Consider the following 43,129-nt stretch of genomic DNA (forward strand, 5'->3'; position numbering starts at 1 on the left):
ATCCTATAAAAACTGAAAACGGAGAATTTTATACTTTTGAATGTAGCGGATTTTAGGGGAGCTTACAAGTACTTATTGGGGTTTACGCTGCGCTCAACTATGGCTTATTGTGGCTTTACGGCGGCACCTATTAATGATACATCTACTAATTCTAGTGATAGCACCATGTTTTTAACAGCTTCTTTATAAGCTTTAAAATGTGGTGTGGTAATGTGGTGTTGATAGGCTGTGGTATCGGCATATATTTCTAGTATGGTAATGCTGCTTGGGTCTTTTTTATCGGCTACTGCATAGTAGGTAAGCACTCCTGCTTCTTTGGTAATAGCCGTTTGCATTTGCAGTTTCAAGGCAGCATTATAGGCGGCTAATTGTGCCGTATCTACTTTTATTTTAGCAAGCCTTACCATTTGTTGTGATTGTTGTGCCATAGCGGTTTGCTGCCACAAGCAGATGGTTATAAGTAGTATGGTAAAACGAAGAGGTTTCATTGGGCTTTTTGTTTGGGTTGATAAATATATTACCGCTTTGGTACGGCTTTAACTTGTAATACCAGTAATTGCTTTGTACTTTCTCAACACTGGCAATAGCCCCATTAAGAAAAGAGGAATACCAATAATTAAAAAAATAATAGGCAGGGTATAAAACAAAAAGACCGGAAAAGAATAAGGTTCTAAATTTTTAATGATGGTTTCACCTTTATACAACCTGATATTTAGGGTATCGCCTACTTTAAATGTAGGCTTATCAGGGTCTATCAATGTTTTGAATTTGTCTGTTTTTACTTGCCCATCATTATACGTGTAAGTAATTATTTGAGGATGATACGCTTCATTAATCGTCACATTGTATTGCGTTTGCAATTCAGTTACTGTTGCTTTTAAATCTTTACCCTTAGCAGCAATAGCAGTATGGTCGTACTTTTCGCAAGTATCTTTTATTGATTCTAAAAAATACCTAACAGGTATTAATGTAACAACAGGAATTATTATAAATACAAAACCAATTAATGGAAATGGAAACTTTGTTTTAAAAACTTCCAACAACAATTTCAATAAACCTAGTCTATTTTCTGTCATTTTATAAATTGGTTAACGGTTGATAATAGCAAGCTTTATTTTACCATGGTACGTGTCTTCAAGTACCATTAAGCTTGGTTTATTTGTGTTTCGTGAGGAAGCGAACAACGGCTAAGTCCTTTTTACTTTAGAATTTAAGAACAGTGAAATCTAATTGATAGCCCGCTGCATTTAAATCTTTTTTTGTTCTTTCTAGAAAGATACTGCCTTTTTCATTAGGCTCAAATTTCGCTTTGATATCAATAACGATATTTCTATTTTTAGCATCGGGATATTCTTCGTACAAGCTTCCATTCTCAATCCCTTCTAAATAAGCATTAATCTTATTTTGCAATATTAAGAGATGTTCATTTTGCTCATCCCATTCTAAATGGTCAGCAATAACAAGCATGGCTTCACCAGTTGTCACATTTATTGCAACAAAGTCTATAACTGATAAATCGTCTACAGGCATTTTTTTAAAAATTTTAATTAAAAATGAAGTATTCTCTTTGGATTTTTCAAAGGTCATTTCCTTTGCCTTGGTATATATCTTCATGTACCATTAAGCTTGGTTTAATTTTGTTTCTTGAGCAAACGAGCCACGGCTAAGGTATTGGTCAGATACTAACGTAAGTGATTAAAATTCTTTGTACCTATTATCAATTGCATAGAAGCTTTGACAAAAAGAATTATAGTTATCATTCATTAACAAAGCCTCTTTTAATTTATTATAATATCTTTTTCTTTTAAAGTAAACTTTTATAAAAGAGTAAGTGGAGATAATGACTTTCAAAAAACTGAGTAACCCAGCAAGAACTAAAACGAAACCAATCCATTGCATTACAGAATTCGAAGAAGGTTTCAAATTATCAAAGTACAAATAAACTAAGCCAAATATTATTAATGAATACTCCCACCAAAATTCTTTTAAGTAGCTAAACCTTGCATCAAAAATTTGCGGGTTTTGTTTGGCAATTTGATTCCAGTAATGATATTTATCTTCTAAGATTGCATCAGGTGGATTGAAACTATATTTCGTCCATTCAATTGTTAGTCGTGGCATAATTTAAGAATTTATAAACTTTTCATACATTTTTTTGACTTGATGGATAGGCGACTGTGTAATTTAAAATTAGAAAGTGGGCTTGGGTAAACCCATGATTTTAGAAATTAAAATCAATGTTGATTGCATTGTGTTTCGAAAAGATTCTAATTCAGTCCATAAGTCTGCAACCTTATAAATAGTTGATTTAACTTTAAAATTCTTTTTTAAATCATGAAAAGTTAACTCAGTTCTGTCTTTTGTACTAAACATATCATCAATTTTTTGATGCGCAAATTTGTTTCGAATTTTTCTAACTAAATCTATTATGTCTAGGGACTTCTCATATTTAATATATTCCTTAGGATAATACTTCAACAAGCCATTTCGACATACTTCGATTCTCTCAAACATGGACATTTCGCATAATTCTTTCCCTTTCCCATCATTTTTAAAATAGAATGTCTTGATTTCTTCTGGATTTTGCTTGAAACATTCTTTAATTAAAATTATTAAAATCCAATCGAAGTCGGTAGCTATTGACAAATAATTACCTCGAAGTTTTATTTCTTCTAGCGCTAGCCAAGCTTTATAAGGAAGATTTTCTGAATTCAAGTTAAGAAATTTTGTTTGAATCAAATCTAACTCTCGCATTTTAATTATACAAATTATCGCAATACATCCTTTTCCACATTTGCGTAAAAAAGCCACCACTAGCTTTCCCCACTAGCGGCGGCTTTCACTTTTTATCACTTCCTCCTAGCCCACTAATTCAAAATCTTTTTCTAGCAACTCACCATGTTCAATGCTAATGTTTTGGGTAAACCTTTGGTAGTTTTTGGCAGTAATGGCTACCAAATAGGGGCCTGCGGTTACGCCACCTATGTGGTATAGGCCGTCGGCTTTGGTACGGTGGGTGCGGCGGCGGCCTGCGCCTAGTGGTAGCAGTTCTACCAAGGCGCTTGCTATTGGTTTGCCCTTGCTTTGTACCTTACCTTTTAGGCCATTTAGCTGTAGCGTTTTGCGTACTTTTTGCTTGAGGCTTGTCATGGTATAGTCAGGCAGTTTTATAGGGTCGGTAGATTTAAATACACGCTTGGCTTTGTCGCAGATATCTTGTAGGCTAGCCCAGAAATCGTTAATGGCAATGTGGTTATTGTCTATCAAGCTTTGCTTCTCTCTTTCTAGCAATGCTCTTGCGGCTTTGGTGTTGACAATGGCATCTTGTATATTTTGCAGAGCGGTAATATCGGCAGTTGTTAACCCTTCAGCAGTAAGAGCAGCTTTGTTATCGTTCATTACTTGCAACAAGGTTTTCAATTTATCGGCTATGCCTTCTATGTCGCCATTGTTTTTAGCTTTTCTTATGGCCGAAACACCAAAATAACTAGGCGCTACACTTAGCCCTTTGGCAATACGTATATAACCTTCTACAATGTCTAGCAAGCCAAGCAAGGGATTAAGGGCAGTATATATATCATGGGTTTGTTTGGCTATTTTACCAGTTATTAACTGTGGGTTGATGAGTTGGTTGATGACCGCATAGTCTGTTTTTAACTTAGTCAGTAGCACCGCATCATACTTGGTGTATTTAGCGGTGATGGTGGCAAGGTCTCGCTCAAAAGCGTCGATAACATACTTGCCAATAGGGGTCACTTCTTCAATTTTCACTGTAATAATCAGTGGTGTTGTTGCCATAATAGTAAATTTTTTACTAAGATAACCACTCATTTACATTAAAATTAACCATATTGTATCTTTTTATCCACACATTATTAACTACCTATCTATGGGCTATTTTTTAGCCATTTATCTAGGCATACTTGTTTGCATATTTGCATTAGCGTGACAAGTTGGCGGCATTACAAGTCCCCATGTCACCATTTTTGGAAGCCTACCCGAGCCTTTAGGAGCGGTATCTGCATGTTTAGAAAGTGTACATGATTGTTGTGGCGCTTTATCCTTGCCTTTTGGGAGTAAACCTTAGGTTATTGGGAGCTATTTGGAATGTTCAGAAGGCTTACCCCAGTTTTTTGGATGCTTACCCGAGTATTTCAAGGTTAATACTTAATATGTTCGTAGGCGATTGTTAGATGTATAAGCTATTTTACCTTAATCATAAACACCGCAGGTACAGGTCTTTGCCCTTCTTTGTCGCTTACTTGTATAGTTGGCTTGCCATTTACCAATAGGCAGCTACTACCGCCCCCGTCAAGGTTTAGTGCTTCGGTACAGCCAAGGTCTTTTAGCAGTTGGGCTTCTTGGGTAAGGTTTACCCCTTCCGCTATATTGGGGAATCTGCCCTGCACACACATTACTATCAGCTCACCATCCTTAGTATAGCCCATACAAGTACGTGGATGCTTATCAGTAAGTCCAGCTTTACCCGCAAATTTTAGTTCTTCGTTATTACTAATGGCTATACGCCCCCGTTGCAGCAATACGGGGCCACCACCTACGGCTGTTTGCATATGCCATTTGGCTAACCCTACGGTTTGATACACAAAAGTGGCAGATGAATCTTTAATTGGGTTCAGTGGTATTTGCGAAGCATAAGGTAAAGGCTTTGTGCTATCAGTATAGAGCCATGCCACATCGGCTTTGCGCTTTTTGGTAATGCCAATAGCACTTGCAAAGGCGTGGCGGTAGGTAAATGTATCCTTACCATGGCCAGCAATAGCGGCATTATTATATGCCAAAAGCTTACCATCGTTCATCACAAGGTTTAAATTGCTATTATTTACAAATTCGAAGAAGGTACAGTTTACCACAAGCAAAGGCTTGCCTTCATTGAGGTAATATTGGCTAGGTGTAAAGCGCTTGCCATAGCCTATTTGTGCAGCAAAATCAAGAGATTTATCTTTCAGTTCAGCCGATACATAGTAGGCAATATTGGGCTTGCCATCAATGCTATCGTTGGTATAATACACATGCACCGATGGCGGCAAAGGCGCAAAAGCGCTGTCTACATTGTGCCAATGTACTTGTGCTTGGCTTGTAGTGGCAATAATTATCAAAGCAAAAGCAATGAATTTGTACATGGTGTTGTCTTATAAGGTAGCAAGCTAGTTACTATTGGTATTAGTTGTGTATTGGGCTCGCAGAAATACGTGAGTGGCTCGCAGAAATAACAGAAGTCGCAGAAAGGTTTTGGCTTAAAATAATGATTAAAGCAACGATACAGCATTTTTTATTCTGCGCTTTCAGCGAATGCTGCGAGCAACGCAACAAGAAAATGCATCAATCATTCAGTATCACACCATCAGCTTACAACAGATACCTTATATTTGTAAGCCCAACAACCACAAGATATGAGCGAAGAAAGAAGTTTGAATTTTATAGAAGAAATTGTTGAAGCGGATTTAGCAAGCGGCAAACACAAAAGCATTCTTACCCGATTTCCACCCGAACCCAATGGTTATTTACACATGGGGCATGCCAAAAGCATTTGTTTAAACTTTGGCTTAGCCAAAAAATACGGCGGTCAAACCAACCTACGTTTTGATGACACCAACCCTGTAACCGAAGACACCGAATATGTAGACAGTATAAAGGAAGACGTACAATGGCTTGGGTTTAATTGGGCCAACGAACTATACGCATCAGACTATTTTGAGCAATTATATGGCTTTGCAGTAGACCTTATTAAGAAGGGCTTGGCTTACGTAGATGATAGCACCAGCGAAGAGATTGCAGCCCAAAAAGGCACACCTACCCAACCTGGCGTAGCCAGTGTGTACCGCAGCAGAAGCATAGAAGAGAACCTAGAATTGTTTGCTGATATGCGTGCAGGCAAGTACAAAGACGGCGAGAAAGTGTTGCGAGCCAAGATAGATATGGCTAGTACCAATATGCTACTGCGTGACCCTATTATTTACCGCATTAAACATGCCCACCACCACCGCACAGGTGATGCTTGGTGCATATACCCAATGTACGACTTTGCCCATGGCCAAAGTGATAGCATAGAAAATATTACCCACTCCATTTGTACCCTAGAGTTTATACCACATAGACCGATGTACGATTGGTGTATAGAAAACTTAGGTATTTTTCCGTCTAAGCAATACGAATTTGCACGCTTGAACATGACTTACACCGTCATGAGTAAGCGTAAGTTGTTGCAACTAGTAAATGAAGGGCATGTAACGGCTTGGGACGACCCACGTATGCCTACCATTAGCGCTATGAGACGTAGAGGTTTTACGCCAGAAAGCATAAGAGAGTTTTGCGACAAAATAGGTGTAGCCAAAAGAGAGAATTTAATTGACTTTGGCTTGCTAGAATTTTGTGTACGTGAGCATTTAAACAAAATAGCACAGCGTAGAATGGTAGTGTTTGATCCATTAAAGGTTACCATTTCTAACTACCTTAATGAATCGGAAACATTAAGTAGCGAAAACAATCCAGAAGATGAGAATGGTGGTAATAGAGCCGTACCATTTACCAGAGAAATTTATATTGAGCGTGAAGACTTTATGGAAGTAGCGCCAAAAAAATATTTCCGCCTAGCACCGGGGCAAATGGTACGTTTAAAAAGTGCTTACATTATTAAATGTGACGATTTTGTAAAAGATGCAGAAGGCAATATAACCGAAGTTAGATGCAGCTATATACCAGAAAGCAAAAGCGGTAACGATACAAGCGGCATCAACGTAAAAGGTACGCTGCATTGGGTAAGTGCAGCACATGCTATACCTGTAGAAATACGCTTATACGACCGTTTGTTTACCGAAGAAAACGTTGGCAATGCCGAAGGTGATTTTAAAGATTATATCAATCCAAATTCGCTGCAAGTAATCGCTAAAGCTTACGCAGAACCAGCACTAGCCGAAGCCACCTTAGCAGACCGTTTTCAGTTTTTACGCAAAGGCTATTTCTGTTTAGATAAAGATAGCACTGCCAACAAACTTGTATTTAATAGAACGGTTACGCTAAAAGACACATGGGCAAAAGTGAACCGCTGATTTGTTTGCTAAGAATGATTGACTAGGATATTGGTTTAATCATAGCAACTTTATGGTTTTGATTTTTATTGATATATTTGGTGTAACAAATTTTTGAAGATGGCCTTAGTTATTTCTGAAATAAAATTATACGAACTATTAAAAGCTAAAATTGGCGAGAAAGAAGCCGAGGCTTTTATTGAGATTCTTGAACAAAAAGTTGAAAACAAATTACAAGAAAAAACAAATGTATTTGCTATAAAAGAAGATTTAGCAAAGATTGAAGGTAAATTATTATCAACAATTGGTGAAGCAAAGGTTGATATTATAAAATGGTTAATAGCAACAGCCATTACGATTGTCGCTGTAATTATTTCATTTGCAAGATTAAGCCATTAATAATCAAATCATATTTTTGTAACCCGTCTGAAAATTGAAAACAGACGGGTTTTTATTTTATAACCATGCTACTAGAGAAATTTAAAAAATACATTGATGATAACTTTCATCTATTGCCTACGCAGCATCATGTGTTGCTTGCCGTAAGTGGTGGTATAGATAGTGTGGTAATGGTAGATTTGTTTGAAAAAGCGGGTTTTAACTTCACTATTGCGCATTGCAATTTTCAACTACGTGGCGCGGAAAGCGATAGAGACGAAATATTTGTAAGACAACTTGGTGTTACCTACAATAAAGAAGTATTAGTAAAGCAATTTGATACAGCCACTTATGCAGCCAATAACAAACTATCCATTCAAGTAGCCGCAAGAGAACTACGATATGGGTGGTTTAAAGAGCTAGTTACAAGTTACAGGTTACAAGTTACTAGTAACCAGCAACCTGTGACCAGTAACTTCGTTGCCACCGCCCACCATGCAGATGATAATATAGAAACCTTGTTAATGCACTTTTTTAGAGGTTGTGGCATTAGTGGTTTGCATGGTATTTTACCAAAGCAAGGGCATATCATCAGGCCCTTACTATTTGCCAAAAGAGCAGAGCTAGTAGCCCATGCAAGCGAACAAGGTTTAACTTGGGTAGAAGATAGTAGTAATGCCACCGATAAATATTCACGTAATTATATTAGGCACCAAATAATGCCTTTAATGCAAACCATTTACCCAAAAGTAGCAGACAATTTACTAGGTAATATTGAGCGCTTTAAAGAAGTAGAAATGGTGTACATTCAATCTATCAATAACACAAAAAGCAAGTTGCTCGAAATAAAAGGCAATGAAATACATATACCTATTTTAAAGCTGAAAAAGCAACAACCACTGCGCAGTATTGTATATGAAATAGTAAAAGACTTTGGCTTTGAAGCCACACAAGTAGAGGAAGTAATAAAACTATTAGATGCTAGTAACGGTAGCTATATGGCTTCGGCAACACATCGCCTAATTATTAATAGAAACTGGCTGATTATTGCCCCAAAGCAAGCCGAAGAAGCCACGAACGTATTGATTGAAGTGGGTACTAAAGAAGTGGTATTTAGTGCAGGTAAGTTAGTATTCAATCAGTCCACAGTCGACGGTCAACAGTCCGCAGATAAAGCTATTGCCACCATAGATGCAGATGCAATTACCTATCCACTATTGCTGCGCCCCTACAAAACAGGTGATTACTTCTACCCTTTGGGCATGACAAAAAAGAAAAAGCTCAGTAAATTTTTTATTGACCTCAAATTATCTAAAACTGATAAGGAGCATATTTGGGTAATTGAGAGCGATAAACGCATCGTTTGGGTAATTGGCCATAGAATTGATAATCGTTTTAAGCTAAAACCGAGTACAAAACATCTGCTGACGATCAGTTTGGTATAATTAGCTAACCGCATAGTTATTCTTGTTACAAAATATTATAAATTAATACAGCAAATAAGGCTTTTAATTACGAATTAAGCAACACAAATTCTTAATTCTTTGCTCGTTCCCTATCTTCGCCACCTTATGAACAAAGAGGTAGTTTTAAGCGGTATTCGCCCTACAGGTTTCTTACACTTGGGCAATTATTTTGGTGCGATGCGTAATTATGTACGCATGCAAGATGAATATAATTGTTATTTTTTTGTGGCCAATTGGCATAGCCTTACCACACATCCTGATACCAAAGAATTACAGTCTGCCGTACATCGTGTAATTGCAGAAAATGTTGCTTGCGGTTTAGATCCCAACAAGGTATCATTATATGTTCAAAGCGATGTGCCAGAAATTGCAGAATTGTATTTGTATCTAAATATGCTAGCCTACAAAGGCGAGCTAGAAAAGACTGTTACGTTTAAAGAAAAAGTACGCTTAAATCCTGAAAATGTAAACGCTGGTTTGTTAACCTATCCTGTATTACAAGCAGCCGATATATTAATTCATAGAGCGGTAAAAGTGCCTGTAGGCAAAGACCAAGAACAGCACTTAGAAATGGCTAGAAATTTTGCGCAGCGCTTTAATCATCGCTATGGCGATGTGTTGCCAGAACCTTATGCCTTTAACTATGGTGGCGAACTGATAAAGATATTAAGCTTGGATGGCAATGGTAAAATGAGCAAAAGCGAAAACCAGATGAATACCCTTTATTTAGCGGATACAGACGACATGCTGCGCAAAAAAATAATGAAGGCAAAAACGGCTGAAGCACCCGCAGAACCTAATAGCGTAAAACCTGATTTTATTGAAAATTTGTTTACATTAATGAGTTTGGTAAGTACCCCTGATACATTAGAGAAATTCAATACCGATTTTAATAATTGTGTGATTCGTTACGGAGATATGAAAAAGCAATTAGCTGAAGATATGATTGCGTTTGTAGCACCTATTAGAGAAAAAGCAGCTGATATTCAAAATGATAAAGCATTGCTAAGTAGTATTATAAAACAAGGCGCAGAAAAGGCAAGAGAAAGTGCTGCTGCTACTTTAAAAGAAGTGAGGCAAGCCATAGGTATGAACTATTAACGGCATCTGTATATAATTTTTTTTACAATCGTTTTTATTTGGAAAATATCATTGTTATTTGATACTTTCAATTTCTTTTAAAGCATTTTTAACCTTAAAATAATTTCCCCTTTGGGGGACGGAGGGGTATGGCAAAGTCTAAAAAACCAAAACACGTAGCAATTGCAGGTAATATAGGTGCGGGTAAAACTACCTTAACCGAAATGCTTAGCAAGCATTATAGATGGATACCTCAATTTGAAGATGTAGACCATAACCCTTATTTAATGGACTTTTATGACGATATGCCACGTTGGAGCTTTAATCTACAAATCTTCTTTTTAAATAGCCGTTTAAACCAATTGTTAGAAATTCAGCGTGGTACAGAAACGGTAATTCAGGATAGAACGATTTATGAAGATGCGAACATTTTTGCACCAAATCTTCATGATATGGGCTTAATGAGTAAGCGTGATTTTGAAAATTACTACCAATTTTTTCAAACCTTAAAATCGATGGTAGAGCCGCCAGATTTATTAATTTATTTGAAAGCTTCGGTACCTACCTTAGTAGCACAAATCCAAAAGCGCGGTCGTGAATATGAGGAAAATATCCGTTTAGACTATTTGAAAAAACTTAATGAATATTATAACAAATTTATTACAGATTATCACGAAGGGCCGATTTTAATCATTGATTGTGATAAAAATAAATTTGCCGAAAACGAAGAACATTTCGGTGAAATCATCAGCAAAGTAGACAGCCAATTGTTTGGCTTATTCTAAATAACAATTACATTTTTTTAATACTGCCCTACCCTAAAAAGTAGGGCTTATTTTTCTAACTTAGGACTTTGATTTACTACGAAATATGATTACGCCACAAACCATAGAGCAAATTAAAAATCGCCTTGACATTATTGATGTGGTGGGCGAATTTGTAAAGCTTAAAAAGCGTGGTAGCAATTATTTAGGCAATTGTCCTTTTCACAACGAGAAAACACCTTCTTTCACCGTTTCGCCCGCTAAAGAATTGTATAAATGCTTTGGCTGTGGCAAAAGTGGCAACACCATTACTTTTGTAATGGAACACGAAAAACTAACATATGTAGAGGCGTTGCGATGGCTAGCAGCACGCTACAATATTGAAATTGAAGAAACACAGGTTAGTGAAGCGCAGAAACTACAATTTGCCGTTGCAGATAGTTTGTACGTGATTAACAGCTTTGCTTCTAAGTTTTTTGATGAGCAATTGTTTAACACTGAAGATGGTCAGGCGATAGCCATGAGCTACTTAAAAGAGCGTGGCTTTAGAGAAGAAATTATTAAGAAGTTTCAAATTGGTTACAACCCTCAAAGTAGAGATACACTTGCAAAGGCCCTAATTGCCAATCAATTTAATAAAGAATTACTACCAAAAACGGGTTTAGTGACGGTACGTAACGAAACCGAATTGGTAGATAATTATCGAGGCAGAATTATTTTCCCCATTCATGGCAATACAGGCAAAATAATTGGCTTTGGTGCGAGGGTAATTGGCAAAGCCGAAAAAGCACCTAAATATATTAACACGCCTGAGAATGATATTTATGTCAAAAGCAAAATTCTCTACGGCTCTTATTTTGCAAGGGTTGCCATAGATAAAGCCGATGAATGTTTGTTGGTAGAAGGTTATACCGATGTGGTGAGCTTGCACCAAGCTGGGATTGAAAACGTAGTAGCTAGTGGTGGTACATCGCTTACCATTGACCAATTGCGATTGGTCAAAAAATACACTAACAACCTTACCATTATCTACGACGGCGATAGTGCTGGTGTAAAAGCGGCTTTACGTGGTTTAGATATGGCGCTCGAAGAAGGCTTGAATGTAAAGCTAGTATTGATTCCTGATAATGAAGACCCTGATAGTTATGTCAACAAAGTCGGTGCTAGTGGCTTTAAAGACTTTATTGCTACCAATAAAAAAGACTTCATACTCTTTCAGCTAGAGGTAATGCTGAAAGAAGTAGGTACTGATGTAAACAAGAAAAGCGATTTGGTAAATCAAATTGCAGATACCATTAGTAAGATAAACAAGGTAGAAGATTTCACAAAGCAACAAGATTACATTAAACAATGTTCTGCTATTTTAAAAATAGACGAGGGCGGCTTAACCACACTTGTAAACAAATACAAGCGAGACAAGGTAGCTAAAGAAGAAAAAAAGCAACAGCTATCATCGTTTGATGATATTAATGCGCAACTAGTAGAACAGCCAGAAGATGTTTTAAATGATAATTCTGCGCTACTCAATGTTGATGAAAAGCACGAACGTAATGTGTTGCGTATTTTACTAGAATATGGGTTAAATGCATTTGACGAGAACCAACGTGTAGCCGATTATGTGTTTAAAGAAATGGAAGGTTTTCATTTTGATAATCCGCAGCTTGAGATAATGCTAGAAATGTACCGCTTGCAATACAGAGACGGCTTAGAACCAAGTACCAAAACCTTCCTGTACAGTGAAGACGAAACCATTCGCAATTTAACCATTGCTATCACCATTTTTCCGTATGAGTTAAATGCAGGTTGGGATAATTTAATTGATGGGAAAAAAATTACTGGGCAAGACAACAGCCACCAAGATGTAATTATGAGTCTTAACTATTACAAACTACGTAAGATTAAGAAAATGTTTGACCAAAATCAATACGATATGGAACATGCTGATATTGACGGGCAAATGCAATTGATAAAAATTCACAAGCACTTAAAAGATATGGAGCAACAAATAACCAGGCAATTAGGTACGGTGATTTTAAGATAACTTTTTTACAACATGGGCACTTAGACACAAAAAGATTACCGCTTAGACACAGTTAATTGAATACTACCCTGAATTAGTTATCACATTAGCTTAATTAAGTCTAACACTAACTTAATTACATGTTGCAATAGCTTAACGAGCTATTACATAAACTTAATTTTCCATAAGTATAACTGAATGACAGCTTGCAATCGCTAAATTACATGTTACACTGACTTAATAACATCATACAGCAACATAATAGATTTTTATGTACGCGGAATGTATCTATACAATAGCGATATTTTTTAACATAAAAAATCCGCAAGAGCAAAAAATGCTATTGCGGATTTAAAATGATGTTTAGAAATAAAACTAGCGTTGTACTACTTGTGTTCTTAAAGATTCTAATAAAGCCCCAACTCTAGGAATAAGGTAGCTTGGTAAGCTATTTTTATTAGCACCTACTACTACATCCGAAATAAATGCATCCATAGCTGCATTGTCTGCTTTCATCTTTATTCTCGGATTTTGTGCGGGGTCGTGTGCTGCAACCATATTATCACCTGTGTAGGTATAATTTTTAGCACCTGTAGATACAGCTAATAAATCAGTTAAATTCTTACTTAATTCTACAAAACCAGTGGTGTTTCCTGCACCAACTTCGGTAAGTAAGGTTTGGAAATAACCATTGATTCTGCTGTCTGCTGCAATCACAAAAATAGTACTGTCAACTACTGAGCGAATGCCTAAACGACCCTTTTCAATCATCACACCTGTTGCTGCTTTTGGGTCTTGCACCATGGCAGTACCGCCAAGAGAATCGTACAATGATAAAGTGGTAGTTGCAGGTGTGCTATCTTTTTTACAAGATGTTACAAGCGAAACAACAACTACAAACGCTGTGAAAGCGATAAATAAACTTGCTTTTTTCATGTGTTAAATTTTAATTGTTTTTAAATGGTTACCTAGTGCAAGGGCATAACATTGGCATTACTGTTACAGCAAGTAGCAGCATCATGCGAAACCCATACAATAAATATTTTATTGTTTAATTAAGACGAGATTTGAGATAGTTATATAATTTGGCGCCAGTAGTTGCTACTATTATTGGACAGCCGCTATTTAGTTCTTCAACAGTAGGTATATGCCTTTGCGCTTGATAATGTAAAGTTTTGGTTAAGCTTGTTACTACATCGTTCGCATTAATTTGTGCTGGATAAAAGCCAAACACTGTAATGCTAGAGGTAGGATTACATAAAACATATTGCACCCCTTTTTGCTGGTACAACCATTGTGTAATACTTAATGAGTCTTTTGGGCTAATGGACTGCTTAAAATCTATCCTTGCAATGGCTAATTGAGTTTTGTCTAAAGGCTTGGGCCTAGTAACTATATAAATATGAACTGCTAAGGCAACTACTAATAAAAGGAATACAATACCACTTGTTTTGAGAAAAAGTTTAAAATATTTGTTTTGCATAAATAAATGTTTTAGAACAGTTAATATATTTTATTGACAGTTCTATGACATATACGACAAGTGATGATGCATGGTTTTTAAAAGGGTGAATATTTTTTACAAGAGATTCAAACAGCAATTTTTAATTCATAGCCATTAAAGCAGGTACATGCATTAGTTTGATGCACATTTTGTCAGTAACAATACATGTTGTTGAAAAGCTTTCTGCCACAAATAATGGCGATTTTAGGTAAAACTGAAAATTTGGCTTAATGCAACTAGGTGGCACAATAAATGATTAACATTAGAAAAATTAATTCATTAACGCTAAAAATTAATAATTATGGCTTCTAAAAAGCTTAACATCACCCCACTACACGATAGAGTGATAGTAAAAGCAGCTGCTGCTGAAGAAAAAACTGCAGGTGGAATTATTATCCCTGACACTGCGAAAGAGAAACCACAACGTGGTGTTGTTGTTGCCGCTGGTTCTGGTAAAAAAGACGAGCCAATGACTGTTAAAGTTGGCGATACTGTATTGTACGGTAAATACGCTGGTACTGAAATCGCTGTTGAAGGTCAAGATTTATTGATCATGAGAGAGAGCGATATTCTGGCTATCGTATAATAAAGTACCGAACGCTTAAGTGTGCGACGCAACGAAGTTTAATTACTAATCGAAAGCTGGTCAAACAAAAAAATTCCAAATCAAAAATTTCAAATCTTAAAAAAGAATAGAAATGGCAAAGCAAATTTTCTTCGACATCGAAGCAAGAAATAAGATGAAAAAAGGCGTGGACACTTTGGCCAACGCTGTAAAAGTAACTTTAGGCCCTAAAGGCAGAAACGTAGTTATTGAGAAAAAATTTGGTGCACCACAAGTAACTAAAGATGGTGTATCGGTAGCGAAAGAAATTGAATTAGAAGATCCAATTGAGAACATGGGTGCTCAAATGGTGAAAGAAGTAGCTAGCAAAACTGCTGATATTGCTGGTGATGGTACAACTACTGCTACTGTATTGGCACAATCTATCATTAGCGAAGGCTTGAAAATGGTAGCTGCTGGTGCAAACCCAATGGATTTAAAACGTGGTATTGACAAAGCAGTTTCTATTGTAGTAGAAAACTTAAAAGGTCAAAGCCAAGCGGTAGGTAACGACGCTAAAAAAATTCAACAAGTAGCTACTATCTCTGCTAACAATGATGAAACTATTGGTAAATTAATTGCTGAAGCGTTCATTAAAGTAGGTAAAGAAGGTGTAATTACTGTAGAAGAAGCAAAAGGTACTGATACAACTGTTGATATTGTAGAAGGTATGCAATTTGACAGAGGTTATATTTCTCCATACTTTGTAACCAACAGCGAAAAAATGCAAGTTGAGTTACAAAACCCTTACATTTTAATCTACGATAAGAAGATTTCTGCAATGAAAGATATTCTTCATATTTTAGAGAAAGTGGCACAAAGCGGTCGTCCGCTATTAATCATCGCTGAAGATTTAGAAGGTGAAGCATTGGCAACATTGGTAGTAAACAAATTACGTGGTACTATTAAAGTAGCGGCTGTAAAAGCACCTGGTTTCGGCGATAGAAGAAAAGAAATGTTGACTGATATTGCTATTTTAACTGCTGGTACTGTTGTAAGTGAAGAGCAAGGTTACAAACTAGAAAATGCTGATTTAACTTATTTAGGTCAAGCTTCTTCAGTAACTATTGATAAAGACAACACAACTGTAGTAGGTGGTAAAGGCACTAAAAAAGATATCACTGCTCGTGTAAATCAAATTAAAGCGCAAGTTGAAAACACAACTAGCGATTACGATAAAGAAAAATTACAAGAGCGTTTAGCTAAATTAGCAGGTGGTGTTGCAGTATTGTATGTAGGTGCTGCTACAGAGGTAGAAATGAAAGAAAAGAAAGACAGAGTAGATGATGCATTACATGCAACACGTGCTGCTGTTGAGGAAGGCATTGTACCAGGTGGTGGTGTTGCTTATATTCGTGCTATTGATGCTTTAGAACCAAAAGTAAAAGGTCAAGTAGCTGATGAGCAAACTGGTATGGCTATTGTTCGTAGAGCATTAGAAGCGCCTATTAGAACATTAACTGAAAACGCTGGTATCGATGGTTCTATTGTCGTACAAAAAATTAGAGAAGGTAAAGACGACTTTGGTTTTAATGCAAGAACGGAAGTTTACGAAAACTTGTTTAAAGCTGGTGTTATTGACCCAACTAAAGTAAGCCGTGTAGCTTTAGAAAATGCAGCATCAATTGCTGGTATGCTATTAACTACAGAATGTGTAATTGCAGATAAACCTGTAAAAGAAGCAGCTGGTCACAGCCATGGCGCACCTGATATGGGCGGTATGGGTGGTTACTAAGATAACGTTTAACGCTTCGCAGCGTTTACATAAAAAATCCCTGTTAGCTGAAAGGTTAATGGGGATTTTTAATACCACTATTCATTAACTCTAATAAATTTTTGCTATGACAACAAACATCAAGCATTTATACAGTTATCTAAAAAGATGGATAGTTAATCGTTCTAGAAAAAGAAACAAGCATTTTGATAATCCCTTTATCATATACTAAAAAAATATGGCTACCAAAATTAGAAGCCATATTTTTTATATAACTACTTTTATTACAACATTCAAATACCAATAACATTTGTCTATTTTAATAGTTTTTTCTTACATCCTTTACTCTTTTACCCGTAAAAGCAAAACTTTTCTATTCATGTTTATAAAAACTATATCTTCAACCCCTACAAAAAATCTACTTACAAACTACTAGCTTATGGCACGTTTTCAAGGACTCTTTGGTATTATTCTCATTTTAGCGATTGCCTTTATATGTTCAAACAATAAAAAACGTATTAACTATCGTTTGGTTTTTAGCGGTATTTTATTACAAATTGTTATTGCGGTATTAGTATTAAAAGTGCCTGTAGTTACCAATTTCTTTAAATGGGTAGGTCGACAAATTGGTCATATTGAAGAGTTTGCAAAAGACGGTGCTGCGTTTGTTTGGGGTGGTGTTTTTGTGCAAAGTAATTCAGGCGCTTCGGTTACCTATCGTTCGCCACAAACCTTCATTTTTGCTTTTAGTGTAACCGCTACCATCATTTTGGTATGTGCTTTAGTGGCTATTTTTTATCATTTTGGCATCATGCAGCGCATTGTGGCTGTGATTGCTAAAGCTATGAATTTTATAATGAGAGTAAGTGGTGCAGAAGCTTTGAGTAATGTAGCTAGTGCTTTTGTAGGGCAAGTTGAAGCACAAGTAATGATTCGTCCTTATTTGAAAGGGATGACTATGAGTGAATTATTAGCAAGCATGAGTGGTAGTTTGGCTTGTATAGCTGGTGGTATTTTAATTGTGTATGTCAACTTTGGTGCTAAGGCTGAATATTTATTAACGGCTAGTTTGATGGCTGCACCTGCGGCTTTGGTGATTAGTAAAATTGTATGGCCAGAAACTGAAGAAAGCGAAACAATGGGCACTGTAAAACTAGAAGTAAAAACACCCTATAGAAACGTCATTGATGCTATTTCACATGGTGCAAGTGATGGTTTTAAAATTGCCATGAACGTTATTGCAATGCTAATTGGTTTTATCGCTTTAATTTCTCTAGTCAACTTTCTATTAGGTAAACTGGGCATTTTATTCCATTTAGATACCAAATTATCACTTGATTGGATTTTTAGTAAACTCTTCTATCCTATTGCTTGGGCTATGGGCGTACCTACTGCAGATGTTAATAATGTTGCGGCTTTATTGGGTCAAAAAATAACCATTAATGAGTTTGTAGCTTTCTCAAATTTAACGGCAAAAGACCCTGTAACCAACCAATTAGTAATGCATATGAGCGAAAAAGCAACCATGATTGCAAGTTTTGCTATTTGTGGCTTCGCCAACTTTAGTAGCGTAGGTATGCAGATTGGTGGTATTGGCGAAATTGCCCCTGAACGCCGTGGCGATTTGGCGCGTTTAGGTATGAGAGCTTTGTTGTGTGGCACATTGGCTTCTTATTTATCCGCAACAATTGCCGGAATTTTAATGGGTTAATACCGCACCAAATTATCGAAACAAAGAACTATTTTAATAAAGGCAACTTATTAGTTGCCTTTATTGTTTATAAAATGATATTTAGCACCATTTCTTTAAAAGCGAGTGCTAATTTTGAAGCTTAAAATTTGAAAGAATCATGCAGACTGTTTTTAATAACGCAGAACAAATAGTAGCTGCTGTAAAAGATGAAGATTTACAACGTATTGGCACCAAAATTTTAAATAAAGAGCGCATTAGTTTCGATGATGGTGTGGTGTTGTTTCAAAAAGGATCGCTATCCTATTTAGGTGCATTGGCTAATTATGTACGTGAATATAAACATGGTAATAAAACCTATTTCAACCGTAATTTCCATATTGAACCCACCAATGTGTGCGTGTTTAGCTGTAAATTCTGTTCTTATTCAAGATTGTATGCGCACCGTGATGAAGGTTGGGAACTAAGCATCGATCAAATGATGCACATTGTTAAAAGCTACGACAGCAAACCTGTAACTGAGGTGCATATTGTTGGTGGTGTACATCCTAAATTAAATCTGCCATTTTTTATTGAGCTTTTAAAAACTATTAAAGCACACAGACCAGAATTACACATTAAAGGTTTTACGCCAGTGGAGTTAGATTACATGTTTCGCAAGGCAAAAGTGAGTACTGAAGAAGGTATGCGATTAGCACACGAGGCAGGATTAGATTCTTTGCCAGGTGGTGGCGCTGAAATTTTCCATCCAGAAATACGTACCCAAATTTGTGATGATAAAGTAGATGCAGAAGGCTGGTTGAACATTCATAAAACGGCACACCAACTAGGTATGCACAGCAATGCTACTATGTTGTATGGCCATATTGAAGAATATTGGCATCGTATAGACCATATGGATAGATTACGGCAATTGCAGGACGAAACTGGTGGTTTTAACACCTTCATACCTTTAAAATTCCGTAATAAAAATAACGATATGAGTCACGTACCAGAGAGTACGGTGATTGAGGACATGAAAATGTACGCTGTTGCAAGACTATATCTTGATAACTTTCCGCATATAAAAGCCTACTGGCCAATGCTTGGCAGAAAAAATGCCCAGTTAACTTTAAGTTTTGGTGTAAATGATATAGACGGCACTATAGACGATAGTACCAAAATATATAGTATGGCTGGCAGTGAAGAACAAACGCCCAGTATGAGTACGGCTCAGCTTGTAACACTCATCAAACAAGTAAAACGCCAGCCTGTAGAACGTGACACTGTGTACAACGAAATTAGAGACTACAGCGATATTGATGTAGCAGAGATAGAAGTGAATCCGCTATTAAATTAAATAACACAAAAGATTAAAACGCCCTTTACTTGGTAAAGGGCGTTTTTTTATACAATTAATCGTATCTGTAATCACAGTTTTATCATTTAATTATCAATAATCCATTTTCAAAATTTTATTTTGTCAAATAACAAAAACATATATTTTTATTCTTTCTAAATATTTTCTAATACAAAATTCTAGCTGCAAAAAAATTGTGTATGAGACAGACTATTTTGGTGCTTATTGCACTATTTACAATTGCTAATACAGCATTGGCACAACTACAAACTAGCGATGCAGAAGGCATTACACTAGCTGCAAACCTAAAAAAGCTGAATAAAAAAGCAAAATATGGTGCTGGTTTAATAGAGCAACAGTTTGAGTTTTCTACTGGTAAAGGCATTATGGGTACACCAGTGGTTACATCTGTAGAACATGGAAAAATAGAAATGGTAGCGATAGATGATCACGTAACAATGGGGCATTTACTTGACTATAACCAATTTGTACAAATAAAAGATTACGACTTTGAGGTATTTTATAAAAGTGGTTTTAAAAGTCAAAAATATCCACCAGAAAAAATATCGCTTACAGGCGATGATATTTACCTTGATGATAGTTATGGTTTGTTTTACGGCTTTAAAGCAGATGCTAGCGGCCAACGATGCCGTTTTAAATACGAATATCAATACATAGATGCAAAATATTTAACCAGGTTGTTCTTTCATGAAGGCATGCCCATTAAAGAAAAGAAAATTAGCTTTAAAGTACCTAACTGGCTAGTGCTTGATATTGCTGAAAAAAACTTTGGAACTTATGCCATTAAAAAGGAAGTAAAAAAAGAGAAAGATTTTACCACTTATACTTATTCAGCAACTAATTTGATTGGTATAAAAAGAGAAAGTGCTTCACTTGCTAGACCTTATTACTTACCACATCTAGTAATCACAGTGCGTAGCTATACAATAGGGCAAAAAGAGTACAATGGTTTTAAAACAGTAGATGATTTGTATGCGTGGTATAACTATTTGTACAAAAAAGCAGAGAATAAAACAGATGATTTAAAGGCTATTGTAAACCAATTAACACAAGGTAAAGCAACAGATGAAGATAAAATAAAAACTATCTACTATTGGGTGCAAGATAATATTCGCTACATCGCTTTTGAAGAAGGTTATTCTGGTTTTGTACCGCAAACCACACAAGAAGTATTTAAAAACAAATTTGGCGATTGTAAAGGCATGGCTAATTTGGTAACAGAAATGCTAAAACTAGCGGGCTACGATGCCCATTTTGCATGGATAGGTACTAGAGAAATACCTTACGACCATGCAGAAGTACAATCGATGTGTGTAGATAACCACGCTATTTGTGTATTGTACTACAAAGGCAAAACTTATTTTATTGATGGTACAGAAAAATATGCATCACTGGGCAAAAATGCCTATAGAATACAAGGCAAAAGTGTACTAGTACAAAATGGCGATACATACAAGCTAGAAAAAGTACCTACACCAACAGCTAACGAAAATAAAATTACCACAAAAGCCAATCTCGAGCTTAACGGTGATAAAATTACAGGCCATGTCACGCTTACTTATGATGGCGAGGGTAAAAACTTCTTCCATAATATTTACAACAATATCCCTTCTAATAAACGTAAAGAGTTTATTACTAAAATGGTAGAACTAAACAATGCCAATTCAGAAGCAACTAACGTAAAAACATCTGATATAAAAAACCGTGATATTCCTATTGTAATAGAAGGTGATGTTGAAATAAGTAACCAAGTAACAATAGTAGATAATACTTGCTATACCGGTATTGATTTCTTTCCAGGATCTATTGTAGGCTTTATACCTGAAGAAGATAGACAAACACCTATTGATATAAATGCCGTTTTTGCCTTTGCGGATGAAGTAAGCCTAAAACTACCTGCCAAAGCAAAGCCTACTACACTACCTAAACCGTTACAACTTAGCTTTAGCAACAATAATATTTCGGCTGAGTATTCTTCTACTAACAATACCATTACGTTAAAGAAGAATTTACAAATCAACTCACCAGTAATTAACCCTACTGATTTTGTAGCTTGGAAAAACTTTTTAAATAAAATTAAAGAGTACAACCGCAACAACGTAAACATTCAACTATAAACCATATTATACTGCCTAATTACCATGAAAAAACTAGTATGTACCATTGCTATTATAGCACTATTTATTAGCCAAACGTTTAGCCAACAACGCATCACAAAAAAGGAACTTGAAACACTAAAAAAATACAACGAAGCGGCTGCTTTACTAAAAGATGATGCAGACTTTAGTGGCAACAATACCGCAAAATGGGAAAATGAAAGTGCCGTTATTCTTTGCCAAAAAACAAGCTTTGACTTTGATAAAAAAGGGTTAAGTATTGGTAAGCGCATTGGTAGAAATCTAATTGGTCTTTTGTGGTCTGGAGTAACTTTCGGGTATACTATTTATGCAGCCAACGCACGTAACGAAACAACAATTATAGTTGAAGAAACAGAAAGACGTAAAATTTTATTGAACGATAAGTACGCACTAGAACTTTACTCAATTCTATACTTTAGATTGGCAGCCGAAGGCGATGCTTTTGCAGCAAGAGTGATTAAAAAAGACGGTACTATTCAAAAAATTGACTTTACCGATGCCGTTAAGGTAGATGATGTAAAAAGTGTACCAAGCTTATTTAAAAGCTATACTGAAAGTGAATTTAAATCTAACTATCGCCCAGATTTTTTTAAAATTGCTATTTCAGATTTAGAAGAAGGCGATGCTATAGAGTACGAATACAAAAACTATAACAATACGCGCTACAACAATAACCCTAACTACAAAGAGTTTGAGCCAGTGTATTATTTATGTAACCGTTCATTACCTGTAAATAAGCAAATAATAGAAGTAACTACCGAAGACAGCAAATATTACATGGCATTTAAAAGCTTAAAAGGCGCACCAGATTTTGTAGTTACTAATAACGGAGATAAAAAAGTGTACAGATGGGAAGATAATAATCGACCAAGACTTACCGATAACCGCTTTGTAAATGAATATTTAGAGTTACCATCTATTAAGTTTCAGTTAACCTATGCCCGTAACAATCGTAAAGACTTTGTATGGTTTAAAGATGAAGAAGATACCAAAAAAGACATGACGCCAGAAGACCTTGGCAGTAAAGCAAAGCAATTTTGGTATGCCAATAGTGCCGTACAAAGTAGTGCTATTGCCATGGGTGAATCCTCTTACAATTCTATCATTAACTATTACTACAAAGACCTAAAAAAGAAAGGTATTACACAGCTTGCCGATGATGAATATGCCCGTAAAGCCTACTATTTATTGCGTTCTAAAACCATGTACAATAATTGTAGCGACTACGATTTTGCTAAGATATTCTCTGGATTGTTAAGAGAAAAAAACTTAGATCACGAAATAGTAGTAACCACACCAAACTATAAAACAAGTATTGACAAAGTAGCATTTACACAAGAAATAGCCTGGCTTGTAAAGTTTAAAAACAAATACTACGCTAATCCTGATGAGCACTTAAACCCCGAAGAACTGCCTATACATATAAATGGTAATACAGCAGTTAAATTTAACTATACCAATCAGGCAGATAAAGCAACTTCTATCGTATTGCCAATAAGCGATACCACCGAAAATGCTTGGGTAACACAAATTACTGCATCGTTAGATACCAATAAAGCCAACTTAGCCATTGCAAAAACAGTAGAAGCAAAAGGGCTAATGAAAAATGAAATAATAGACGATATATTAACCTATACACCCTACATGGAAACCGATTTTAAAAACTATGACGGTACAGGGATGTGGGATGGCATGAGCGATGCTGCAAGTGAAAAAGCAACTAGCGAATTTAAAACCCGCAAAAAAGACTGGAAAGAAGAAAAACCAAAACTAATGAAAGCTTATGCCGAAGCAGAATACAATTGTGTAGTTGAGAAATACGATGATTTTAAACTGCTACAAGATGGTAGAACCTACAAAAAGAAACCCTTAAAGTATTCTGAAACATTAACTCTACAAAACTTTACGGCAACCGCAAATGATGACATTGTATTGCCATTACCAAAACTAATAGGCACACAAACAAAAATTAAGAAAGACGAACGCACACGCACCTTACCTATTGATACACGTTTTCCTAGAATTTTATCTTGGAATATTACCCTAGCCATACCAGCAGGCTATACCGCAAAAGGTATAGATGGCTTAAATAAAACCATAGATAACGATGCAGCAAGCTTTACTTGCAAAGCCAAAGTAGAAAACAATACCATTGTGCTAGATGTAAAAAAAGTGTACAAAGGCAAAAACTTTGATGTAGCCAAATGGCCATCTTTAATGGCAGTGTTAGATGCTGCTTATAGCTTTTCGCAAGCAAAAATTATTTTAAAGAAAAACTAGTAATTACAAACTATTTTACTAAAGGTGCTATTACAAACGATAGCACCTTTTTTTATGACTACGTTTTGAAGCAAAAATAATTAGCCTACTTTCAAGCGTCATCTGCGTTATCTGCGAGCCAAAACCTTTAACCCCATTTTAATTTGGCAAAAAGCAAACAGTGTAATATATTAGAACTAGAAAAAGTGCTGATTTAACAGCATTATTGTTTCACTACAAATTGTCTTGTTATGAAAACATTATCACAAACCTGGTTTGCCGATGGCTACATTGATTTTGAGTTAAAAAAGTACACACTACTCGCCTATTTGCAAGAAATTGGTAAATATTTTGACGCTAATAAACTCTACCCGCAACTTGCAGATTTAATTTTTCATTACAACAATCTCATTGCGTTTAGAGAAAACAAAAAATACCTTCAAGAACAGTTTCCAAAGCGTTTAACAGGCATTCAAATTCAACAATTACAGGTATTGTACGAGAATATGATTGCCGATGATGAACTCATGGAAGAATTAGAAAGCATTATACACTATGCTGCTGGTACGATGCAGCGTGCTATAAAAAATGGTACTGAAATTTATGAATTCGTAGAGCAAAACTTAAGTATAGCGCCTGTAGGCATTATGCCATTAGACCATCAAGAGGGCTACTTTTTTTTATGTGAAGGCCAAGCCAAAAACACATGGGTCTATCAATACAGAATGAGCATTTTTGAAAAGCACGATGATAAATATCGTACTATGAAAACAGAATTTGTAGATGTATGGCAACGCAATTTTGTAAACACGTACCAAAGCATTAAAACAGAACTCATAAAAAAGCGTACAGAATTACCCAATCCTGCGGTGTATGCTGTAGAAACCAACCTTACCTTCCCCATGGAAGAAACCTTATTGCCAATAGCCAAACGTAGTTTGGTAAGGTATATTAGTACGATAAGTGGGTAATGGTTCATGGTTCATAGCGGATGATTGACAACTGAAAATAAGAAATGTCAAATCATTAATCCGCCATCCTACCCCAGCCCCATTGCAAAAAATGTGGTAAAGCTTCAGCCCATGTTGGCACATCGTGCTTACCATTGTCAAGTAATAAATATTCAATGTGCGCATCGGTATAGCCTTTGGCTTTTAGCTCTACAATAAGGTCTAAGGCATCGTCTATACTATCAATTACACCATTGTTATTTCTATCGGCTGTTTCGTCAAGCGCACCACATTGTACAAAAAACGTTAGCCAAGGGTAAAACATCCCTTTGCGTATTTGTAAGTGCATTAATCGGTCGTTTTCATCGTTATAGCCAGCATCGTAAGCCTTACGGCGCCACCACAAACTGCCGCTAAACACGCCTACTTTATTAAATTCTGTGGCATTATTCCACACAATATCTAAGGCACTTAAACCGCCAAGGCTAAAACCTGCAAAAGCTTTGTCTTTAAAATTAGGCATGTTAAAAGCCTTGCGAATAAAGGGCAACAATTCATCAAAAATAAACTTGCTATATAAGCCCGCTTTGCTGCCAAGCCCTTGATAGTCGGCACTATAAGCCGTACCATACTCGTTACGTCTATCGTCACCGCAATAAATACCTATACACAGCAAAGGTTCTATCGTATGGCTATCTATCAATTGTGATAGAATATCGATGAAAGGCATTTTAGGTAAATCTTGCCCATCATTCATTAATAGTAAACTCATTTGTTCGGGCAATACAATATTGGTGGGCAAATACGCATCAATCTGTACCTCTCGTTCAAGGTATTGTGAGTATATATGGTGTTGTTCAATTACAATGGTTGGTAAATACGCGCTGAGCTTTGTCATAGCTTTCAAAAATAAGGATTGTACTTTTTAAAATAATTCAGGAATTTAGTAGCAGCAACTAAGTTTTGTTTGTAAATGTTTATTTATATTGAACCCAAATAGTATAAACGTAATTCTTAAAACAGATAAATTTATTAGTATGAAAAAAATAGGCATTTTACACGGCAAAGAAAGAAGCTTTCCCGAAGCATTGGTAGAGCGTATTAATAGCAAGCAGGTTACAGGTGTAACGGCTGAATCGGTAAGCATTAATAAGGTCATTCAAGGTGAGGCATCAGGTTATGCAGTTATTATAGATAGAATTAGTCAAGATGTACCTTTTTATCGGGCATTTTTAAAGAATGCGGCCTTGTGTGGCACGGCTGTTATCAACAACCCATTTTGGTGGAGTGCCGATGAAAAGTTTTTCAACAATTGCTTGTCTACTAAAATAGGCGTACCTGTACCTAAAACAGTGATTTTACCATCGTATAAATTACCTGATGATACCACAGCAGCATCATTTAGTAACTTGGCGTATCCGCTCGATTGGAAAGGTATTTTTGATTATGTAGGTTTTCCTGCCTACATGAAACCATTTGCAGGTGGCGGTTGGAAAAACGTGTATAAACTAGACAGTATTCAAGACTTTTATACCAAACATGCCGAAACCGATCAGCTAGTGATGTTGTTACAAGAAGAGATCGTTTTTACAGAATATTATCGTTGTTATTGCATTGGTGGCAAACATGTGCGCATTATGCCTTACGAGCCAAGAAATCCACACCATTTACGCTATGTAGCAGACTTTACGCCAAGCCCAGAACGCCTGCAACAAATGGAGGAAATAGTATTGAAAATTAACCATTTTTTAGGGTACGATTTTAATACGGTAGAGCTTGCCATACGTGATGGTATTCCTTATGCTATTGACTTTTGTAATCCTGCGCCCGATGCGGAACGCACAAGTGTAGGCGAAGACAACTTTGCATGGGTAGTAGAAACTTCAGCTAACTATGCCATAGAAAAAGCATTGGCACAAGAAGAAGGCAAAGACAACCTCACTTGGGGCGAATACATTAAAAGAAGCAGTGCTAAAATACCCTTGATTTAATTCAATTCGATAATGTGGTGATGTGATAATTAGATAATTAGTAACCCATGAGACATCACAAATCATCACATTATCACATCATCTCATCGATACTATGAACTATAAACATTTTACCCTTGGTGTTGAAGAAGAATACATGGTGCTAGACCCTATAACAAAGGAGCTCAAAAGCCATGAACAACGCATCGTTATTGAAGGACAAAAAATACTTCGCGACAAAGTAAAGGCAGAAATGCACCAAGCGGTGGTAGAAGTAGGTACTGATATTTGCGCTGATGCACACGAAGCATTTAAAGATGTGGCTGGCTTGCGTGGCAATATTGCACAAATAGCTGGCGATATGGGCTTGTGGGTGGGTGCAAGCGGCACGCATCCTTTTAGTCATTGGGGTAGCCAATTAATTACCGACCACCACCGCTACCACCAAATTGTAGATGAACTGCAAGATGCTGCAAGAAGTAATCTCATTTTTGGCTTGCATGTGCATGTAGGTATGGCTGATAGAAAAATGGCGATTCACTTAGCCAATAGTGCGAGATATTTTCTGCCACACGTGTATGCACTAAGCACCAATTCACCATTTTGGGAAGGTCGCTTAACAGGTTATAAATCTTATCGTACCAAAGTATTTGATAAGTTTCCTCGAACAGGCATCCCAGAATATTTTGAAAGCATTGAAGCTTATGAAAGCTATGTGAACTTGCTTATTAAAACCAACTGTATAGATAATGCCAAGAAAATATGGTGGGATTTGCGGGTGCATCCGTTTTTTAACACGGTAGAGTTTCGTATTTGCGATATTCCAATGACTATCAACGAAACCATTGCTATTGCAGCCTTGTTTCAAGCTATTTGTGCTAAATTGTATAAACTGCGAAGTCAGAACATGAACTTTATGATTTACCAAAGAGCTTTGATAAATGAAAACAAATGGCGAGCGAGTCGCTATGGACTTGATGGTAGTTTAATTGATTTTGGTAAAGAAACGGAGATACCTACTAAGGCATTGATATTAGAATTATTAGACTTTATTGATGATGTGGTAGATGAATTAGGCAGCCGTCATTTTATCAACTTTATACATACGATGCTAGAACGTGGTACAGGTGCCGATAGACAGTTACAAATTTATGAAGCCACAGGTAGCATGACGAATGTGGTGGATTATATCAATAGTCAGTTTTTAACGGCAGATTAAAAAATATTAAAACCTTGAAGTTTTTGAAACCTTCAAAGTCTTGTAAAGCCTTGTACTTTACAGGGCTTTTTTATGCTATTTATCTTTGTAATTATACTTGAGTGGTATTGTAAACAAACCTCAATATTTAAAGTACACAATCTGTAAGCCAACTCCATGTTTAGCAGTCTCACTAATTATTATCATACTTTTAACCAGTGTCGCAGTAAAGTGATGGTCATTATCACCCATATAGCCTAATTGCGGCGGCGCCCAACTGCAACTTTGCTCCGCCCAACTGCAACTTTACGCCGCCAAGCATCCACTTTGCGCCGCTCAGGCTCAACTTTATGTCTACCAGGTTCAAATGCACGTCTCCAGACTGCAACTTTGCGCCGCATAACTTCCACTTTGCGCCGCTCAGGCTCAACTTTATGCCGACCAAGTTCAACTGCACGTCTCCAGACTACAACTTTGTATCGCCAAACTGCAAAATGATGGCTTACCAATACAACTTTGCCCAAAATCAACGTATCTACGAGCCATTTCGCTTATTTTGGTAAAGAAAGAAGTGCGCTTTTTAAACGACAATCATTTACACTATCAGGTTAAGCCCCAACCGCTTCATGACCTAACTTTTTAATGGTTATTAAATTAAGCACAAGCTTAATAATAATACCCCAAACCGCTACAATAATAGAAGAGGCAATAAGTAATAACCAAATAGGTGTTTTATCTCTTGTACCAAATAAGGTGCGTCTATCAAAAGTATCGTTGATGGTTACAAATTTGCCACCCCAAGGCACTATTTTTTCGGCACTTATATTACCATACTGTTCATTGTCTTCCATTTTTGCTACTAAAATAATATTGCCTTTGGTATCGCCAGGTATACTATCTCTTTTAAAATCTGCCGAGGTTTGCCCTGTAGAATCGGTGGTAAATGTTGCGGTTTCGTTTACAGATAAATCGCCATCTAAGCGCCTAATACCAATTTTTAGTTCAGCCCCAGCAACGGGCTGCCAAGTGCTGTCTTTCATGGCCAATACGGTGGCGGTTATTTTTCTATCGGCACTAGTATCTATTACAATTTTGGCTTTGCCCACCGTTACATCACCACTACCTGCATCGTATTGTTTATTACCATCAAACACAGCATAAAAACTATGCTTTTTCGATTGCTGCCATTTAGCTTTTAAACTTGGAGGTATTAAGGTAACAGCTTCGCCCTTGGTATTGGTAAGCACTTTGCCTATTAATGTAGCGGTAGAAGTGGTATCTAAATACACTGCTACTGCGATATTAGCCACAGGCTTAAACTTACCATCTATTTTAGATTTGGCACGTACCAACACATAAGGAATGGTATTATTAGCCGCAAAATAGTTAACCCCTAAGCTCACACTATTTTTGTCTACGGCTTGCGCAAATGCATGGAAGTTAGCAAGCAGAAATACGATGGCCAATACAGTATTGCGTTGTTTATTTTGCGGTTTCATGTGCTTGTTCGGTTATAGTTTCTTGAATAGGGATAATAGGAAAGATTCTTGTAAGAATGGTAATAATAAGCATAGCACCTGCTAGCGAGCCCAATGCAATAGCCCACTCTTCCCAACTAGGAAAATAATGTTTATAGTTTTCAGGTACATCATTCATGGGTAAAAATGGATGCAACAAAGTAGGTGTTACAATTAAGTAACGCTTAAACCAAGCACCTACCACCACCATAATACCTGCAATAAAAGCTGGCAGAGGTTTTCTACCTTTTCTAAATAGAAGGATAATGATGGGCAATATCATACCTACCGTAATGGCAAACCAAAATAATGGTGCAAACTCACCTGTAAACAAACCATTCAAATGCGCTTCTTCCGATTTTTTCATTTTAAAAGCAGGCACTAAATATTCGTTTACATTAAAGTATAGGTACAACAAGGCTAATAGCACGACAATTCTACCCATTTTCTCAAAATGTACTTCGGTAATGTATTTATCTAAATGATACGCTTTTCTAAACACATACATGGCTACCATCACAGCGCCCCCACCTACTAAAAACGCACCTGAAATAAAGTAGGCGCCAAAATTGGTGCTATCCCAACCTGGCCTATAAGTAGTAGCAAATAACCAAGAGGTAACGGTGTGAATAGAAAAGGCAACTGGGATAATAGTAATACAAAGTATATTAATGGCTTTGTCACTCAGCTTAGACTGCTCAGCACTACCCTTCCAAAAAGCCCCTAAAAAATGGTATAATTTGTACAAGCTTTTATTTGTTTTTTCCTTAAAACTCAAGAGAATTTTAATATCGGGCAATAAGGGAAAATACAATAATAAAAGACTGATAAAAAAGTAGGTGGTTATTACCACCACATCCCAAATAATGGGCGATTGCAACCTGCCATACAGAAATAAATTATAGAACCGTTCGGGGCTACCCATATCTACAATAATGATAAGCGAGGCAAAAATGATGGCTGCCACCGCAATAATTTCGGCAATTCTGGTTAAAGGCGTACTCCAATGTACATCTGCCAAGCGAAATACCGCCGTAATTAAAGAACCTACCAAGCTAATGGCTACAAAAAATACAAAGTTTGAAATATAAATACCCCAAGACACATAGTCTCGCATGGCGGTAACCTGCAAGCCATACCGCAATTGGCGGTAGTAAGCATAAGCGCCTACCAAGCAAAAAGCAAGTAAAATGCCCGTCCATATTTTACCAGCTTTGCCAAATTTTTGTGGCAGCAAATCTTGTATAATGGTATTATTGGCTATTAATTGTTCGTTTTCCACGTGTAAATAATTTAGGGTTAATGAGTGGTGGTATTATTATCTAGGCCAGATTCAAAAGGAAAATTTCGGGCTACAGGTGGTAAATAATAGACACTTGGCTTAGTACCTAAATCTTCCATCAACCGATAGCCTGCTTTATCTTTTAAGAGCTCGCTCAAACGAAACGTTTCAGCCCCATTGGTAACGGTATCTTCATTCATATCACCAAAAAAGAAAGTACCATTTGGGCAAGCGGACACGCAATGCGGCAACTCGCCTTTGCGAGCCATATCTGGACAAAAATCGCATTTACTCACCGTACCCATTTTTTGTGGTACACTTGTTTCGCAGGAATATGGTAGCGCTTTTACTTCGGCTGGCAGTTGCGGTTCGCCCCAGTTAAATACCCTTGTAGAATAAGGACAAGCCGCCATACAAAAACGACAACCAATACAACGATCACTATCTACCAGTACAATGCCATCTTGCCTTTTAAAAGTGGCATCTACTGGGCATACTTTTACGCAAGGCGGTTCATCGCAATGCATACATGTAGTGGGTTCCCAATAAGGTGCGGTATATTCGGCATCTTTCATAGGGTCAACTTTAATCCAGTTTTGCCCTGGATTTAATTGGTGGGCATGGTTGCAAGCACTTTGGCATTTTTTCAAGTTTTTACATCTTGATAAGTCAATCACCATCACAAACTTCTTACCAGCAATACCCAATCTTGCTTCTGCATTAGTAACAGTAGGCAATACGGGCACTGGCTTTAAAAAAGCTTCATCTACTTCAATAATGTCGCCATCAACCGATAATAGTTTTACCATTTTGCCAGAAGCTTTTACCGTTTCATCGGCTGCGGCTTCAAAGGCAGATTTTTTACTGCCGCAACCAATGGCCAAACCAGTAGCTGCTAAGCCGGTTAATAAAAAATCTCTTCTTGAGTTATTTGTATGATTGCTCATGGTTATGATTTGGTGGTTTGTCGTTTTTTAATCCAGTTCAATAATTCGTTATTACTCACTTTCTTTTTACTACTAGTGATGGCGGTTGCATCTATTTCTACCAACCTACCATCTTGTGTAAGCATGGTGACTGTTTTCTTTTTACTTTCTGGTGCGCAAGCAATAATGTTTTTTTTACTTACAAATGGCAAGCGAAAAATGGCTGTAATAGCCCCAATTGCAGATAAAATACCTACGCCAACTACAAAATGTCTTCGCGTTGATGGCGCTTTTTTGGGGATTAGGCTGTTATAATTTGTCATACTTTAAACCGCTTTATTTATGGGTAAAACTAAGTTGCCCTGCATCCTTAAATGCTGACATTGGGTATGTTATAAGATGATTTATGTCATAATTACTACCACATAGCAATGCTTAACATCTATCATCCCTAATAACAAAAAAGGCTTGTACCAGATACGATACAAACCTTTTATGATTAACAGGGGATTACTTTTTAAGTGTACGCATATACACTACCAAATTCCAAATGTCTTCGCTTTCAGGAATCTTCTTTTTAAAAGAAGGCATATCATCTCTACCTTCTGATACTTTGTAGAATAAACTACCATCAGATTGTGATTGAAAAGCCGCTTTTGTAAAATCATCTGGTTGCGTTTTTAGCTGTGCAGCTTTGCTGCCATCACCTAAACCAGATTTTCCATGACAAGACGAACAATGGGTTGTCCATAGTGTTTTACCTTCTGCAATAGCTGCTGGGCTAGACTTTACAGGATTAGCTGTTTTAGCAGCTTTGTCTGGTACTGGCCAAGGTTTAGCTTGTTGTACGTTGGTAAATGCAACGCTAACAAACCCAAGTGCTACTACTGAAGCTGCCAAGATTAGTTTTTTTGTCATTTGTTGTTGTTTTTAAGTAAAAAGAAAATTTTTGAACAATCACTACCTATTTATTGAAAAAGCTGTAAGGCCATATGTTAGAAGTTCCATAATCTAGTGATGTTAAACCCAATTAAAAATTGGCCTTTGGTATAATCATTTTGGTTAAATAGATTATTGTTTTGAGGCAATAAGGCACCGTAGTTTCCTGCAAATACTTCAAAATCGTGACCACTAGATTTCATCTCTAGCCCAAAGCTGATATTGGGGTGGGGATTATTAGTGGGATGTTGTGTTAAAGGCTGATCGTAATTGGCTATTAAGGCTGTTTTTGGCGATATTTTGTAACGCCCAGAGAATGAGATGGCAAAATGGTCATTCTTCCATTTTGGCATTACTTTACCCGTACCGTCATCATAGCCTTCAAGGTTATTAAAGTGCGATAAACTAGGGCTTACCTGAATAGATAATTTCTCCGAAATTTTTCTAGCAATAATAATCTGATTAAAAAAGCTAAATCGATCAGAAGTGCTTACAAATAAAGTGGTGTTGTCTCGCTTTCTGGTGTCCATTACAGCATTGCCAAAATAAGTAATACTGATGGGCATTTTACCATCTTTTGTTTGCTTAACCAAGGCGTATTTAAGGTTAAAATCCGTTTGCATACGCTCGTTAGTGGCACCAAAACCAACTTGTAAATCTTTAATAGGCACATAGCTAAAGCCTAAGCGCATGGTAGCCGATGCAAACAATCCAAATAAGTCTGTAAAACCCTTATCTGTAGTACCAAAGCGGTGTTGAATATCAAATTCAAACGTACCTTTTATGGGTACCATCACCGTTTGATTATCTATTAAATAATTGCCTTCAAATGTGTTTTTGGTATACGATTTCTTTTTCACTACTGGCGCTTCTGCTGTGGTAGAATCCTGCGCCAAAGCAGTACCAATATTGCTGCAGCAAAGCATAAGTAAACAAAGCTTTGCTATTTTACCTAACTGGTTATATGTAATGTTCATAAGTGTTGTTTTTAATTGTTTTTAGCACCTTGTTTTATCCAAGCCAGCATTAATGCATTTATATTGGATGGATTATTAGCCGAACCTAGTGGCATTGTTGCAGATTTTTTACCTGTAAGCCATAAATACACATCACTTTTTTCAGGTGAGGTTGTATTAATAAAACTGCCACTTTGTAAGGCGGTATAAGCGGTTGCTGCTGATAAATTTGGCGCAACAGAACCGCTATGACAACCACTTGTGGCACAGCTTTTCGTAAGAATGGGTTGTACATCTTTAGAAAAACTGACAGGCATTGTTATTGCTACTGAGTTATCTATCAACAATGTTGTATTTTTTGAACAACCAACTATTAATACCATACAAGTAACAATTAGCAGTGCGGTCATTCCGATTATTTTCTTTGACATGGTCTCTATTTTTAGTGATTAAAAGAACAGCCAAATACTATTTCTTAAACGTAAGTGTTAAGTTTGGTTGAATACCATGCTGGTTATTAGATTTATTCCAGAAAGCAACCCCAAAAACTTGGTCTTGCAAGCTAGAAAAATCAATATCTTGTTTCAATACATCTCCAGTTTTTAAAGCACGTTTGTATTCTATAATCCAACCGGTACCAGTATAAGTTGCTGCGCAAGTAATATCTGCTCTACCACCTATAAGAGGCACAGCAATATTTGCTGGAATAGAATTTTTGGCTGTTGGGCCGTTTACAGCATCACCTGTACGTTGGTAATCTGTACCTACTGTTGGATTAATCGTAGAACCATCGCTTAAGGTTAATACGCCAGCAGAACTTACAGCAGTTACTTTTTTGGCTTTACCACTCGTGGTATCAGATACCAGAATAAAATTGGCACTACCAGCATTTGGAATTACCCAAAGTGGTACAGCAACAGACGCACCAGTACCATCTAATTTTAAGTTTTGGGTATTACCCACTTCACCTTGTGTAGGCGAAACGGTATAGTTTGGTCTATATGGCCAAATGGTAGATTTTGTGCCATCTGGCACGATTCCATCTACGTGGCGACCATTCGCATTGCCACCAGTAAGATTGGTTATAGCTTGACCACCAGCATAATCTTGGTAATTATCATCCATTAAATTTAATGAAGCATCTTTAGTGATATAGCCTAAGCGACCCCACCACATATCAATTTTTTCATTAGGGCCATTGGTGTAGTGATTACCACTACCCGAATTAGAAACAGTAGGTGGCGTGGTAGCTGTTTGTGGTGAGGCAAGTACACCAGAATAATCTAAATAGGGTGTAAATACGTGGCAACTAGCATAGCAAGTTTGTGCGGCAAACTTTGGAGTTGAATTATCAATATTCCATAGCATGGCAAATTTATCTTCGCCCCAAGCTGCTCTTATTAAATTGCCATTAACGTCATAAGTTTTACTGCTTGGCTCTTTGGCCCAGCCAGTTTTACCAGCTACATTAGCCGTAGGATCAAAATACCAAGGTGTAACGTTGGTACTTTGCGAAGCATCTGTTACTTCCAGCAAAAAGTAAATGTTTTGCGCGTCATACATAGAGCGCAAAGTGCCAGCATACTGCTCACCAATATAACCAGTAAATAAGCCATTTCCTGGATCAGGCACTGTAGGTGTAATACTAATTTTTGTTGCAGAGTTCCATAGTGCATCAATAGACCCATCTATGGTAGGCGGCGTACTTGTATTAACCGATACTAGCGTTGTAGAACTTGCACCTGCGTCGGGAATAATCACTTGATCGTTTTTTGTGCAACTGATAGCGTAGCCTATCACTAAAATGATAGTTGACATTATCCAGAATTTTGTGCTTTGAATAAGTTTCATAAGTAAATATTTAGAATGAATGGTTAGGCTTTGTGACCTTATTTCAAGGTGCAAATTAGAAATGTTGTAGGGGGTAGATTATGACTTGTGATAGCAAGAAATATGATATAAATCAGCTATTATATTATTTTCTATAATAATATATGAGCGTACATTATTCATGCCACGATGTTTATAGTGGTGCTTTCTAGTAGCTTATTTTAAATACTTCACAAATTGGTTTTATCTTGGCGGCTAATTTTAATGTAGCGCATTATGAGTCCTTTCGTATTGTTTGTGTTTGTTATCGCCTATTTCGCAGTATTACTTGGTGTGGCTTGGTTTACAGGTAAAAACAGCAACAACGACAGCTTTTTTATTGGCAATAAAAACAGCAATTGGATGTTAGTGGCTTTTGGTATGATAGGCACAAGCCTTAGTGGGGTTACATTTGTAAGTGTGCCAGGTGCTGTTGTAAAAGAGTCATTTGCATATTTTCAAATCACTATTGGTTATGTTATTGGCTATATCACCATTGCATTTGTGTTATTGCCATTGTACTATCGCCTCAATCTAACATCAATCTATAATTTTTTAAAAACCAGGTTGGGCTTTAAATCTTACAAAACAGGTGCTTCATTTTTTATTTTATCTAGAACATTAGGCGCCACTGCAAGACTGTATTTAGTGGTAAAAATTTTGCAAGATGCAATATTAGAAAGTTTTGGTGTACCATTTTGGTTAACCACGCTCATCATATTAATTATGATTTTGCTATACACATTTGAAGGCGGTGTTAAAACCATTGTTTATACAGATACTTTGCAAACTACTTGTATGCTAGCAGGATTAGTGATTTGTGTGATTTATATTTTAAGTAATCTCCATTTGGGTTTTGCTGAAAGCTTAACCGCAATGGGACAAAAAGGCTATACAAAAATCTTTTTTACAGATCCTAATAGCAAGCTCTTTTTTGTAAAGCAAATACTAGCAGGTGCATTTATTACCATCACCATGACAGGTATGGACCAAGAAATGATGCAGAAAAATATTTCAGTAAAAAAGCTAGGCGATAGCCAAAAAAATGTCTTGACACTTGGTTTTATTTTAATGGCGGTACTATTATTATTCTTGTTTTTGGGTGGCTTATTGTATTTGTATGCAGATAGCCAACATGTAACTGCAACAGGCGATAAATTATTTCCAGAAATTGCTTTAAAACACATGCCACCGTTTGTTTCTATCATTTTTATTATCGCGTTAATTTCAGCGTTATTTCCTAGTGCTGATGGCGCTATCACTGCCCTAACGTCTTCTTTTTGTATAGATATTTTAGCCATTAAACGCAGAACCGACTGGGATGACGCAAAACAGAAAAAAGTACGCCAAGTGGTTCATTTAAGTATCGCCTTTATTTTTTTACTATTTGTGATGATATTTAAATGGATTAATAACCCAAGTATGATTGGCGTTATCCTAAAAGTTGCTGCATATACTTACGGACCATTATTAGGCTTATTCACTTTTGGCATTATTACCAAAAGAGCAGTTAATGATAATATGGTGCCATTCATTTGTGTTGCAGCACCAATTATTTGCTTCTTTATAGATAAATACCAAAAAGAATTTTTCGGCGGATTTGAAATAGGCTTAGAATTATTAATAATCAATGGCAGCTTGACGTTTCTTGGGTTATTAGCGGTTTCTAGAAGCGAGGGCTTGGCTAGTAGATAACGCAGAAATATGAATATCATTAAATTAAATCTATATCTACTGAAAAATCCGACAAATCATCCTAATCATTCTAAATCTAGGTTCAGACAACAATGGCTCAAATAGTAATACCAGAAATAATAGAACAATATGCAGATGCGATGACATCGGATGAAACCGATTTATTGGCGCAGATAAATGCTGATACAGTAGCCACGCACCAACTACATCACATGTTGAGCGGAAAAGTGCAAGGCAAATTATTAACATTTATTAGCAGCTTAATGCAACCTAAATATGTGCTTGAAATTGGCACATTTACTGGCTACAGTGCGTTGTGCCTAGCCATGGGAATGCCAGATGATGGGGAATTACACACAATTGAACTACGAGAAGCCGATGCAGAAACCGCAAAATTAAATTTTAGCAAATTTAACGCACATAAAAAAATACATTTGCACCTTGGTAAGGCACTAGACATAATACCAAGCTTGCCCTACAAATGGGATTTGGTATTTATTGACGCTGATAAAACTGGTTATATAGATTATTACGAAATGGTATTTCCCCTATTGAACGACAATGGTTTAATCATCGCAGACAATGTATTATTTCATGGGCAAGTAGTAGAAGAACCTTTAAAAAGTAAAAGTGCCAAAGCCATTGCTGCATTTAATGAACATGTAGCAGCAGACAAACGTGTAGAACAAGTAATGCTAACTGTAAGAGACGGCTTGCTATTGATAAAAAAAGTACTCCAATAATGAAACAATGTTTAACGATTTTTCTTGCTACATTAATGCTTGCTAGCAATGCGCAAAAAGAAAAAGCCTACAATTATATAGCCCAATATAAAGATATCGCCATCGCAGAAATGCAGCGTAGTGGCGTACCCGCATCTATTACTTTGGCTCAAGGTATTTTAGAATCGTCTTATGGTGAAAGTGATTTATGCAAAAACTCAAACAATCATTTTGGTATTAAATGTAAAACAGAATGGAACGGCGATAAAGTGTACCACGATGATGATACCAAACAAGAATGTTTTAGAAGCTACCCATCTGCTGCTGAATCTTACAAAGATCATTCTAACTTTTTAAGAACAAGAACTTGGTACGATTTCTTATTTAAACTAGACCCTACAGATTATGTGTCTTGGGCAAAAGGTTTGAAAAAAGCAGGCTACGCCACCGAAAAAGATTATCCTCAAAAATTAATTAAAGTCATTAACGATTACAATCTAAATCAATACACGTTGATTGCGTTAAATAAATTACCAAACGACAACCAAACCCTTGCAAACACCGCCAAAGAAGAGATTTATGAAGATACTACAATGGCACCTGAATTGGTAATAACAATCTCTTCAAAGCAATTGAGAGAAAACCAGCTCAAACGTGCACAAGGCTTGCCTGAAGATTCGGTGATTATTATTAATCCAAACGTGACGGTTGCCAAACCTAGTGTTGAAAAAAAGACAGCAAACTATCCTGAAGGTATTTTCACTATTAATCATAGCAAAGTAATTTATGCAAAAGAAGGGACGTCACTCCTCTCATTGGCAAAGCAATACGATATTTCTTTAGCCAAACTCCTTGAGTTTAACGATATGGAAGATGAGGAAATCTTAGCAACCGATAAGCTCATTTTTATTGAAAAAAAATTAACCAAAGGCGCTACCGATTTTCATACAGTAAAACCTAACGAAACATTACATGATATTTGCCAAACAGAAGGTGTTCGTTTGGATAAGTTGGCTGAATACAATGGTATTAAAAAAAATATGCAACCTGTTATTGGCGAAAAAATATACTTACGTACCAATGCGCCTATTGTGCCAAAAACAATGGCTCAAACCAATGCGCAAGGCGGTTCATTATCCACTAACTAATACATTTCCATATTGTCTTTAACGCAATTATTATGGGTCATTCAATCACGCTTTTCAATAAAACATTTGTGCCCTTCATCAGCGCAGAAGCCATTAAAGACAAAATAAAAACACTTGCGGCTGACCTAACAAGAGATTATGCTGGCAAAAAACCCTTGTTTATTTCGGTGCTAAACGGCTCTTTTATTTTTAGTGCCGATTTGTTTAGAGAGCTTGAAATAGAAGCTGAAATCTGCTTTATCAAACTTGCTTCTTACAAAGGCACGCAATCTACAGGCCACGTAGTTACGGCTATTGGCTTAGATATCAACCTTACTGATAGACATGTTATTGTACTTGAAGATATCATTGATACTGGTAAAACTTTGCACCAATTTTTACCACAATTGGTCAATCAACAACCTGCTTCATTAAAAATTGCGGTATTGCTACACAAGCCAGAAGCCCAACAATACCCAGTAAATATTGATTACTGCTGCTTTACCATTCCTAATAAGTTTGTGCTTGGATATGGTTTAGACTTTGATGGCTTAGGTAGGAATACCCGAGAAATTTATCAGCTAAGCGAGTAATTAATTCCTAAGGTTTTCTTAATTTCACCGATACAACACGCTTAAAAAACGATTGCCATAAATTTTTTGCTTATTTCTGCTTTCCGTTACCCTAAAGTATCTTGCAAATGAAGCAATTACTACTAATACTGCTGCTGACTGCTGCCTGTTTCGGCAATTGTTTTGGGCAATATTATGTAAGAGGCCAAGTAAAAGACGAAAAAGGTAGACCCCTAGTAGGTGCATTGATTAAGCTTCATACCAAAGGAAATTTACAATTTTTTAGCGGCGATAATGGCTTGTTTGGTATTCCTTCAACCAAGCAAATAGATACCATTGCAATTACCCTAGATGGTTTTGAACCCTTTCGTGCAGCCATCGAAACGCAGAAATACCAAAACTTGACACTGAAAATGCTAGCTGCTACCGCTAGCTTAATGAAAAACAAACTCGCCTCTATTACCAAAAACCTCTCTCCTAATCAACAAATAAATTTTTTAAGTACCATTGGTGAAAGCTATACCAGCTTTATTGAAAATGATTTTGTAGCTGCTAAAAATTATCCCGAAACAGGCTTTGCCCTAAATATTGACCGTGCTTCTTACAGTAATATTCGGCGTTTTTTAAACAACGAATTAACGGTACCCAACAACGCTGTGAGAATTGAAGAAATGCTCAATTATTTCAACTTATCACTCGACAAAACACCCAATACCACCCAACAATTTACCTGCAATAGCACCGTAACTTCTTGCCCGTGGCAAGCCAACCATCACTTGGTGTTTATTAATTTAAATGCACCCAAGCTTAATTTAGACAGTGTGCCGCCTAGCAATTTGGTGTTTTTAATTGATGTTTCAGGCAGTATGGATAAGCCTAACCGCCTCCCCTTGTTGCAAGCAGGGTTTAAACTTTTGGCAAAAAACTTACGCCCTATCGATAAAGTTGCTATTGTAACCTATGGCGGCAATGTGGCAGTGCCTTTACCACCTACCAATGGCAACGAACTTGATAAAATTAATGAAGTAATAGACTCTTTAACCGCTAGTGGCGATAGCCCAGGTGAAGGTGCCATCAGAACGGCTTATGCCATTGCTAAATCGGCTTTTATACCCAATGGTAATAACCGCATTATATTGGCTACGGATGGCGATTTTAACGTAGGGCAAACAAGCGATAAAGACTTGGAAGACATGATTACCATTCAGCGGCAAAGTGGTATTTACTTAACCTGCCTTGGTGTGGGAATGGGTAATTATAAAGACAGTAAACTAGAAACCTTAGCCAAAAAAGGCAACGGCAATTTTGCCTATTTAGATAATGCCGCCGAAGCGGAAAAAGTTTTGGTAACAGAATTTACCAAAACCATTTATACAGTGGCCAATGATGCGTATGTGAATGTTTTATTTAACGAAGCCACCATTAAAAGCTACCGCTTAATAGGCTTTGACAATAAAAAAGAAGCGATTGCCGATGCAAGTAGTAAAGTAGAAGGCGGCGAAGTAGGTAGCGGCCATAATTTAATGGCCATTTTTGAAGTAGAGCCGATAGACACCAACACTATTACAGGTAAGCAGCTTGCTACGATTACTTTACAATACAAGCTGCCATTATCGGGCAACAATCAGTCACAAAGTTTTCCTGTGGCCTTTAATGACCAAGATTTGGAGACGGCACCTGCCACTATCCGTTTTGCTACTGCCGTAAGTATGTTTGGTGCCTTGCTAAAAAATTCTAACTTTTCTAAGAATTATACCTTCTCCGACGTTTTAACACTTGCCACTACTGCCGTAGATAAAACCAATGTTGCGCAGAAAGAATTTATCACCCTTGTACAAAAAGCCGAGCGCATTTATTTACCAAATAAGAAGAAAAAGAAGGCCAATTAATTGCAAAACCACTTACCCTTATCAGCATTTTCTAGCTGAAATAATTAATGAATTATGACTTTCAGAGTCATAATAATTCTCGGTAAATCTTTCTTTTTTAATGGCTAGTAATATTTAAGGTTAACAAGCATTTTTTGTTTACGCTAATCTTAAATGGCAGAACTAGGGGAAGCTTATAATATTACTTGTGTTTCGCAGTTATTACGCAGGCAGCCCGAAATTAAGGTAGTGCAGCTATGTATCTGCTATTGCAACTAAAGGGATGAAACATCCCTTTTATCTGTCGTTCGATATGCCCTAAAAGAACATGAGGAACAGCGGGGCATTACCTCTACTTATCTATTCAATACGTTTATCCATCCTTCTTTTTACGTGTATAATTTTATGTATTACTATTTTGTGAGAGAGGGCATAGTAGCGATAGATGATATAGTAAGGAAACACTTTCATCTTACATTTCCTAAACTGATGTACTACAATGGCATATAATTCTGGATTTCGGGCAATTTTGAAGATAAAATGATTCACTTCTTCTAAAAAATTAGTATCACCTACATCACTTTATCATTGTACCAATCAATTATTTCCTCTATTTCTGTTTGCACTTTGGCAGAAATGGTAATTTTAGCTGCCATGCTTTTTTAGCTTTTCCTTAAGCGCTGCGTAACTATCGTTCCAATCTTTAAAATCTTTACTACCGCTTTCATAGGCCTCATTGCTTTCTCGCAATTCGTTTAGTATCGCTTCATCTTTTGCCCAGTAAGGCGTCGCTTCCATTTCTTCTATTTGACATTTTAATGCTTGCAATTTATCCTCTGCTGTTATCCCCTTTATTTTTTCAATTAAGCTAGCTTGTAATAATTGGGTATCCATAATATTTTCTTTTTTTAAAAGTAGCATTTGTAAACGATGTTGTTGGTAAGAATTTTGCTAGCAAAGGCCTCTAACCCGTCACTTAGTTTTACATAAACCCAAGACAAATAACTAAGTGACAAGCTAGCACAAGTCGGCTATGCACATTGCTATACTACTGACTTACGCTAGACTGATGAAGACAAATATAAACAATGGTTTGCTCTTAATGGATGTTCCAAAGGGCATCCCGAAGTAAAGCTAAGGTGGATATTTATTCGACTTAGCTACTTTTTTCCCCGCCTTTGTTGTTGTTGCTTTCACCAACAATATTTTTCCATCGAAACACCCTCAAGCGTTTTGAAAGCATAAATCTTTCCATCGAAACACCCGCAAGCGTTTTGAAAGCATAAATCTTTCCTTTGAAACGCTCGCCAGCATTTTGAAAGCACAAATCTTTCCTTTGAAAACCTCGCCGGAGCTTTGAAAGCACAAATCTTTCCTTTGAAACACTCGCCAGCATTTTGAAAGCACTAATTTTTCCTTTGAAAGGCTCGCAAGAGTTTTGAAAGGCAATTGTAAGCTCCCCTAAAATCCGCTACATTCAAAAGTATAAAATTCTCCGTTTTCAGTTTTTATAGG

40 protein-coding genes are annotated in these 43,129 nt (G+C 36.7%); 20 read left to right on the plus strand and 20 right to left on the minus strand.

The window, feature by feature from the left end:
- Positions 1 to 104: 104 nt before the first annotated feature.
- From ACFOW1_RS08685 to ACFOW1_RS08715, 7 genes are all read right to left on the minus strand, one after another.
- A complete protein-coding gene (locus ACFOW1_RS08685; RefSeq protein ID WP_379013633.1) occupies positions 105 to 488 on the minus strand; it encodes a putative quinol monooxygenase in 384 nt (127 codons plus the stop codon).
- Positions 489 to 536: 48 nt separating this feature from the next.
- Positions 537 to 1,076, minus strand: coding sequence for a hypothetical protein (locus ACFOW1_RS08690; protein ID WP_379013634.1), 540 nt, complete (start codon positions 1,074 to 1,076; stop codon positions 537 to 539).
- A gap of 127 nt (positions 1,077 to 1,203) precedes the next feature.
- Positions 1,204 to 1,614 carry a DUF6572 domain-containing protein gene (locus ACFOW1_RS08695; protein ID WP_379013635.1) on the minus strand — a complete coding sequence of 137 codons (411 nt, stop codon included), beginning with the start codon at positions 1,612 to 1,614 and terminating at the stop codon, positions 1,204 to 1,206.
- Positions 1,615 to 1,695: 81 nt separating this feature from the next.
- The gene (locus ACFOW1_RS08700) at positions 1,696 to 2,121 is read right to left on the minus strand and encodes a hypothetical protein (protein WP_379013636.1); all 426 of its coding nucleotides are present in this window, start codon (positions 2,119 to 2,121) and stop codon (positions 1,696 to 1,698) included.
- A gap of 69 nt (positions 2,122 to 2,190) precedes the next feature.
- Entirely contained in the window at positions 2,191 to 2,715 is a 525-nt protein-coding gene (locus ACFOW1_RS08705; protein WP_379013638.1) for a hypothetical protein, read from the minus strand.
- A 144-nt stretch (positions 2,716 to 2,859) separates the two neighbouring features.
- Positions 2,860 to 3,798 carry a carboxypeptidase-like regulatory domain-containing protein gene (locus ACFOW1_RS08710; RefSeq protein WP_379013639.1) on the minus strand — a complete coding sequence of 313 codons (939 nt, stop codon included), beginning with the start codon at positions 3,796 to 3,798 and terminating at the stop codon, positions 2,860 to 2,862.
- A gap of 404 nt (positions 3,799 to 4,202) precedes the next feature.
- Complete coding sequence (locus ACFOW1_RS08715; protein ID WP_379013640.1) at positions 4,203 to 5,141, minus strand: phosphodiester glycosidase family protein; 939 nt, start codon at positions 5,139 to 5,141, stop codon at positions 4,203 to 4,205.
- 270 nt (positions 5,142 to 5,411) lie between these two features.
- On the opposite strand from ACFOW1_RS08715, the gene ACFOW1_RS08720 reads away from it, so the two are divergent.
- The 6 genes from ACFOW1_RS08720 (at position 5,412) to dnaG (ending at position 12,775) form a co-directional block, all read left to right on the plus strand.
- Positions 5,412 to 7,067 (plus strand): glutamine--tRNA ligase/YqeY domain fusion protein, encoded by a 1,656-nt coding sequence (locus ACFOW1_RS08720; RefSeq protein WP_379013641.1) that lies wholly within the window; start codon positions 5,412 to 5,414, stop codon positions 7,065 to 7,067.
- Between the two features lie 99 nt (positions 7,068 to 7,166).
- Positions 7,167 to 7,445 (plus strand): hypothetical protein, encoded by a 279-nt coding sequence (locus ACFOW1_RS08725; RefSeq protein WP_379013642.1) that lies wholly within the window; start codon positions 7,167 to 7,169, stop codon positions 7,443 to 7,445.
- 65 nt (positions 7,446 to 7,510) lie between these two features.
- The gene (gene tilS, locus ACFOW1_RS08730) at positions 7,511 to 8,869 is read left to right on the plus strand and encodes a tRNA lysidine(34) synthetase TilS (protein WP_379013644.1); all 1,359 of its coding nucleotides are present in this window, start codon (positions 7,511 to 7,513) and stop codon (positions 8,867 to 8,869) included.
- Positions 8,870 to 8,995: 126 nt separating this feature from the next.
- Positions 8,996 to 9,991, plus strand: a complete 996-nt coding sequence (gene trpS / locus ACFOW1_RS08735; protein WP_379013645.1) for a tryptophan--tRNA ligase — start codon at positions 8,996 to 8,998, stop codon at positions 9,989 to 9,991.
- A 128-nt stretch (positions 9,992 to 10,119) separates the two neighbouring features.
- Positions 10,120 to 10,755, plus strand: a complete 636-nt coding sequence (locus ACFOW1_RS08740) for a deoxynucleoside kinase (protein ID WP_379013646.1) — start codon at positions 10,120 to 10,122, stop codon at positions 10,753 to 10,755.
- An 85-nt stretch (positions 10,756 to 10,840) separates the two neighbouring features.
- Positions 10,841 to 12,775: a DNA primase gene (gene dnaG, locus ACFOW1_RS08745; RefSeq protein ID WP_379013647.1), complete on the plus strand. Its 1,935-nt coding sequence runs from the start codon at positions 10,841 to 10,843 to the stop codon at positions 12,773 to 12,775.
- A 354-nt stretch (positions 12,776 to 13,129) separates the two neighbouring features.
- On the opposite strand, the gene ACFOW1_RS08750 is transcribed toward dnaG, so the two are convergent.
- Together ACFOW1_RS08750 and ACFOW1_RS08755 are read right to left on the minus strand one after the other, a co-directional pair.
- Positions 13,130 to 13,690 carry a group 1 truncated hemoglobin gene (locus tag ACFOW1_RS08750; RefSeq protein WP_379013648.1) on the minus strand — a complete coding sequence of 187 codons (561 nt, stop codon included), beginning with the start codon at positions 13,688 to 13,690 and terminating at the stop codon, positions 13,130 to 13,132.
- Between the two features lie 115 nt (positions 13,691 to 13,805).
- Positions 13,806 to 14,237, minus strand: a complete 432-nt coding sequence (locus ACFOW1_RS08755; RefSeq protein ID WP_379013649.1) for a hypothetical protein — start codon at positions 14,235 to 14,237, stop codon at positions 13,806 to 13,808.
- A gap of 322 nt (positions 14,238 to 14,559) precedes the next feature.
- Between ACFOW1_RS08755 and ACFOW1_RS08760 the strand changes: the two genes are divergently transcribed.
- From ACFOW1_RS08760 to ACFOW1_RS08790, 7 genes are all read left to right on the plus strand, one after another.
- A complete protein-coding gene (locus ACFOW1_RS08760; protein WP_379013650.1) occupies positions 14,560 to 14,844 on the plus strand; it encodes a co-chaperone GroES in 285 nt (94 codons plus the stop codon).
- Positions 14,845 to 14,956: 112 nt separating this feature from the next.
- The gene (gene groL / locus ACFOW1_RS08765) at positions 14,957 to 16,597 is read left to right on the plus strand and encodes a chaperonin GroEL (RefSeq protein WP_379013652.1); all 1,641 of its coding nucleotides are present in this window, start codon (positions 14,957 to 14,959) and stop codon (positions 16,595 to 16,597) included.
- A gap of 418 nt (positions 16,598 to 17,015) precedes the next feature.
- Positions 17,016 to 18,287, plus strand: a complete 1,272-nt coding sequence (locus ACFOW1_RS08770; protein ID WP_379013653.1) for a NupC/NupG family nucleoside CNT transporter — start codon at positions 17,016 to 17,018, stop codon at positions 18,285 to 18,287.
- A gap of 139 nt (positions 18,288 to 18,426) precedes the next feature.
- A complete protein-coding gene (gene mqnE / locus ACFOW1_RS08775) occupies positions 18,427 to 19,605 on the plus strand; it encodes an aminofutalosine synthase MqnE (RefSeq protein ID WP_379013654.1) in 1,179 nt (392 codons plus the stop codon).
- A 200-nt stretch (positions 19,606 to 19,805) separates the two neighbouring features.
- Positions 19,806 to 21,743: a transglutaminase-like domain-containing protein gene (locus tag ACFOW1_RS08780; RefSeq protein ID WP_379013656.1), complete on the plus strand. Its 1,938-nt coding sequence runs from the start codon at positions 19,806 to 19,808 to the stop codon at positions 21,741 to 21,743.
- A 24-nt stretch (positions 21,744 to 21,767) separates the two neighbouring features.
- Positions 21,768 to 24,044, plus strand: coding sequence for a hypothetical protein (locus ACFOW1_RS08785; RefSeq protein ID WP_379013658.1), 2,277 nt, complete (start codon positions 21,768 to 21,770; stop codon positions 24,042 to 24,044).
- A gap of 230 nt (positions 24,045 to 24,274) precedes the next feature.
- Positions 24,275 to 24,994 (plus strand): hypothetical protein, encoded by a 720-nt coding sequence (locus tag ACFOW1_RS08790; RefSeq protein WP_379013660.1) that lies wholly within the window; start codon positions 24,275 to 24,277, stop codon positions 24,992 to 24,994.
- A 55-nt stretch (positions 24,995 to 25,049) separates the two neighbouring features.
- On the opposite strand, the gene ACFOW1_RS08795 is transcribed toward ACFOW1_RS08790, so the two are convergent.
- Positions 25,050 to 25,871 carry an alpha/beta hydrolase gene (locus ACFOW1_RS08795; RefSeq protein WP_379013661.1) on the minus strand — a complete coding sequence of 274 codons (822 nt, stop codon included), beginning with the start codon at positions 25,869 to 25,871 and terminating at the stop codon, positions 25,050 to 25,052.
- A gap of 139 nt (positions 25,872 to 26,010) precedes the next feature.
- Here ACFOW1_RS08795 and ACFOW1_RS08800 point away from each other — a divergent pair, with 139 nt between their 5' ends.
- Positions 26,011 to 26,964: an ATP-grasp domain-containing protein gene (locus ACFOW1_RS08800; protein WP_379013663.1), complete on the plus strand. Its 954-nt coding sequence runs from the start codon at positions 26,011 to 26,013 to the stop codon at positions 26,962 to 26,964.
- Between the two features lie 94 nt (positions 26,965 to 27,058).
- Positions 27,059 to 28,162 carry a carboxylate-amine ligase gene (locus tag ACFOW1_RS08805; protein ID WP_379013664.1) on the plus strand — a complete coding sequence of 368 codons (1,104 nt, stop codon included), beginning with the start codon at positions 27,059 to 27,061 and terminating at the stop codon, positions 28,160 to 28,162.
- A 587-nt stretch (positions 28,163 to 28,749) separates the two neighbouring features.
- Here the strand turns inward: ACFOW1_RS08805 and ACFOW1_RS08810 are convergent.
- The 8 genes from ACFOW1_RS08810 to ACFOW1_RS08845 all read right to left on the minus strand — a co-directional run bounded on the left by ACFOW1_RS08810 (position 28,750) and on the right by ACFOW1_RS08845 (position 35,579).
- Positions 28,750 to 29,640, minus strand: coding sequence for a hypothetical protein (locus tag ACFOW1_RS08810; protein ID WP_379013665.1), 891 nt, complete (start codon positions 29,638 to 29,640; stop codon positions 28,750 to 28,752).
- Positions 29,624 to 30,940, minus strand: a complete 1,317-nt coding sequence (gene nrfD, locus ACFOW1_RS08815; RefSeq protein WP_379013666.1) for an NrfD/PsrC family molybdoenzyme membrane anchor subunit — start codon at positions 30,938 to 30,940, stop codon at positions 29,624 to 29,626. The genes ACFOW1_RS08810 and nrfD overlap by 17 nt, the downstream gene beginning before the upstream one ends.
- Before the next feature lie 17 nt (positions 30,941 to 30,957).
- Positions 30,958 to 31,887, minus strand: a complete 930-nt coding sequence (locus tag ACFOW1_RS08820; RefSeq protein WP_379013667.1) for a 4Fe-4S dicluster domain-containing protein — start codon at positions 31,885 to 31,887, stop codon at positions 30,958 to 30,960.
- Between the two features lie 2 nt (positions 31,888 to 31,889).
- Positions 31,890 to 32,189 carry a hypothetical protein gene (locus ACFOW1_RS08825; protein ID WP_379013669.1) on the minus strand — a complete coding sequence of 100 codons (300 nt, stop codon included), beginning with the start codon at positions 32,187 to 32,189 and terminating at the stop codon, positions 31,890 to 31,892.
- 187 nt (positions 32,190 to 32,376) lie between these two features.
- Positions 32,377 to 32,784, minus strand: coding sequence for a c-type cytochrome (locus ACFOW1_RS08830; protein ID WP_379013670.1), 408 nt, complete (start codon positions 32,782 to 32,784; stop codon positions 32,377 to 32,379).
- A gap of 77 nt (positions 32,785 to 32,861) precedes the next feature.
- On the minus strand, positions 32,862 to 33,782 hold the full coding sequence (locus ACFOW1_RS08835) for a DUF5777 family beta-barrel protein (RefSeq protein WP_379013671.1): 921 nt from the start codon (positions 33,780 to 33,782) through the stop codon (positions 32,862 to 32,864).
- Between the two features lie 11 nt (positions 33,783 to 33,793).
- On the minus strand, positions 33,794 to 34,192 hold the full coding sequence (locus tag ACFOW1_RS08840; protein ID WP_379013672.1) for a hypothetical protein: 399 nt from the start codon (positions 34,190 to 34,192) through the stop codon (positions 33,794 to 33,796).
- A 37-nt stretch (positions 34,193 to 34,229) separates the two neighbouring features.
- Positions 34,230 to 35,579: an ethylbenzene dehydrogenase-related protein gene (locus ACFOW1_RS08845; protein ID WP_379013674.1), complete on the minus strand. Its 1,350-nt coding sequence runs from the start codon at positions 35,577 to 35,579 to the stop codon at positions 34,230 to 34,232.
- Positions 35,580 to 35,867: 288 nt separating this feature from the next.
- Here ACFOW1_RS08845 and ACFOW1_RS08850 point away from each other — a divergent pair, with 288 nt between their 5' ends.
- The 5 genes from ACFOW1_RS08850 (at position 35,868) to ACFOW1_RS08870 (ending at position 41,635) form a co-directional block, all read left to right on the plus strand.
- Complete coding sequence (locus ACFOW1_RS08850; RefSeq protein ID WP_379013676.1) at positions 35,868 to 37,325, plus strand: sodium:solute symporter; 1,458 nt, start codon at positions 35,868 to 35,870, stop codon at positions 37,323 to 37,325.
- 92 nt (positions 37,326 to 37,417) lie between these two features.
- Positions 37,418 to 38,068 carry an O-methyltransferase gene (locus ACFOW1_RS08855; RefSeq protein ID WP_379013678.1) on the plus strand — a complete coding sequence of 217 codons (651 nt, stop codon included), beginning with the start codon at positions 37,418 to 37,420 and terminating at the stop codon, positions 38,066 to 38,068.
- Complete coding sequence (locus tag ACFOW1_RS08860) at positions 38,068 to 39,195, plus strand: glucosaminidase domain-containing protein (RefSeq protein WP_379013680.1); 1,128 nt, start codon at positions 38,068 to 38,070, stop codon at positions 39,193 to 39,195. The genes ACFOW1_RS08855 and ACFOW1_RS08860 overlap by 1 nt, the downstream gene beginning before the upstream one ends.
- Positions 39,196 to 39,227: 32 nt before the next feature.
- Positions 39,228 to 39,767, plus strand: coding sequence for a hypoxanthine phosphoribosyltransferase (gene hpt, locus ACFOW1_RS08865; protein WP_379013681.1), 540 nt, complete (start codon positions 39,228 to 39,230; stop codon positions 39,765 to 39,767).
- 107 nt (positions 39,768 to 39,874) lie between these two features.
- A complete protein-coding gene (locus ACFOW1_RS08870; RefSeq protein WP_379013682.1) occupies positions 39,875 to 41,635 on the plus strand; it encodes a YfbK domain-containing protein in 1,761 nt (586 codons plus the stop codon).
- 624 nt (positions 41,636 to 42,259) lie between these two features.
- Here ACFOW1_RS08870 and ACFOW1_RS08875 read toward each other — a convergent pair.
- Both ACFOW1_RS08875 and ACFOW1_RS08880 read right to left on the minus strand, forming a co-directional pair.
- Entirely contained in the window at positions 42,260 to 42,508 is a 249-nt protein-coding gene (locus ACFOW1_RS08875; protein WP_379013683.1) for a hypothetical protein, read from the minus strand.
- 262 nt (positions 42,509 to 42,770) lie between these two features.
- Positions 42,771 to 43,010 carry a hypothetical protein gene (locus ACFOW1_RS08880; RefSeq protein ID WP_379013685.1) on the minus strand — a complete coding sequence of 80 codons (240 nt, stop codon included), beginning with the start codon at positions 43,008 to 43,010 and terminating at the stop codon, positions 42,771 to 42,773.
- Between the last annotated feature and the right edge of the window lie 119 nt (positions 43,011 to 43,129).

The organism is Parasediminibacterium paludis, assembly GCF_042651445.1.
Classification (GTDB): domain Bacteria; phylum Bacteroidota; class Bacteroidia; order Chitinophagales; family Chitinophagaceae; genus Parasediminibacterium; species Parasediminibacterium paludis.

Coding starts and splice junctions, on each gene's coding strand:
- ACFOW1_RS08725 (WP_379013642.1), top strand. CDS start 7,167: ATGGCCTTAGTTATTTCTGAAATAAAATTATACGAACTATTAAAAGCT.
- ACFOW1_RS08790 (WP_379013660.1), top strand. CDS start 24,275: ATGAAAACATTATCACAAACCTGGTTTGCCGATGGCTACATTGATTTT.
- ACFOW1_RS08800 (WP_379013663.1), top strand. CDS start 26,011: ATGAAAAAAATAGGCATTTTACACGGCAAAGAAAGAAGCTTTCCCGAA.
- groL (WP_379013652.1), top strand. CDS start 14,957: ATGGCAAAGCAAATTTTCTTCGACATCGAAGCAAGAAATAAGATGAAA.
- ACFOW1_RS08690 (WP_379013634.1), bottom strand. CDS start 1,076: ATGACAGAAAATAGACTAGGTTTATTGAAATTGTTGTTGGAAGTTTTT.
- ACFOW1_RS08850 (WP_379013676.1), top strand. CDS start 35,868: ATGAGTCCTTTCGTATTGTTTGTGTTTGTTATCGCCTATTTCGCAGTA.
- ACFOW1_RS08755 (WP_379013649.1), bottom strand. CDS start 14,237: ATGCAAAACAAATATTTTAAACTTTTTCTCAAAACAAGTGGTATTGTA.
- ACFOW1_RS08780 (WP_379013656.1), top strand. CDS start 19,806: ATGAGACAGACTATTTTGGTGCTTATTGCACTATTTACAATTGCTAAT.
- trpS (WP_379013645.1), top strand. CDS start 8,996: ATGAACAAAGAGGTAGTTTTAAGCGGTATTCGCCCTACAGGTTTCTTA.
- ACFOW1_RS08695 (WP_379013635.1), bottom strand. CDS start 1,614: ATGAAGATATATACCAAGGCAAAGGAAATGACCTTTGAAAAATCCAAA.
- ACFOW1_RS08875 (WP_379013683.1), bottom strand. CDS start 42,508: ATGGATACCCAATTATTACAAGCTAGCTTAATTGAAAAAATAAAGGGG.
- ACFOW1_RS08720 (WP_379013641.1), top strand. CDS start 5,412: ATGAGCGAAGAAAGAAGTTTGAATTTTATAGAAGAAATTGTTGAAGCG.
- ACFOW1_RS08855 (WP_379013678.1), top strand. CDS start 37,418: ATGGCTCAAATAGTAATACCAGAAATAATAGAACAATATGCAGATGCG.
- ACFOW1_RS08870 (WP_379013682.1), top strand. CDS start 39,875: ATGAAGCAATTACTACTAATACTGCTGCTGACTGCTGCCTGTTTCGGC.
- ACFOW1_RS08710 (WP_379013639.1), bottom strand. CDS start 3,798: ATGGCAACAACACCACTGATTATTACAGTGAAAATTGAAGAAGTGACC.
- ACFOW1_RS08685 (WP_379013633.1), bottom strand. CDS start 488: ATGAAACCTCTTCGTTTTACCATACTACTTATAACCATCTGCTTGTGG.
- mqnE (WP_379013654.1), top strand. CDS start 18,427: ATGCAGACTGTTTTTAATAACGCAGAACAAATAGTAGCTGCTGTAAAA.
- ACFOW1_RS08750 (WP_379013648.1), bottom strand. CDS start 13,690: ATGAAAAAAGCAAGTTTATTTATCGCTTTCACAGCGTTTGTAGTTGTT.
- ACFOW1_RS08805 (WP_379013664.1), top strand. CDS start 27,059: ATGAACTATAAACATTTTACCCTTGGTGTTGAAGAAGAATACATGGTG.
- ACFOW1_RS08860 (WP_379013680.1), top strand. CDS start 38,068: ATGAAACAATGTTTAACGATTTTTCTTGCTACATTAATGCTTGCTAGC.
- ACFOW1_RS08700 (WP_379013636.1), bottom strand. CDS start 2,121: ATGCCACGACTAACAATTGAATGGACGAAATATAGTTTCAATCCACCT.
- dnaG (WP_379013647.1), top strand. CDS start 10,841: ATGATTACGCCACAAACCATAGAGCAAATTAAAAATCGCCTTGACATT.
- ACFOW1_RS08715 (WP_379013640.1), bottom strand. CDS start 5,141: ATGTACAAATTCATTGCTTTTGCTTTGATAATTATTGCCACTACAAGC.
- ACFOW1_RS08740 (WP_379013646.1), top strand. CDS start 10,120: ATGGCAAAGTCTAAAAAACCAAAACACGTAGCAATTGCAGGTAATATA.
- ACFOW1_RS08845 (WP_379013674.1), bottom strand. CDS start 35,579: ATGTCAACTATCATTTTAGTGATAGGCTACGCTATCAGTTGCACAAAA.
- ACFOW1_RS08835 (WP_379013671.1), bottom strand. CDS start 33,782: ATGAACATTACATATAACCAGTTAGGTAAAATAGCAAAGCTTTGTTTA.
- ACFOW1_RS08760 (WP_379013650.1), top strand. CDS start 14,560: ATGGCTTCTAAAAAGCTTAACATCACCCCACTACACGATAGAGTGATA.
- ACFOW1_RS08785 (WP_379013658.1), top strand. CDS start 21,768: ATGAAAAAACTAGTATGTACCATTGCTATTATAGCACTATTTATTAGC.
- ACFOW1_RS08820 (WP_379013667.1), bottom strand. CDS start 31,887: ATGAGCAATCATACAAATAACTCAAGAAGAGATTTTTTATTAACCGGC.
- ACFOW1_RS08840 (WP_379013672.1), bottom strand. CDS start 34,192: ATGTCAAAGAAAATAATCGGAATGACCGCACTGCTAATTGTTACTTGT.
- ACFOW1_RS08810 (WP_379013665.1), bottom strand. CDS start 29,640: ATGAAACCGCAAAATAAACAACGCAATACTGTATTGGCCATCGTATTT.
- ACFOW1_RS08880 (WP_379013685.1), bottom strand. CDS start 43,010: ATGCTGGCGAGTGTTTCAAAGGAAAGATTTGTGCTTTCAAAGCTCCGG.
- ACFOW1_RS08795 (WP_379013661.1), bottom strand. CDS start 25,871: ATGACAAAGCTCAGCGCGTATTTACCAACCATTGTAATTGAACAACAC.
- tilS (WP_379013644.1), top strand. CDS start 7,511: ATGCTACTAGAGAAATTTAAAAAATACATTGATGATAACTTTCATCTA.
- ACFOW1_RS08830 (WP_379013670.1), bottom strand. CDS start 32,784: ATGACAAAAAAACTAATCTTGGCAGCTTCAGTAGTAGCACTTGGGTTT.
- hpt (WP_379013681.1), top strand. CDS start 39,228: ATGGGTCATTCAATCACGCTTTTCAATAAAACATTTGTGCCCTTCATC.
- ACFOW1_RS08770 (WP_379013653.1), top strand. CDS start 17,016: ATGGCACGTTTTCAAGGACTCTTTGGTATTATTCTCATTTTAGCGATT.
- ACFOW1_RS08825 (WP_379013669.1), bottom strand. CDS start 32,189: ATGACAAATTATAACAGCCTAATCCCCAAAAAAGCGCCATCAACGCGA.